General features: G+C 66.1%; 47 protein-coding genes and 2 pseudogenes (2 of these 49 only partly in view). 34 read left to right on the top strand and 15 right to left on the bottom strand.

The features are described from left to right. Positions 1-932: the start of a TonB-dependent receptor gene (locus FA85_RS09500; protein ID WP_051943179.1), read on the bottom strand. The gene continues 1,363 nt to the left of window position 1, outside the view; the window shows 932 of its 2,295 coding nt (coding positions 1-932); the start codon lies at positions 930-932; its stop codon lies off the left edge, out of view. Between the two features lie 45 nt (positions 933-977). Beyond that, positions 978-1,346 carry a DUF2946 domain-containing protein gene (locus tag FA85_RS20875; protein ID WP_051974347.1) on the bottom strand — a complete coding sequence of 123 codons (369 nt, stop codon included), beginning with the start codon at positions 1,344-1,346 and terminating at the stop codon, positions 978-980. A 188-nt stretch (positions 1,347-1,534) separates the two neighbouring features. On the opposite strand from FA85_RS20875, the gene glgX reads away from it, so the two are divergent. The 4 genes from glgX to FA85_RS09475 all read left to right on the top strand — a co-directional run bounded on the left by glgX (position 1,535) and on the right by FA85_RS09475 (position 5,868). Beyond that, positions 1,535-3,637 carry a glycogen debranching protein GlgX gene (gene glgX, locus FA85_RS09490; protein WP_036116924.1) on the top strand — a complete coding sequence of 701 codons (2,103 nt, stop codon included), beginning with the start codon at positions 1,535-1,537 and terminating at the stop codon, positions 3,635-3,637. 141 nt (positions 3,638-3,778) lie between these two features. After that, the gene (gene modA, locus FA85_RS09485; RefSeq protein ID WP_036109308.1) at positions 3,779-4,525 is read left to right on the top strand and encodes a molybdate ABC transporter substrate-binding protein; all 747 of its coding nucleotides are present in this window, start codon (positions 3,779-3,781) and stop codon (positions 4,523-4,525) included. A 6-nt stretch (positions 4,526-4,531) separates the two neighbouring features. Then, positions 4,532-5,206 (top strand): molybdate ABC transporter permease subunit, encoded by a 675-nt coding sequence (gene modB / locus FA85_RS09480; protein ID WP_036109310.1) that lies wholly within the window; start codon positions 4,532-4,534, stop codon positions 5,204-5,206. Then, positions 5,203-5,868 carry an ABC transporter ATP-binding protein gene (locus FA85_RS09475; RefSeq protein ID WP_036109312.1) on the top strand — a complete coding sequence of 222 codons (666 nt, stop codon included), beginning with the start codon at positions 5,203-5,205 and terminating at the stop codon, positions 5,866-5,868. The genes modB and FA85_RS09475 overlap by 4 nt, the downstream gene beginning before the upstream one ends. On the opposite strand, the gene FA85_RS09470 is transcribed toward FA85_RS09475, so the two are convergent. Beyond that, a complete protein-coding gene (locus tag FA85_RS09470; RefSeq protein ID WP_036109315.1) occupies positions 5,858-6,649 on the bottom strand; it encodes a TOBE domain-containing protein in 792 nt (263 codons plus the stop codon). The two genes, FA85_RS09475 and FA85_RS09470, sit on opposite strands and share 11 nt — an antisense overlap. Positions 6,650-6,756: 107 nt before the next feature. Here FA85_RS09470 and FA85_RS09465 point away from each other — a divergent pair, with 107 nt between their 5' ends. From FA85_RS09465 to FA85_RS09455, 3 genes are read left to right on the top strand one after another with little or no spacing between them, the layout of a single operon-like run. Next, complete coding sequence (locus tag FA85_RS09465; protein ID WP_051943183.1) at positions 6,757-7,701, top strand: lysylphosphatidylglycerol synthase transmembrane domain-containing protein; 945 nt, start codon at positions 6,757-6,759, stop codon at positions 7,699-7,701. After that, complete coding sequence (locus FA85_RS09460) at positions 7,698-8,888, top strand: serine hydrolase domain-containing protein (RefSeq protein ID WP_051943186.1); 1,191 nt, start codon at positions 7,698-7,700, stop codon at positions 8,886-8,888. Before FA85_RS09465 ends, FA85_RS09460 begins: the two co-directional genes overlap by 4 nt. Positions 8,889-8,943: 55 nt before the next feature. Beyond that, positions 8,944-9,420 carry a T6SS immunity protein Tdi1 domain-containing protein gene (locus FA85_RS09455; RefSeq protein ID WP_036109317.1) on the top strand — a complete coding sequence of 159 codons (477 nt, stop codon included), beginning with the start codon at positions 8,944-8,946 and terminating at the stop codon, positions 9,418-9,420. 43 nt (positions 9,421-9,463) lie between these two features. Here FA85_RS09455 and FA85_RS09450 read toward each other — a convergent pair whose 3' ends face one another. Beyond that, a complete protein-coding gene (locus FA85_RS09450; RefSeq protein WP_036116929.1) occupies positions 9,464-9,844 on the bottom strand; it encodes a VOC family protein in 381 nt (126 codons plus the stop codon). Positions 9,845-9,998: 154 nt separating this feature from the next. After that, complete coding sequence (locus tag FA85_RS09445; RefSeq protein ID WP_197056513.1) at positions 9,999-11,018, bottom strand: sensor histidine kinase; 1,020 nt, start codon at positions 11,016-11,018, stop codon at positions 9,999-10,001. Between the two features lie 391 nt (positions 11,019-11,409). On the opposite strand from FA85_RS09445, the gene FA85_RS09440 reads away from it, so the two are divergent. The 6 genes and pseudogenes from FA85_RS09440 to FA85_RS09425 all read left to right on the top strand — a co-directional run bounded on the left by FA85_RS09440 (position 11,410) and on the right by FA85_RS09425 (position 21,776). Next, complete coding sequence (locus FA85_RS09440; RefSeq protein WP_036109320.1) at positions 11,410-17,421, top strand: alpha-2-macroglobulin family protein; 6,012 nt, start codon at positions 11,410-11,412, stop codon at positions 17,419-17,421. Between the two features lie 85 nt (positions 17,422-17,506). Further along, on the top strand, positions 17,507-19,873 hold the full coding sequence (gene pbpC / locus FA85_RS09435; protein ID WP_036109322.1) for a penicillin-binding protein 1C: 2,367 nt from the start codon (positions 17,507-17,509) through the stop codon (positions 19,871-19,873). A gap of 104 nt (positions 19,874-19,977) precedes the next feature. Beyond that, positions 19,978-20,376 (top strand): annotated as a pseudogene (locus FA85_RS22730) (PAS domain-containing protein); the annotation flags it as partial. Between the two features lie 48 nt (positions 20,377-20,424). Next, positions 20,425-20,757 (top strand): annotated as a pseudogene (locus FA85_RS22725) (PAS domain S-box protein); the annotation flags it as partial. A 45-nt stretch (positions 20,758-20,802) separates the two neighbouring features. Further along, positions 20,803-21,303 (top strand): methyl-accepting chemotaxis protein, encoded by a 501-nt coding sequence (locus FA85_RS22720; RefSeq protein ID WP_428977061.1) that lies wholly within the window; start codon positions 20,803-20,805, stop codon positions 21,301-21,303. A 47-nt stretch (positions 21,304-21,350) separates the two neighbouring features. Further along, positions 21,351-21,776, top strand: coding sequence for a VOC family protein (locus tag FA85_RS09425; RefSeq protein WP_036109324.1), 426 nt, complete (start codon positions 21,351-21,353; stop codon positions 21,774-21,776). Here the strand turns inward: FA85_RS09425 and FA85_RS09420 are convergent. Next, positions 21,746-22,543 (bottom strand): GAF domain-containing protein, encoded by a 798-nt coding sequence (locus FA85_RS09420; RefSeq protein WP_197056511.1) that lies wholly within the window; start codon positions 22,541-22,543, stop codon positions 21,746-21,748. The genes FA85_RS09425 and FA85_RS09420 overlap by 31 nt on opposite strands. Before the next feature lie 167 nt (positions 22,544-22,710). Here FA85_RS09420 and FA85_RS09415 point away from each other — a divergent pair, with 167 nt between their 5' ends. The 8 genes from FA85_RS09415 to FA85_RS09380 all read left to right on the top strand — a co-directional run bounded on the left by FA85_RS09415 (position 22,711) and on the right by FA85_RS09380 (position 29,235). Then, on the top strand, positions 22,711-23,475 hold the full coding sequence (locus tag FA85_RS09415) for an SDR family NAD(P)-dependent oxidoreductase (protein WP_036109326.1): 765 nt from the start codon (positions 22,711-22,713) through the stop codon (positions 23,473-23,475). Between the two features lie 101 nt (positions 23,476-23,576). Continuing rightward, positions 23,577-24,971, top strand: a complete 1,395-nt coding sequence (locus FA85_RS09410; RefSeq protein WP_036109328.1) for a sugar porter family MFS transporter — start codon at positions 23,577-23,579, stop codon at positions 24,969-24,971. A gap of 86 nt (positions 24,972-25,057) precedes the next feature. Next, positions 25,058-25,384: a transposase gene (locus tag FA85_RS09405; protein WP_036109331.1), complete on the top strand. Its 327-nt coding sequence runs from the start codon at positions 25,058-25,060 to the stop codon at positions 25,382-25,384. An 8-nt stretch (positions 25,385-25,392) separates the two neighbouring features. Beyond that, complete coding sequence (locus tag FA85_RS09400; protein WP_239739737.1) at positions 25,393-26,196, top strand: IS3 family transposase; 804 nt, start codon at positions 25,393-25,395, stop codon at positions 26,194-26,196. A 383-nt stretch (positions 26,197-26,579) separates the two neighbouring features. Continuing rightward, positions 26,580-27,125, top strand: coding sequence for a fimbrial protein (locus FA85_RS09395; protein ID WP_036109336.1), 546 nt, complete (start codon positions 26,580-26,582; stop codon positions 27,123-27,125). A 221-nt stretch (positions 27,126-27,346) separates the two neighbouring features. Further along, positions 27,347-27,613, top strand: a complete 267-nt coding sequence (locus FA85_RS09390) for a hypothetical protein (RefSeq protein ID WP_036109338.1) — start codon at positions 27,347-27,349, stop codon at positions 27,611-27,613. A gap of 77 nt (positions 27,614-27,690) precedes the next feature. Further along, the gene (locus tag FA85_RS09385) at positions 27,691-28,236 is read left to right on the top strand and encodes a DUF2058 domain-containing protein (RefSeq protein ID WP_036109340.1); all 546 of its coding nucleotides are present in this window, start codon (positions 27,691-27,693) and stop codon (positions 28,234-28,236) included. A 12-nt stretch (positions 28,237-28,248) separates the two neighbouring features. Next, complete coding sequence (locus FA85_RS09380; RefSeq protein ID WP_036109341.1) at positions 28,249-29,235, top strand: NAD-dependent epimerase/dehydratase family protein; 987 nt, start codon at positions 28,249-28,251, stop codon at positions 29,233-29,235. Between the two features lie 72 nt (positions 29,236-29,307). Here the strand turns inward: FA85_RS09380 and FA85_RS09375 are convergent, their stop codons facing one another. Together FA85_RS09375 and FA85_RS09370 are read right to left on the bottom strand one after the other, a co-directional pair. Next, complete coding sequence (locus FA85_RS09375; RefSeq protein WP_036109343.1) at positions 29,308-30,366, bottom strand: bifunctional transcriptional activator/DNA repair enzyme AdaA; 1,059 nt, start codon at positions 30,364-30,366, stop codon at positions 29,308-29,310. A 121-nt stretch (positions 30,367-30,487) separates the two neighbouring features. Beyond that, on the bottom strand, positions 30,488-31,831 hold the full coding sequence (locus tag FA85_RS09370; RefSeq protein WP_036109345.1) for an MFS transporter: 1,344 nt from the start codon (positions 31,829-31,831) through the stop codon (positions 30,488-30,490). A gap of 139 nt (positions 31,832-31,970) precedes the next feature. Between FA85_RS09370 and cyoA the strand changes: the two genes are divergently transcribed. From cyoA to FA85_RS09340, 6 genes are all read left to right on the top strand, one after another. Next, positions 31,971-33,044 (top strand): ubiquinol oxidase subunit II, encoded by a 1,074-nt coding sequence (gene cyoA / locus FA85_RS09365; RefSeq protein ID WP_197056510.1) that lies wholly within the window; start codon positions 31,971-31,973, stop codon positions 33,042-33,044. A gap of 70 nt (positions 33,045-33,114) precedes the next feature. Further along, complete coding sequence (gene cyoB, locus FA85_RS09360) at positions 33,115-35,088, top strand: cytochrome o ubiquinol oxidase subunit I (RefSeq protein ID WP_197056653.1); 1,974 nt, start codon at positions 33,115-33,117, stop codon at positions 35,086-35,088. A gap of 52 nt (positions 35,089-35,140) precedes the next feature. After that, complete coding sequence (gene cyoC, locus FA85_RS09355; RefSeq protein ID WP_214442890.1) at positions 35,141-35,716, top strand: cytochrome o ubiquinol oxidase subunit III; 576 nt, start codon at positions 35,141-35,143, stop codon at positions 35,714-35,716. Beyond that, positions 35,713-36,123 carry a cytochrome o ubiquinol oxidase subunit IV gene (cyoD, locus tag FA85_RS09350; RefSeq protein ID WP_036109351.1) on the top strand — a complete coding sequence of 137 codons (411 nt, stop codon included), beginning with the start codon at positions 35,713-35,715 and terminating at the stop codon, positions 36,121-36,123. The genes cyoC and cyoD overlap by 4 nt, the downstream gene beginning before the upstream one ends. Then, on the top strand, positions 36,120-36,902 hold the full coding sequence (locus FA85_RS09345) for an SURF1 family protein (protein ID WP_036109352.1): 783 nt from the start codon (positions 36,120-36,122) through the stop codon (positions 36,900-36,902). The genes cyoD and FA85_RS09345 overlap by 4 nt, the downstream gene beginning before the upstream one ends. 39 nt (positions 36,903-36,941) lie before the next feature. Continuing rightward, complete coding sequence (locus FA85_RS09340) at positions 36,942-37,865, top strand: DUF535 family protein (RefSeq protein WP_051943190.1); 924 nt, start codon at positions 36,942-36,944, stop codon at positions 37,863-37,865. On the opposite strand, the gene FA85_RS09335 is transcribed toward FA85_RS09340, so the two are convergent. From FA85_RS09335 to FA85_RS09325, 3 genes are read right to left on the bottom strand one after another with little or no spacing between them, the layout of a single operon-like run. Beyond that, on the bottom strand, positions 37,862-40,342 hold the full coding sequence (locus FA85_RS09335; protein ID WP_036116943.1) for a TonB-dependent siderophore receptor: 2,481 nt from the start codon (positions 40,340-40,342) through the stop codon (positions 37,862-37,864). The genes FA85_RS09340 and FA85_RS09335 overlap by 4 nt on opposite strands. A gap of 24 nt (positions 40,343-40,366) precedes the next feature. Beyond that, positions 40,367-41,389 carry a FecR family protein gene (locus FA85_RS09330; RefSeq protein ID WP_239739738.1) on the bottom strand — a complete coding sequence of 341 codons (1,023 nt, stop codon included), beginning with the start codon at positions 41,387-41,389 and terminating at the stop codon, positions 40,367-40,369. Continuing rightward, positions 41,386-41,949: an RNA polymerase sigma factor gene (locus FA85_RS09325; protein ID WP_036109354.1), complete on the bottom strand. Its 564-nt coding sequence runs from the start codon at positions 41,947-41,949 to the stop codon at positions 41,386-41,388. Before FA85_RS09325 ends, FA85_RS09330 begins: the two co-directional genes overlap by 4 nt. Before the next feature lie 228 nt (positions 41,950-42,177). Here FA85_RS09325 and FA85_RS09320 point away from each other — a divergent pair, with 228 nt between their 5' ends. Further along, complete coding sequence (locus tag FA85_RS09320) at positions 42,178-43,755, top strand: methyl-accepting chemotaxis protein (RefSeq protein ID WP_036109356.1); 1,578 nt, start codon at positions 42,178-42,180, stop codon at positions 43,753-43,755. Positions 43,756-43,872: 117 nt separating this feature from the next. Continuing rightward, the gene (locus tag FA85_RS09315) at positions 43,873-45,522 is read left to right on the top strand and encodes an ArnT family glycosyltransferase (protein ID WP_051943193.1); all 1,650 of its coding nucleotides are present in this window, start codon (positions 43,873-43,875) and stop codon (positions 45,520-45,522) included. A gap of 102 nt (positions 45,523-45,624) precedes the next feature. Here the strand turns inward: FA85_RS09315 and FA85_RS09310 are convergent, their stop codons facing one another. Continuing rightward, on the bottom strand, positions 45,625-46,245 hold the full coding sequence (locus FA85_RS09310; protein WP_036109361.1) for a YrbL family protein: 621 nt from the start codon (positions 46,243-46,245) through the stop codon (positions 45,625-45,627). A 132-nt stretch (positions 46,246-46,377) separates the two neighbouring features. On the opposite strand from FA85_RS09310, the gene FA85_RS09305 reads away from it, so the two are divergent. The 5 genes from FA85_RS09305 to FA85_RS09285 all read left to right on the top strand — a co-directional run bounded on the left by FA85_RS09305 (position 46,378) and on the right by FA85_RS09285 (position 53,815). Then, positions 46,378-48,303 (top strand): LTA synthase family protein, encoded by a 1,926-nt coding sequence (locus FA85_RS09305; protein WP_036109363.1) that lies wholly within the window; start codon positions 46,378-46,380, stop codon positions 48,301-48,303. A gap of 178 nt (positions 48,304-48,481) precedes the next feature. Then, positions 48,482-48,889, top strand: coding sequence for a GntR family transcriptional regulator (locus tag FA85_RS09300; protein ID WP_036109366.1), 408 nt, complete (start codon positions 48,482-48,484; stop codon positions 48,887-48,889). Positions 48,890-48,909: 20 nt separating this feature from the next. After that, complete coding sequence (locus tag FA85_RS09295; RefSeq protein ID WP_036116947.1) at positions 48,910-49,824, top strand: ABC transporter ATP-binding protein; 915 nt, start codon at positions 48,910-48,912, stop codon at positions 49,822-49,824. 29 nt (positions 49,825-49,853) lie between these two features. Then, positions 49,854-51,695, top strand: a complete 1,842-nt coding sequence (locus tag FA85_RS22135) for a hypothetical protein (protein WP_036109368.1) — start codon at positions 49,854-49,856, stop codon at positions 51,693-51,695. Between the two features lie 20 nt (positions 51,696-51,715). Beyond that, entirely contained in the window at positions 51,716-53,815 is a 2,100-nt protein-coding gene (locus FA85_RS09285; protein ID WP_036109372.1) for a S9 family peptidase, read from the top strand. A gap of 38 nt (positions 53,816-53,853) precedes the next feature. Here the strand turns inward: FA85_RS09285 and FA85_RS09280 are convergent, their stop codons facing one another. From FA85_RS09280 to FA85_RS09270, 3 genes are all read right to left on the bottom strand, one after another. Then, positions 53,854-56,106 carry a GAF domain-containing hybrid sensor histidine kinase/response regulator gene (locus FA85_RS09280; RefSeq protein ID WP_081907309.1) on the bottom strand — a complete coding sequence of 751 codons (2,253 nt, stop codon included), beginning with the start codon at positions 56,104-56,106 and terminating at the stop codon, positions 53,854-53,856. Positions 56,107-56,170: 64 nt separating this feature from the next. Next, positions 56,171-57,040 carry a cobalamin-binding protein gene (locus FA85_RS09275; protein ID WP_036109379.1) on the bottom strand — a complete coding sequence of 290 codons (870 nt, stop codon included), beginning with the start codon at positions 57,038-57,040 and terminating at the stop codon, positions 56,171-56,173. Then, on the bottom strand, positions 57,037-57,671 hold the 3' portion of the coding sequence (locus FA85_RS09270) for an ABC transporter ATP-binding protein (RefSeq protein ID WP_051943195.1). It continues 154 nt past the right edge of the window; 635 of the gene's 789 nt are visible here — the last part of the coding sequence; the start codon falls outside the window, past its right edge; the stop codon is at positions 57,037-57,039. The genes FA85_RS09275 and FA85_RS09270 overlap by 4 nt, the downstream gene beginning before the upstream one ends.

The raw sequence follows: 57,671 nt of genomic DNA, 5'->3' as shown, positions 1-57,671 counted from the left end.
GTGCGATGGGAGAGATCCTGGTTCCAGTAGCCCGCGGTGACGCCGCCGGTCAGCTCCGGGGTGAAGTCGTAGGTCAGGCGCACATGGGCCTCGTCCTGGCTGGTCGCTTCCTGGCCTTCGCTGTTGATGCCGAGGACCTCACGCGGAAGCCCCGTGGCGCCCGTGTCACCGATGGCTCCCGTCACCGGGTTCGTCGTCCCGGCGCGGGTGGCGCGGTTCTGCACGGCGTAGACCAGCGGCTGCCCGTTGGATTGCAGATGCGCGACGCCGATCAGGAACGCGAACCTGCCCGAACGATCGCCGAGGGTCGCGCTCTGCCGGCTGCCGCCGTAGTTGCGGTCCGTGCCATAGGTATCGACATGCTGGGTGAAGGCCTGGACGTCGCCGGTCACCTCGAGTTTGTTGGGCATGCGCGTGGTCATCAGCACCGTGGCGCCGATGGCGTTGCCCGGGTACAGCGCGGAATACGCGCCATAAAGGACTTCGACACGGTCGAGGTTCTCCGGAAACGCCATCGACCAGCGTGGCGGATTCGACCAGCTGTTGCCCAGCAGGTTCGACAGCAGCAAGCCGTCCAGATAGACGAGGCCGCGCGCGCTCTGCTGGTTGCTGGTGCCGCGCACGGAGAACGTGGCGTTTTCGTCGCCGACGAATCGCTTGCGGATACCGAAGGACGGCAGGTACTTCAGCGCGTCTTCCGCGTTGATCACGTTGAGGCGGTCGAGCCTGGCGGCGTCGACGGTCTCGACCGCCGAAGGCATGTCGGGATCGACACGCGTCCCCTTGCTGACGGCGGAAACGCGCACTTCGCGAAGGTTGGTGGTCTGGGGGGCGTCAGGTGTCTCGGCCGCATGGGCGGCAAGCGTGGAGGCACCGATGGCGCAGGCGACAGCGCGCGCGAGCGCGCGTCCATCGAGAGGAAGCAGGGTCATGGCGATAGTCCGTGGGTCGTTGGCGTACGGCGGGATCGGAAACGATCAGGCGTGCGCGGCGACCGGCGGACCTCGCGTGGGAGCGTGATGGCGGACCAGCGACGGCGCGGCACGCCGGGCCGGCAGCGTCGCATCGACGTAGCCGGCCAGCGGAAGCCACCGGGCGACGAAGAAGCCGCCGCCGAGGGCAGGCGTCTGTGCGAACAGGGCGCAGTAGCCGCAGGCGTCGTCGGCGTCCTGAGCGCCGCCCATGTCGTGACCGTGGCCCGGCATACCGTGGTGCGCCGTGACAGCTTCCCGGTCGCACCAGGCGCCGAGATCGGGGAAGGCGAACGCGGGCAGCGCCCTGGACACGGTGGGCGCAAGCACGGTGAGCCAGACGGCGACTGTCGCCATCCATCCCAGCCAACGCATGTGTCCCTGTGTTCGACGCAACGCGGCGTCCCCTCGATCAACCCTGGATGTGGGTCCAGGGATGATGCCACGTCCGGGCGTGAAGGCGCTGCGGCGCGGTGTCGCTGAGGTATGTCGGCCAGGAGGCGCCCTCACGTTTTCCTGTCGTGCGCTGGGTCATCGTGCGCCACCCCCACGAGGACGCCGCCATGCCCGATCGCCGTTACGACTCCGCCTCCCCCGTCCGCGAGGGTTCGCCGTTTCCGCGCGGAGCGACCTGGGATGGAAAAGGCACCAACTTCGCCCTGTTCACCGCCCATGGCACGCGGGTCGAGGTCTGCTTCTACGACGAAGCGGGTAACGAAACGGGCCGCATCGACCTGCCCGAGTACACCGATGAGGTCTGGCACGGTTACGTGCCGGGCGTCGGTCCGGGTCAGCTTTACGGCTACCGCGTCCACGGCCCTTACGAGCCGGAGAACGGGCACCGCTTCAACCCGAACAAGCTGCTCCTCGATCCCTATGCCCGGCACATCGTCGGTGAGCTGATCTGGGCCGACGAACTCTACGGATACACCGTCGGCCACGCCGACGGCGACCTCAGTTTCGATGAGCGCGACAGCGCGCCGTTCATGCCCAAGGCGATGGTCGTCGATCCGACGTACAAGTGGATCGAACACGGCAAGCCGCACATCCCCTGGAACCGTACCGTCATCCAGGAAACGCACGTGCGTGGCTACACCATGCAGCACCCGTCGGTGCCGGAAGACAAGCGCGGCACGTTCGCCGGCCTGGCGACGGAAGAAGTGATCGACTACGTGCGCGATCTGGGCGTCACGTCGATCGAGTTGCTGCCCGTGCATGCCTACCTCGACGACCAGCACCTGCTGGAACAGGGCCTGCGCAACTACTGGGGTTACAACACCATCGGCTTCTTCGCGCTGAAGACGCGCTACATGTCGAGCGGCGACCCCCGCGAATTCAAGGACATGGTGGCGGCGTATCACCGCGCCGGTCTCGAGGTCATCCTCGATGTGGTCTACAACCACACGGCCGAAGGCAACGAAATGGGCCCGACGCTCTCGTTCAAGGGCATCGATAACGCCAGCTACTACCGACTGGCCGAAGACAAGCGTTATTACATCAATGACACGGGCACCGGTAACACGGTCAACCTGAGTCACGCCCGCGTGCTGCAGATGGTTACCGACTCACTGCGCTACTGGGCCACGGACATGAACGTGGACGGTTTCCGTTTCGATCTCGCCACCATCCTCGGTCGCGAGCCGTACGGCTTCGACGAAAACGGCGGTTTCCTCGACGCCTGCACGCAGGACCCCGTGCTCAACCAGACCAAGCTGATTGCTGAGCCGTGGGATTGCGGTCCCGGCGGCTATCAGGTGGGTGAATTCCCGCCCGGCTGGGTGGAGTGGAACGACAAGTTCCGTGACACGGTGCGCGCGTTCTGGATAGGCGAGGAAGGCAAGTTGCCGGAGTTCGCACGGCGTTTCACGGGTTCCGCCGATCTGTTCGACAAGCGTGGACGTCGCCCGTACGCGTCGCTGAACTTCATCACCGCGCACGACGGGTTCACCCTGCGCGACCTGCTGAGCTACAACGGCAAGCACAACGATGCCAACGGCGAAGACAATCGCGACGGCTCGGACAACAACCATTCGTTCAATCACGGCGCCGAAGGCCCGACGGACGACATGGGCATCCGCGCCATGCGGCAGCGCCAGTCGCGCAACCTGCTGGCCACCCTGCTCCTGGCGCAGGGGACGCCGATGCTGCTCTCCGGCGACGAGCGCGGCAACACGCAGAACGGCAACAACAACGTCTACGGTCAGGACAACGAGCTGAGCTGGATCGACTGGAATGACGATCCGACCGAGGGCAGCCTGGCCCAGTCGGTGCGTGAGTTGCTCGCCTTGCGCGAGCGTTATCCGATCCTTCGTCGCGGTCGTTTTCTCAACGGACGTTACGACGAGGAATCGGGCATCCGCGACATCGTCTGGCTCAACCCCGGCGGTGGCGAGATGCAGCCTGAGCATTGGGACGATCCGCGTGCGCGTTCCATCGGCATCCTGCTCGACGGGCGCAGCCAGGCCTCCGGCGTGCGCGAGCATGCGGCGGATCAGACGGTGCTGATCCTGATCAACGCCTTCGATGGCGGGGTGGAGTTCGCGTTGCCCGAGGGTGCCTGGAGCGTGGCGTTCTCGAGCGATCTGGATCTCGCGGTGGATACCGTGGCCGAAGGCGGCAAGATGATTGCGCCACCGCGCAGCTTCGTGGTGCTGGCGGCGGGCTGAGGCGCATCGGCAGCGGGGATGGCCCGACCGGGAGGCGGTGACCGTGAAGGTCCCGCTCCCCGGTTCGCGGCAGCCGGCGCATTTGACCCCCCGCCATATACCTTCCTATATTGCCCAACCTCTCCTTGCCGGACTGACGCCATGCGCCTCCGCCCTCTCGTCGCGCTGTGCCTTGTCCTCGGTCCAGGCCTTGCTTCCGCGGCCGATCTCGTCGTCTCGGCGGCCTCCAGCCTCACCGACGCCTTCCAGTCCGTCGGCAAGGCCTATGAGGCGAAACACCCCGGTACCCACGTTGTCCTCAACTTCGCCGCCTCCGACGTGCTGCTGCGCCAGATCGCCAGTGGCGCCCCGGCGGACGTGTTCGCCTCGGCCGACCAGGCCGCGATGGACAAGGCGGTCGAAGCGAAAGCCATCGACGTGTCGACGCGGCAGGACTTCGCGACCAACCGTCTGGTTCTCATCGTGCCCAGGGACGCCTCGGTCAGGGTGTCCTCGCCGGCCGATCTGAAAGCCGCCGCGGTGAAACGCGTGGCCTACGGCGATCCGGCGTCGGTGCCGGTGGGTCGTTATACGAAGGCCGCACTGGAGCGGCAGGGCCTCTGGGACACCATCTCCGCCAAAGGCGTGCTGGCGCAGAACGTGCGCCAGAGCCTCGACTATGTCGCCCGCGGCGAGGTCGACGCCGGTTTCGTTTTCGCTACCGATGCCGCGATCGCGAAAGGCAAGGTCACCGTCGCCGCCACCGTGCCGACTCCGAAGCCGATCAGCTATCCGATCGCCGTGGTCGCGGCCTCGAAGCAGGTGGCCGAGGCGAAGTCGTTCGAAGCCTTCGTGCAATCCGCCGAAGGACGCGGAATTCTCGCCCGCTTCGGCTTCGAAGCACCCTGAGCCGGCGTGGGCGACGTCTGGGTTCCGCTCGCGCTGTCGCTCAAGGTCGCCTTGTGGGCGACCGCGATCAACCTCGTGCTCGGCGTCGCGGTGGCTTTCGGCTTGTCGCGCTGGCGCTCCCCTGCGCGTGAGCTCGTCGATTCGATCCTGACCTTGCCGCTGGTGCTGCCGCCGACGGTCCTTGGCTACTACCTGCTGGTCCTGCTCGGTCGCAAGGGCGCCTTCGGCGGCTGGCTCGACCGGCACGGGATCGAACTCGTGTTCACCTGGCAGGGCGCGGTCATCGCCTCGACGCTGGTCGCCTTTCCGCTCGTGCAGAAGGCGGCACGTGCCGCCTTCGAAGCGGTCGATCCCCAGCTGGAAAGTGCCGCGCGCGTCCTGGGTCTGCGCGAGGTCGCGGTGTTCTTTCGTGTGTCGCTGCCACTCGCCGCGCGCGGCATTACCGCGGGTGCGCTGCTCGCCTTCGCCCGCGCACTCGGTGAGTTCGGCGCGACGTTGATGATCGCGGGCAATCTGCCCGGGCGTACGCAGACCCTGTCCGTCGCGATCTATGCGGCCGTGCAGGCCGGCCACGACGATACCGCTGCGATCATGGTCGTCGTGACGTCGGTGACCTGCGTGGTGGCGCTCCTGCTCGCCGGCTGGCTGTCGCCGGATCACACGCGGCGGTCGCGGCCATGAGTGTCGACGTGGCGGTCCGCAAAACGCTGCACGCCGACGACCGCCGCTTCGAGCTGGACGTCGCCTTCGCGTCGGAGCATCGTCGCGTGGTGCTGTATGGACCCTCGGGTGCCGGCAAGAGTCTGACGCTGCGCGCGATGGCCGGACTGATCTCTCCGGACGCAGGGCACGTGCGTGTCGACGGGCGGACACTTCTCGACACGCAGGCGCGGGTGGACGTTCCCTCGCGCGAACGCGGCGTAGCGTATCTGTTTCAGGATTACGCGCTGTTTCCTCACCTGACGGTCGCGCAGAACGTCGGTTTCGGACTGTCGCGTGGCTGGTTCAACCCGGCGCGGCGTCGCCATGGCGAACGGGTCGGTCGGTGGCTCGAGACGTTCGAACTCACGGCGGTCGCGGATAGCTACCCGTCACGCATTTCCGGCGGGCAGCGCCAGCGCGTCGCACTGGCGCGCGCACTGGTTTCCGAGCCGCGCCTGCTCCTGCTCGACGAGCCGTTCGCCGCGCTGGACCCCGCGTTGCGCGGCCGCATGCGTGGCGAGCTGCTGGCGCTGCAAACCCGTCTCGATCTGCAACTGCTGGTGATCACCCACGATGCGGCCGATGTCGACGCGCTGGATGGCCATACCATCCAAATCCGCGACGGCAAGGTCAGTCGGTGACCCCGACAATCACCGACGAGGCATCGAAGATCGCCAGCACGGCTGTGCCCTCCGCCAGTTCCATTCCCTCAGCGCTCTCCTTCGTCACGATCGCCGCGATCGTCCCGCCGCCGTCCAGCGCGATCGTCACTTCCGTATTCACCGCACCGGGAAAGACCTCCGTCACCCGCCCCGGCAGCTGATTGGCCGCGGACAGACGCCCGGCGCCCGGCATGCCCACCATGACCCAGTTCGCCTTCACCAGCGCCACGACGGGCCGTCCAGGCGAGAGCGCGAGACTGGCGGTGCTCTCACGGGTGACGGTGGCGACGACGGTCGTCCCCCCGGCCAGCGCGATATCGATACGGTCGTTGACCGCTCCTTCGGTGACGGCGCTGACCGTGCCGGCCAGCTGGTTGCGTGCACTCGTGCGCATCGTGAAACGTCTCAGCAGATGAATGTCGTCGGTAGCATCCTCGCCGAGCGACGCCAGCCGCTCCACGAATCGCTTGTGCTCGGTCTCGATGCCACGGAACGAGGCGACCAGGCGTTCGGCCCTCGCCGTCAACCGCGCCCCGCCGCCGCCCTTGCCGCCCGTGGAACGGACCACGAGATCCTCGCCCGCCAGGTTGTTCATGGCGGCGATGGCATCCCACGCGCCCTTGTAGCTCATGCCCACCGCCTTCGCCGCCGCCGTGATGGAACCGGTCTGTCCCACCTGGGCGAGGAGCTCGATGCGGTCGGGGCCGCCCCAGCGGCGGGTGCCGTCGGTCAGCCAGAGAGAGCCGTCGTAATGAAGCATGGGTCCACCGCAGAGGAATCGGTCCCCCAGTCTAGCCCCCGCGCCGCTCGCCGTCGTGGGATGATGCCCGCCTTTCTCGGGCGAGGCCCGACGGTCAGAGTGACGCGGTGACGGACAAACACGCCCAGCCAACCCTGAAAGCTTTCGCGAGCCGTGCGACGAAATACCTGCTGGCGGCGGCCTTCGTGGGCGTGGCGATCTTTCTGCTGCATCGCTATATCGCGCGCATGTCCTGGCAGGACATCCGTGCGGCCATCGACCGCATTCCGCGCTGGCATGTCCTCGCGTCCATCGGCGCCACGCTGGTCAGCTGGTCCTGCCTCACGGCCTACGATGTCTTCGCCGTGGAGACCGTCGTGCCAGGCAAGGTCTCGATGCGCATGAAGATCTTCTCCGGTGCGACCACGCACGCGATCTGCAACGCGCTGGGTTTTCATGCGATTACGGGTACCGCGCTGCGTTACCGCATGTTGTCGACACGCGGGGTGAGTGCCCCCGATGTGGCCCGCGTGGTCGGGCTGGTCGGCTTCGCGGTGGCGCTCGGTTTCGCCTCGGTCACGGCGATCGCGTTGCTGCTCGAACCGTCGATCGCGCATGGGTGGGGGCGCTGGCCCGGCGTCGCTCTGGTGATCCTGTTCGTCCTGCTCCTGCGCTGGCTGGCCGGCAAGCACGATGAACTGCGGATCTGGAAGTTCTCCACGCCGGTGCCTTCGGCGCGTTCGGCGGCCGCACAGGTCGCGATCGGCACCGTGGAAATGATCGGCGCGATCGCCGCCATGTATTTCCTGTTGCCTGCGGACGTCGCCGGCAGCTTTCTCGATTTCGCGCCGATCTACGTCGGCGCTATCCTCGCCGGCATCATCAGCAATACCCCCGGTGGCATTGGCGCGTTCGAAGCGCTGACCCTCGCGGCGTTCCCGCAGGAACAGCGCGCGCAGGTCCTCGCCGCGCTGCTCGCCTATCGTGTCATCTACGGCCTCGGACCCTTCGCCATCGCATCGCTGGCGCTGGGCGCGTTCGAAATCCGCCGCCGCACCAGGACATCCCGATGAACACGCATCGCCCAACGAACCTGCCATGGCGGGAGCCAGCCCTGCTGGCGAAAGCGTTTTGCCTCGTGCTCACCTTGAGCCTCCTCACGGCATGCGCCACACCTCACGCCCGCCGCACCGACGTGCTCTTCTGGAACCAGTCGCAGCGCGAAGCGAACTTCCGCGCGATGGAAACCCAGTACGCCAGCAACGTCGTCCGTCACGGCGTCGCGCACCCGTTGCCCACCGGCACGCCGCTGACGCCGCATTTCGCCGATGCCACCACGCTCGACAGCTACATGGCCGAGCACCGCGTGGCTGGCGTCATGGTGCTTCAGCACGGCAAGGTTCGCCTCGAACGCTACGGCCTCGGCGCCACGCCATCGACACGATGGACTTCCTTCTCGGTCGCCAAGTCGTTCACGTCCACCCTTGTCGGCGCCGCGCTGCGTGACGGCTCGATCCACAGCCTCGACGACAAGGTCACGCGCTACATCCCCGAACTCGCCGCGGGTGCCTACCGAGACGTCACCGTCCGCCAGTTGCTGACGATGACCTCCGGCGTCCGCTGGAACGAGGACTATGTCGATCCGACATCGGATGTCGCGCAGATGTATGAGGGGGCGCGTCAGCCCGGCGTGCCGCTGCTCGTATCGTACATGTCGAAGCTGCCGCGCGAATTCGCGCCGGGCGAACGCTGGGTCTACAAGACCGGCGAGACCGATCTGATCGGCATTCTCGTCGAGCGCGCCACCGGCACGTCGCTGGCGGCGTATCTCTCGGAGAAGGTCTGGAAGCCCTACGGCATGGCCGCCGATGCGATCTGGCTCAAGGACGGGGTCGATGGCACCGAAGCCGGAGGTTCCGGCGTGTCGGCCACGCTGGGCGACTATGCGCGTCTCGGCCAGTTCCTGCTCGATGGCGGCGTGTCCAACGGCAAACCAGTGCTCGCCGACGGCTGGCTTGCCGATGCCACGCACAAGCATGCCGACATCGGCGTTCCCGGCCGCGGGTATGGCTACCAGTGGTGGACCTACGACAACGGCGATTTCGCCGGCATCGGCATCTTCGGCCAGCTGCTCTACGTCGATCCGGCGCGCGAGCTGGTGATCGTCCAGCTGGCCGCGTGGCCCGTCGCCACCAATGACGCCCAGGCCACGGCCCGTGCGGCGTTCGTCAAAGCCGTCATCGCCGGTGCGGAGGACTGATCGGGCGGGGGAGGGTAAACTGCGACATCCCCATCGATCTGAAAGGCCCATCCCCATGGCCCTCGCCTGGAACGACCTCATCTGCACCCCGGACAAGGACGCGATCGACGCGCTCGCCGAATCCTGGGCCTGGCGCATCGGCGACGGCTATACGCCGCTGTTGTTCACGGCCCTCGGCGACATGTTCTACGAGGCCGACGAAGGCGGCATCTTCTGGCTCAATACGGGCACCGCGGAAGTGGAGCGCGTGGCCGAGAGCGTGCCCGGCTTCAATCAGCTGCTACGCGAAGAGATTGCCGACGACTGGCTTCTGCCGCCGTTGATCGAAGCGCTGCTTGAAGCGGGCAAGACGCGGGCGGAAGGGGAGTGCTACACCTACGTCACGCTGCCGATCTTCGCCGAAGGCGAGTACGCCGTCGAGAATCTGAATCCGGTGCCGGCGATCGAGCATTTCGAACTGACGGGTTCGGTGCTGCAGCAGATGCAGGATCTGCCGGATGGGACGGATGTGAAGATCGATATTACGCATTAAGCGCCGGACGCGGCACCCGGACTGAGCGCTTAGTGGTCTGCGATCATGCGTAGTTCGATATCTCGATCAGGTTGAGGTCCGGATCGCGGATATAGATGGACTGGATCGGGCCGGTGGCGCCCGTCCTTCCCACGGGACCCTGCTCGATGGGTATGTCGGCCTGGTTCAACTCGCTGATGACATCCTTGAGCGGCGTGCCTGAAATGAGACATAGATCGATCGCGCCCGTCGTCGGGGCCGCGGCTTTCGGCTCGAATTCCCTGCCCTTCTGGTGAAGGTTGAATTTCTGCCTGCCGAAGACGAGCGCCTTGCGCCCTTCACCGAAGGTGACGACTTCCAGGCCCAGCACACGCGTGTAGAAGTCCACCGTCGTATCGATGTCGTTGACGGTGAGGACGAGGTGGTCGATCCGGTCGATGTTCATAGCCACGACGATACTCGCCGCAGCACGATGTTTCATCGCCCGAAACCTGAAAATTTCTTCATGAGGAGAAACTATCGATTGCCCTTCCGCGCTGGCGACAGCGTGCGCGAAAACCGCCATGGCAGCTATCGGTCCGGCACAAGGTCGCCGGGAATCAGGCGACCTGGGCGCGATGGGCAGACGTCGCCGGAAGTTCGGTTTCCAGGACCCAGCGCACGCCGTCGGGTTCGAAAAGCAGACGCGAACCACCGCCCTGCCGGCACCCGACACCTCGCTCGATGAAGCGTGTGCCGAAGCCGCGCTCCAGCGGAGTGGACACGGTCGGGCCACCCTGTTCCTTCCATTCCAGCCGGAACCGGCCGCCTGCGGGCTCGGCGCACGACCAGGCGATCGTTACCGTTCCGGTGTCGTTCGACAGGGCACCGTACTTGACCGCATTGGTCAGCAACTCATGCAGCGCCATGGTCAGGCTGACCGCGGTCTCGGCGCTGAGAATCAGCGGCGGCCCTTCCCTGTGAATCCGTGCGCCGCCGCAATCGAAGGGAAGCACCGTGGCCTCGACGACGTCGCTCAGCGGCACCTCTTCCCACGCCGTGGCGATCAGCTGGTCCTGGGCCGCGGCAAGCGCACGCAGACGACCACTGAAACAGGTGACCGCGGCATTCATCGGCCGCCCGTCGCGAAAGGTCTGCTCAGCCATCGCCTGGACGACCGCCAGCGTGTTCTTGAGGCGATGGCTGAGCTCGTTGATCAGCACCCGCTGGCTGCGCTGCGCCACCCGGTGATCGGTGATGTCGGTGCAACTGCCCCAGTAGCCCGCAAACGCGCCGCCCCGCTCGTAAGGCGTGCCGGTTTCGACGATCCATCGATAAACGCCATCGTGCCGGCGCAGCCGGTACTCGAGCGAATAAGGCTCACGTGCGCCGAACGCATGAAAGAACACCGACGAAGACCGGTCGAAGTCTTCCGGATGGATGCCCTCGACCCAGCCTTCGCCTACCTCTTCCGCCATGGATCGGCCTCTGAAGGCCAGCCATGGTTTATTGAACCAGTCGCCCTGGCGATCGGTGCCGGTACGCCAGATCATCACCGGCGCGAAGTCCGCCAGTTCGCGGAACTCCCGTTCGCCCGCGGCAACGGCGCGGTCGATGGGAAGGGTGGCGTGATCGCTCATGGTGTTCACCGTCTCTGTCCGCACGTCGCCCTGCTTCCCCCGGTGCGGATAATTCATGTCAGCCCGGCCGACATCCTTGCCCGTCGCGCCGCCCGCTGGTCGGTAAGCGGGCGCCCGCACCATAACGTAAGTTCCCTGTGGACGACACGACGACAACCCACGCCCGTGACATCAGTCACGGGGTGGCGCATGAGGCCGATTTTTCAGAATTTTCCTATTGCCAGCGCGCCCGAAAAAGCCCGAAGAGGGGCGCTGGTATGCCAGAATCCGGTCGCCGCCGTGACATCGATCGCGTGCAGCATGTCACTGGGGATCACGAACGACCGCTGGTTCGCCGCTTGTGCGGCGGACGGACGTGCTCGTCAACTTTTGAATGGATCGGAAGGGAAACATGGATCTGCTTCGTTTCATCCTGATGCTGCCCGTACGCCTGCTGCGCGGACTGGGTTGGTTGCTCGGTCGCGTGCTGCGGCCTGTCTTCGGCAACATGGCCTGGTCGGCACCCGCCTGGGTCCCCGCGACCGGCCGCGCCGCCCGCAGCCATCCCCTGAAGTTCACGGCCACGGTTGCGGGTGCGATCCTGATCGCCGCCGCCGGCTGGTTCGGCTGGCACTGGTGGGAAAACCGACCGAAGCCGGTCGAGCCCAACCGCATCACGTTTGAAGCCCCCGCGCCCGACATCAGCGAGTACGAGCATGTCCCGGTGACGATCCATCCGCTCACGGTGACCTTCTCGGGGTCGGCAGCGAAGATCGAGTCGCTCGGCAAGCCGGTGACCGACGGCATCGCCATGGATCCGAAACTGCCCGGCCAGTGGAAGTGGGAGAGCGATCGCGTACTCACCTTCGTGCCGTCCGCGGACTGGCCGGTGGGCCGGAAGATCGAGGTCAGTTTCGACAAGGCGAAGGTGTTCGCGCCGCAGGCGGTGCTGGCCGACGACCACTTCACCGTCTCGACCGTCCCCTTCACCGCGCGCGTCGTCAATGGCGAGTTCTACCAGGACCCGCAGGATCCGACCAAGAAGAAGACCATCGTCCAACTGGGCTTCAATTACCCGGTCGATGCCGCGCAGCTCGAAAAGCGTCTGAAGCTCGACCTGCGCAACGGGAATGAAAAGCGCGGCAGCGAACTGAAGTTCTCCGTCACCTATGACGATCGTCGCCTCAACGCGTTCGTCCACTCGCAGCCCCTGCAGCTGCCGCGCGACGACGGTTCGGTCGGCCTCAGGCTGGACGATGGCGCGGTAAGCAGCCGAGGCGGCGACGGCACGGAGAAAGCGCTGGAAACCGCGGTGCGCGTACCCGGCCTGTATAGCCTGAAGGTCGACGAGATCTCGGCGACGCTCGTGGACAACGCCCGCTTTGAGCCGGAGCAGGTCGTGGTGATGAATTTCGGCGGGCCGGTCAGCGATACCGAGCTGGCGAAGCGGCTGCACGTCTGGGTGGTGCCCCGCAGCGATAAGGGCTACGGCGTTTCCACCATCGGCGAGAGCGACCTGCGCTCGTTCACGGCGATCAAGCCCGACGTGGTGCCGACCGAAAGCGACTGGTCGGCCACGCAGAGCTTCAAATACCACGCCCAGCCGGGCCAGCAGATCTATGTCCGTGTGGACAAGGGCCTGACCTCGTTCGGCGGCTACATCATGGCGAAGTCGCGCGCCGAGCTGCTCACGGTGCCCGACTACCCGCGCCTGCTCCGCTTCATGGCCGACGGCTCACTGCTGTCGCTCAGCGGTGACAAGCGGATCTCCGTGGTCTCGCGCAATATCCCCGGCATGCGGGTGGAGATCGGCCGCGTGCTGCCGGACCAGCTGCAGCATCTGGTCTCGCTCAACGAGGGTAGCTACGCGAAGCCGGAAATGTACGGCTTCACCTCGGACCACATCGTCGACCGCTTCGTAAAGAAGGTTTCGTTCCCGGACGAAGGCCCGGGCAAGGCGCATTACGAAGGCTTCGATCTTGGCCAGTACCTCGCGTCCGGCAAGAAGGGCGTGTTCCTGCTCAAACTGTCCGGCTATGACGAGAACGCCGAGAAGGAAGCACGCGACCGGCGCGTCAAGGCAGCCCGCGAAGCCGCGGCCCGCGACGCGGGCGCCGATGCGGATGCCGCCGCGGCCGAAGCGGCGAAAGACGATGACGATAGCGGTCATGCACCTTACGACTGGCCGAAGGACGAGCGCCTGGTCGTCATCACCGACCTCGGCGTCATCGCCAAGAAGTCGATGGACGGAAGCCAGGACATCTTCGTGCAGTCCATCCGCAATGGCTCGCCGGTAAGTGGCGCCTCGGTCGCCGTGATCGCCAAAAACGGCAGCACGCTGTTCACGCAGACCACGGGCGCCGATGGCCTGGCTCACTTCGCCAGCCTGAAGGGCTTCACCCAGGAAAAAGCGCCGGCGATGTACGTCGTGCGCCAGGGCGAGGATCTGTCGTTCCTGCCCGTGACCTCGTACGACCGTACGCTGGACTTTTCGCGCTTCGACATCGGCGGTGAGCCCAACGCGCACAGCCAGGGCCAGCTCTCGGGCTACCTGTTCTCGGATCGCGGCATCTACCGTCCGGGCGACCTGTTTCATATCGGCATGATCGTGCGCGCCAACAGCTGGACGCGCAGCGTGGCGGGTATGCCCCTGATCGCCGAGGTGGTCGACCCGCGCGGCACCACCGTGCGCCAGCAGACCGTGTCCATGGACGCCGCCGGTTTCGCCGAGCTCGACCACACCACGTCCGAGACGTCGCCCACCGGCAACTGGACGGTGAACCTGTACATCGCCAAGGACGGCAAGCCGTACTCGCAGATCGGCAGCACGACCGTGCAGGTCAAGGAGTTTCAGCCGGACCGCATGAAGGTCGCGGCCAAATTGTCGACCGCCGTGACCGAAGGCTGGGTGAAGCCCGCGCAGCTGAAGGCACTGGTCGACGTGCAGAACCTGTTCGGGACCCCGGCGGCGGATCGCCGCGTCGAAGGGTCGCTGACGTTGCGCCCCGCGTACCCGTCATTCCCGAGCTACAAGGACTACCACTTCTACGACATCCGTCGTGCGAAGGAAGGCTTCGAAGAAAAGCTCGCCGATGCGAAGACCGACGACAAGGGTCATGCGGAGTTCGCGCTGGACCTGTCGAAGTATGCCGACGCGACCTACCAGCTCTACTTCCTCGCCAAGGCGTATGAAGCTGAGGGTGGCCGCAGCGTAGCCGCCGCGACCCAGGGTATGGTTTCGTCGAACGACTGGCTGGTCGGCTACAAGGCGGTCGACAACCTCGACTACGTGAGCCGCGACGCGAAGCGCACGGTCAATCTCGTCGCCATCGATCCGTCGGCGAAGCGCATCGACCTCAACGGCCTCAAGCAGGACATCGTCGAAACGCGCTTCGTTTCCGTGCTGACCAGGCAGGACTCCGGCGTCTTCAAGTATGAGTCGAAGGCACGCGAGACGGTGGTCTCCGAAACCCCGCTGACGATTCCCGCCGCCGGCCTCGACGTGGCGTTGCCCACGGACAAGCCGGGCAACTTCGCCCTGGTGGTGAAGGACGCGCAGGGCAAGGAGGTCAACCGTGTGGCCTGGTCGGTCGCCGGTGAGGGCAACGTGTCGCGCTCGCTCGAGCGCAACGCCGAGCTGCAGCTCACGCTGTCGAAGAAGGACTATGCGCCGGGTGAGGCGGTCGATATCGCGATCCGCGCTCCGTACGCGGGTAGCGGCCTGATCACCATCGAACGCGACAAGGTCTACGCGCACGCCTGGTTCCATGCCGACACCACCAGCAGCGTCCAGCACATCACCGTGCCGGCGGATTTTGAAGGTAACGGCTACATCAACGTGCAGTACGTGCGCGATCCGTCGTCCGACGAAATCTTCATGAGCCCGTTGTCGTTCGGTGTCGTGCCGTTCTCGGTCAACATGGACGCGCGTCGCAACGTGCTCGCCGTGGAGTCGCCGTCGCTGGTGAAGCCCGGCGACACCGTGACTTTCCACGTCACCTCGACCACGCCGATGCGTGCGGTGGTCTTCGCGGTGGACGAGGGTATCCTGCAGGTCGCGCACTACAAGCTCGGCGATCCGCTGCAGTACTTCTTCCGCAAGCGCATGCTCGAAGTGTCGACCTCGCAGATCCTGGATCTGATCATCCCGGACTTCCAGAAGCTGATGACGATGGCGGCACCCGGCGGTGACGCGGACGGTGCCATCGGCCGCCAGCTCAACCCGTTCAAGCGCAAGCGTGACAAGCCGGTGGCCTACTGGTCCGGCATCGTCGATGTCGACGGCTCGAAGGACCTGACGTACAAGGTGCCCGACTACTTCAACGGCAAGCTGCGCGTCATGGCGGTGAGTGTGTCGCCTGAGAAGATCGGTACGTTCGAAGGCGCGACCACCGTGCGCGGCGATTTCGTGCTGTCGCCGAACGTGCCCACGACGCTTGCCCCGGGCGATGAAGCCGAGATCAGTGTCGGCGTCGCCAACAACCTGACCGGACTTGGCGGAAAGGAAATCCCGGTGGCGGTGAGCCTCAGACTCGGTCCGCAACTGCAGCTGGTCGGGGACGCGTCCAAAACGCTGAATCTCGGCGAGATGCGCGAGGGCGTGGCGATCTTCCGGGTACGGGCGACGAACAAGCTCGGTTCGGGCAACCTCACCTTCACCGCGGGCGCGAACGGCAAGTCGGCGAAACAGTCGGTGGATCTTTCGGTCCGCCCCGCCTCGCCGATGCGTACCGATTTGGCCTTCGGCCGCGTCGATGCCCACGGCCGCGCGGACGTGACCTCGTTGCGCGACATGCATGACGAATACGCCAAGCGCGACGCGGCGTTCTCGTCGGTGCCGGTGGTGCTGGCGCGTGGCCTTGCCGCGTACCTCGTCGACTTCCCGCACTACTGCACGGAGCAGGTCATCAGCGCGGCGATGCCGGCGCTGATCCTCGGCAACCGCCCAGAGTTCGGCGACGTGAAGAAAGCCCGCATGCTCGGTGACGACACGCCTCCCGCCGATCCGGTGGCCGCGTTGTTCGACGTGCTGCGCGCACGCCAGAACGGGCAGGGCGGTTTCGGCCTGTGGACGGCGACGCCGGATACGCACACCTTCGCCACCGACTACGCCGTGCATTACATGATCGAAGCGACCGATCACGGCGTGGCCGTGCCGCGCGACATGCTGGTCTCGGCCGATGAAGCGCTGCGCCAGATTGCCGCCGACGATAGTGGCGACACGCTGGTGCAGATGCGGCAGCGTGCCTATGCGATCTACCTGCTGACCCGTCAGGGTAACGTCACGACCAACGACCTGGCTTCGGTGCAGGGACGTCTGCAGGACGTTTTCCCGAAGGACTGGAAGAGCGATCTCGCCGCCGCGTGGATCGCAGCGTCGTACCAGCTGTTGCATCAGGACAAGCTGGCGAACGACCTGATGGCGCAGCCGCGCAAGCTGCTCGGTCGCAAGCCGACGGATGAGTCGTACGCGTACTTCGATTACTACGACGCGCCGATCCGCGATGCCACCGTGCTGTATCTGCTGGCGAAGCACTTCCCCGCACAGGCGAAGGCACTGCCGCCCGAGACCATCGACAACCTCGTGCGTCCGCTCGGGCAGGGCCACTACAACACCCTGTCCTCCGGCATGATCATCCTCGCGCTGGATGCATGGGCGAAGGAGACCGGTGGCGATGTGAGCAAGCTGTCGATCGGTTCGGTCGCGGCCGATGGCACCGTTACGCCGATCGGCGCGCCGAAGGGCGTGCTGGTCGACGCGCACTGGGCGGCGGGTACGCAGCGGCTGCGTCTGGTCAACGATGCCGACGCCCCGGCGTGGTATGGCGTGGCGCAGACCGGTTTCGATCGCAAGCCGTCGGCCGAAACGCGCAAGGACGGTCTGGAAATCACCCGGACCTACACCGATACCAAGGGCAAGTCGATCGACAGCGTCGCCACGGGTGACGAGATCGACGTTCACGTGCGTATCCGCGCGACGAAGAGCGACGCCGTGGACGACATCGCTATCGTCGACCTGTTGCCCGGTGGTTTCGAACCGGTGTTGCAGACGGCGCCGGCTGCGGATGCCGATGCGCCCTCGTCGGACGAAGCCACGTCGGATAACGATGCGAACGGCGGTGCCGACGAGCAAGCGAGCAACGACGGGGAAGGTGACGGCGAAGGCGACAACACCCCGGCATGGCATTCGCCGATCGGCAATCCGGAATCCACGTGGAAGCCCGACTACGCGGACGTTCGCGAGGACCGCGTGGTGGTCTATGGCATGGCCAGCACCGACGTGCAGGAGTTCGTCTACCGTATCAAGGCGACGAATGCGGGTAAGTTCGTCATTCCGCCCGTCTTCGCCGAGTCGCTGTATGACCGGGGTACGCAGGCGCGGGCGCCAGGTGGCGGGAGCATCACCGTGACGGCCAAGCCGTGATCTGTCGGGGGTAACGGGTACCCCGGGTCGCCAGCCCTGCTGGCGATAACGGGCCCCGTCACCCTCCCGTCGTGCCCACGTCCCGATGAACCCTCTCAAGCGCCTCGCCCGGATCCCATGGCACAACGCCCTCGTGGCGTTGCTGCTCATCGCGATCGTCCCCGTGGCGTGTCGCCTCTTGCCCCACGAGCCCCTGCGCGCCTGGCTCCCCTCATCGACCGCCGTCTACGACGCCGACGGCCGGCTGCTCCGGCTTACCCTCGCCAGCGACGACCGTTACCGGCTCTGGGTTCCCTTGCAGGACATCTCGCCGCAACTCGTCGACGGCGTCCTGCTGCACGAAGACCGCTGGTTCCGCTGGCATCCGGGCGTCAGCGCCTGGGGCCTCGCGCGCGGCGCATGGGTCACCTACGTACGTCACGGCAATCCCCAGGGTGGTTCCACCATCACCATGCAGCTGGCGCGGCTGATCTGGCATCTGGATACGCGCAGCCCCGGCGGCAAACTGGTGCAGGCCGCGCGGGCGATGCAGCTGGAACTGCGGTACTCCAAACACGACATTCTCGAGGCATACCTCAATGCCGCGCCTTACGGCCGCAACGTGGAAGGCGTCGGCGCGGCCAGTCTCGCGTACTTCGGCAAGCCACCCGCACGACTCACCTTGCCCGAAGCGTTGACCTTCGCGGTCATTCCGCAGGAACCGTCGCGCGGTGTGCCCGGCACGGTCGGCGGGGCCACGGTGATCGACAGGGCGCTGAAGCAGTCGCGCGACCGGCTGTTCGCGCGTTGGGTGGCGAAGCACCCGCAGGATGTCGCCGCGCGACCGCTCTTCGCTCTGCCGCTGAGCCTTCGCCCGCTGTCCCGGCTGCCTTTCGAGGCGCCACATTTTGTCGAGCAGGTACTCGCCGAGCGTCGCCTCGATGGTGGCGACGACATGCGCGTGGTCACCACGCTGGATCTCGGCCTTCAGCACAGCCTCGAGCGTCAGGTTCGCCAGTACGTCGAGCACGGTGGCGATCGCGGTATAAAAAATGCCGCGGCGATCCTGATCGACACGCGCGACATGGGGATCAGGGCGATGGTCGGCTCCGCCGACTATTTCGATTCCTCCATCGAGGGCCAGGTCAACGGCACGCAGGCAAAACGCTCGCCCGGATCCACCCTGAAGCCTTTCATCTATGCGCTGGGTTTCGATCAGGGCCTGCTGCATCCGGAAACGGTGTTACGTGACGTGCCGTCAGCGTTCGGTCCCTATACACCGGAAAACTTCGACGGTCGCTTTCTGGGCCCGGTGACCGCCACCCAGGCGCTGATCCGCAGCCGCAACATTCCCGCCGTGCAGATCGCCGCGAAGCTGGCCAGCCCCAACCTCTATCAGTTCCTGCACGATGCCGGCATCTCGCGCATGGCCAGCGAGAAACATTACGGCCTCGCTCTGGTCCTCGGCGGCGGTGAAGTCACCATGCAGGAACTGGGCGGTCTCTACGCCATGCTGGCCAACCGCGGCGAACTGCGGCCACTGCGCACGCTCGCCACCCAGCCACGTACGCAAGGCTCGCGTGTGCTGAGCGAGGAGGCCAGCTTCATGGTCATGGACATGCTGCGGCAGAACCCGCGCCCTGACGACGCGGTCGCCGCGCAACCCTCGCGCCTGCCCATCTACTGGAAGACCGGGACGTCATGGAGCTTCCGCGATGCATGGACCGCGGGCAGCTTCGGGCCCTACGTGCTGGTCGTCTGGATCGGCAATTTCGACGGGGTGGGCAATCCGGCTTTCGTCGGCGTGGACGCCGCGGCACCGCTGTTCTTCCGCATTGCCGATGCCCTGCGCGCGGAACGGCCACGCCTCGCCGAGCCCGTCCGGCGCAACCCGCCGAACCTGCGCCGCGTGCCGATCTGCCTGGCCAGCGGCGACCTGCCCAACGCCTGGTGCCCGCAGGTGGGCAGCACCTGGTTCATTCCCGGCAAGTCGCCGATCCGTGTGAGTACCGTGCACCGTCCGGTGGTCATCGACACTGCGACGGGTCAGCCGGCGTGTCCGCCGTACGACCCGCAACGCACGCGTACCGAGGTGTATGAGTACTGGCCGTCGGATCTGGCTCGCGTCTTCGCCCAGGCGGGTCTGGCGCGGCGGACACCGCCCCCGCTGCCGGACTGCCAGGGCGGCGGCCAGCTGGTTGGCGATCCGCCCAGAATCACCTCGCCGCTGAAGGGCAGCACCTACCAGATCCGGGTCTCCCGCCTGGGTACGGAGCGCGTGGCGTTCACGGCGACGGCGGACGGCGCGTCGCGCATGCTGTACTGGTTCGTCGACGACGCTTACCTGGGCAGCGTCCCGAGCGGCCAGAGCCTGATGTGGGCCCCCGATCGCACCGGGCGATTCCTCGTCCGCGTGGTCGACGACCGGGGGCGTACGGACGCCCGCGAGCTGGGCATCGGCGCTGTGGAATAGGCGGCCTCGGCGAATCGCTGCGCGTTTCCGGCAGCGGGCGTTCAGGGCACCCCCCGGATCGTCGATAACGACGGTCTGAAGCTCAACAGGGGAGAACCGTCATCATGGCCATCGGAGTGTTTTCCGGCGTTCGCCGGATGTTCGTGAAAACGGATGCGTGCGCGCACGCCAAGCTGGAGGCGCTCGACCGGACTCAGGCGGTTATCGAGTTCGCCCTGGACGGCACCATTCTCAAGGCGAACCGCAACTTTCTCGATGCCATGGGTTACGCCCACGGCACCGAGATCGTGGGTCGCCACCACCGCATCTTCGTGGACCCGGAAGACGCCGCCTCACCGGAATACGCCGCGTTCTGGAAGCGCCTCGGCTCCGGCGAGCCCGACATGGGCCTGTACCGCCGTCGCGGCAAGGACGGCCGTGAGGTCTGGATCCAGGCGAGCTACAACCCGGTGCTCAACGCGTTCGGCCGACCGGTCAAAGTCGTCAAGTTCGCCACCGACGTCACGGAGCAACGCCTGCGCGCCGCCGACATGGAAGGCCGGCTGGCAGCCATCGACAAGGCGCAGGCGGTGATCAGCTTCTCCCTGGAGGGCATCATCCTCGAGGCGAACGATAATTTCCTCGCCACCATGGGGTACGAGCGTGCCGACGTCATCGGCAGGCACCACCGCATGTTCGTCGATCAGGCCGATCGCGAAGGCTCCGACTACCTCGCTTTCTGGCAGAAACTGGGTCGTGGCGAATACGACTCGGGGCTATATCGCCGGGTCGACCATCGCGGTCGCGAAGTGTGGATCCAGGGCAGTTACAACCCGATCTTCGACATGGCCGGCCGACCCTTCAAGGTGGTCAAGTACGCCACCGACGTCACCGCGCAGACGCGTGCCGCGCGCACCCTGCACGCGTCGCTCTCCGAACTGGCCGACACCGTGCCGGCGATCGCGGAGCAAGCCCGGGTCACCAACAACCTGGCCAACGCGGCCAGCCGCTCGGCGGTGGACGGGGGTGCGATGGTCGACGCGGTGATCTCCACCATGTCCGCGATCCAGAGTGGCGCACGTGACATCTCCGACATCGTCGCGATGATCGATTCGATCGCCTTCCAGACCAACATTCTGGCGCTCAACGCATCCATCGAAGCGGCGCGCTCCGGGGTCCATGGCCGTGGCTTCGCGGTGGTGGCCAACGAAGTACGCATGCTGTCCCAGCAGAGCGCCGAGTCGGCTCGCGACATTCGTGCGCTTATCGACGGGACGCTCGAGCGCGTCCGGGAAGGCAGCGAGCGCAGCGGGGAGGCCGGTGCGGCGATGCGCGACATCCTCAGCAACGTCGGGACCCTGCTCGAGCGCGTCTCCGATGTGGCGGTGGCGACGACCCAGCAGGCGGGCGGTATCGACAACGTCCGTCGCGCGGTGGCCGAACTGGCGTGACCCGGGGCGCGGCGTTACGGTAGGCGTCCCGGACCGGAGACCGCGCCATGCACAGCACGATCATTCCCTGCCTGCGCTACCGCGACGCCCTCGAGGCGATCGACTTCCTCTGCAAGGCGTTCGGCTTCGAGAAACAGGCCGTCTATGTCAACGCCGAGGATCAGGACGTCGTCGATCATGCCCAGCTGACCTATGGCGGCGGCATGGTAATGCTGGGTTCGGCACGGGATGACACGGCTTTCAGCAAGCACATGGTTCAGCCGGACGAGGTGGGCGGGCGCCAGACCCAGTGCGCCTGCGTGACGGTGCGCGATGTCCGCGCGCACTACGAAACGGCGAAAGCCGCCGGTGCCCACATCGTGAACGAGTACGAAGAGAAGGAATACGGCGGGGCGGGTTATTCGGCCCGCGACCCCGAAGGTCATCTCTGGTACTTCGGCAGTTACGACCCCTGGGTGTCGCCCGGGGGCTGATGCCAGCGCCTGCCGTGCTCGATCATGTGCAGCCGGATTTCGTCTTCCGCGATGGCGGCCAGTGCACGAAGACCGTTGGCTTCGAGCTCGCTGAGGCCACGGGGCACGTCGCCGAAGACACACAGGGTGCCCAGCACCTGGCCATCCGGCGCGTGCAGCGGGTGGCCGGCGTAAAAGCGGATATGCGGGTCGCCCGTCACCAGCGGGTTGCGCTGGAAACGCTCATCGCTACGGGCGTCTTCCACCACCAGGATGTCCTCCCCCAGGATCGCATGACTACAGATCGCCCAGCCGCGGGGCGTCTCTTCCGGGGCGAGACCCTGCCGGGACTTGAACCACTGGCGCCGCGAGGTAAGCAGGGCAATCGCGGCCGTGGGCGCACCGGTCATCTGGCAGGCCAGCCAGGTGATACGGTCGAAGACCGGATCCTGCGCGGTGTCGAGCAGCCCGCTGCGCGCCACTGAGCGCAGACGTCGTGCCTCGTCCGCGGGAACCGGATAATCGGGGTGACGCGCCGGACGGAGCTCTTCCGGCAGGGTCAACGGTGACTCGCCCGGGGGTGCCATGCGCTCCTCGAGCAGGGCCAGCACGGCACTGCGCCGCATGCGCCGGTGACCGCCGGGGGTCTTCCACGAGGTCAGTGCGCCCCCTTCGATCCATTTCTGAGCGGTGCTCACGGAAATGCCAAGCAACTCCGCGGCGTCGCGCGTCGTCACGGTGGGATCATCGGGCGAATCGGGAGGAATGCGGTCGTTCAAGGCAGCCACGTACATAGTTCATTCAACTGTTTGAAACTACCACAGGCGATGCCCCGACTCGCTTGTCGAAAACACCGCGTTTGAGTGGCGTTCTGTTGCGTGAGCAAAGACATACACGACAACGGCGTGAACTCTGGTATACGCGGCGGATCGAATTTCGCCCATGGAGCCATCGCATGACCTCGTTCGCCACGTATCCCAGCCTCGTCGATCGTACCGTCGTCATTACCGGGGGTGCCAGCGGCATCGGTGCCTCGTTCGTCGAGCACTTTGCGGCCCAGGGCGCGAAAACCGCCTTCCTCGACGTGGCGGCCGATGCGGGCGAAGCGCTCGCGGAGCGCCTCGGCGGTGCGCGCCACCGGCCCCGTTTCCTGCGTTGCGACCTGTCGGACGTCGAGGCGCTCCGCGGAGCGATCGCCACGGTCCGCGCGGACCTCGGCCCGGTGGGCGTGCTGGTCAACAACGCGGCAAACGACGTGCGCCATGACATCTCGGACACCACTCCGGAGGAATTCGACCGCAGCATGGCCACGAACCTGCGACACCAGTACTTCGCCACCCAGGCGATCCTGCCGGATATGCGTAGCCTGGGCGGTGGCTCGGTGATCTGCCTCGGCTCGACGGGCTGGATGAAGAAGAACGCCGGCTACCCCATGTACGCGACCGCCAAGGCAGCCATCGAAGGTTTCGTCTATGGCATGGCCCGGGAACTCGGTCGCGATCGTATCCGGATCAACTGTCTGGTGCCGGGCTGGGTCATCACGGACAAGCAGCGCGAGATGTGGCTCGACGAAGAGGGGGAGGAGGAGATTCGCCGCGTGCAATGCCTGCCGGGTCACCTGATGCCCGAGGATCTGGCGCGGGCGGCCCTTTTTCTGGCGGCCGACGACAGCCGCATGTGTACCGGACAGAACTTCATCGTGGACGGCGGATGGGTCTGAAGCGCGGCATAACGTCTCACCCAGAGGCGACGCGACGCATACAGGTCGAACACATGTCGAGGCATCCAATTCAGGTTTCACATACCTGAAGGAACGACCCCATGGACGCCCCCATTCAGCAAGAGGTCGCCGCCGCGCATCCCAAGGCGGCGATCGTCACGACCTGTATCCTCGCGGCGCTCGCCGGCCTCATGTTCGGCCTCGACATCGGCGTGATCTCCGGCGCCACGCAGTTCATCCAGGCGGAGTTCAAGGTCAGCGATCACACGATCGAATGGATCGTCAGCTCGATGATGGCTGGCGCGGCGATCGGCGCGCTGGGTGCCGGCTGGATGTCGGCATCCCTGGGCCGCAAGCGCTCGCTGATCTTCGCGGGTATCGTTTTCATCGCCGGGTCGCTCTTCTGCGCCGTCGCATGGTCGCCCGCGATCCTGATCGTGGCTCGCCTGGTCCTGGGCGTCGCGATCGGTGTCGCCACCTTCACCGCGCCGCTGTATCTCGCGGAAGTGGCGCCGGAAAAGATTCGCGGCGCGATGATCTCCACCTACCAGCTGATGATCACCACGGGCATCCTGCTGGCCTTCCTTTCCGACACGGCCTTCAGCGCCAGCGGTAACTGGCGCTGGATGCTCGGCATCATCGCCGCGCCTGGCGTGCTCTTTCTCATCGGCCTGTTCTTCCTGCCGGACAGCCCGCGCTGGTTGCTGATGCGCGGTCGTCGTGAGGATGCGCAGATCGTCCTCGCGAAACTCCGCGGCGATGAGGCGGTGGTCAAAAAGGAAATCGCGGCGATCGACGAGCAGCTCAAGACGAAGCAGCACGGCTGGAGCATGTTCAAGGAGAACGCCAATTTCCGTCGCTCCGTCGGCCTGGGCGTGCTCCTGCAGGCGGTCCAGCAATTCACTGGTATGAACGTGGTGATGTACTACGCGCCGCGCATCTTCAAGGACATGGGTTACGACACGCACGCGCAGATGTGGTTCACCGCGGCGGTCGGTCTGACCAATGTTCTCGCCACGCTGATCGCCTTCGCCTTCGTCGACCGGCTGGGCCGCAAGCCCATCCTGTATGCCGGCTTCACCATCATGGCGGTGGGCCTGGGCGTGGTGGGAACCATGATGGGTCTGGGCATCAACTCGCGTGGCGAGCAGTTCTTCACCGTGGGCATGCTTCTGGTCTTCATCGTCGGCTTCGCGATGTCCGCCGGCCCGCTGATCTGGACGCTGTGTTCGGAAGTCCAGCCCCTGAAAGGACGTGACTTCGGTATCGCAGCATCGACCTTCACCAACTGGGTCACCAACATGATCGTCGGTGCCACGTTCCTGAGCCTGCTCAGCGGTATCGGCAACGCCCAGACCTTCTGGCTCTACGCGGCGCTCAATGCGCTCTTCATTTTCGTCACCTTCTTCCTGGTGCCGGAGACCAAGGGCGTCACCCTCGAGCAGATCGAACGCAACCTGATGAGCGGCAAGCCGTTGCGCAAGATCGGTCAATAAACAACGTCATCCGGTAGGAGCGTGCCTGTAATGGCCGGGTTTTTCAGGACCACCAAGTAGGAGCAAAATCTCCTGCGAGGTGAATCATGGCTCATAGAAAAATTCCGGCAGCGGTCAAAGCCGAGGCAATACGACTGGTGGTCGAGGTGGGATATACCCCGCCTCAAGCCGCTCAGATGATGGGTCTGGGGCCGACGGCCCTGAGGCGATGGGTGGAGGAATGGCGTGAACGGCAAGCGGCGATACCGGACGATCCGGTGGAGCAGCGGCGCCTCATCGCGCAGCTTCAGGGACAGCTGAAAGCCTCTGAAGACGCTCGTGCGGTGTTGGCACAGGAGCGTGACGTCCTAAAAAAACAGTTGCCCTCTCACCTGGCCGCCATCTTGCGAAAGCCGAGATCGTCCAAAAGGTGAGAGGGGATTTGTCGATACGACAGGTCTACGCGATTCTTGGCTGGCCCCGGAGCCGGCACTACGCCCCCGTCAAGGCGGCTCCCGCCATCGACGAAGGGCTTGCCCAGACCGCTCTGGCCATTCATCGGGATAGTCGCCGCAGCTATGGCGCACGCCGCCTTGCGCGCAGCCTGTGCCGGCACGGCTTTCGTGTGGGTCGCGAACGGGCGGCGACACTGATGCGCCGGCTGGACATTCGACTGAGGAAGAAGCGGTTTCATTACGCCAGACGCAACACGAAACCTGCACCGGCCGAAAATATCGTCAACCGACAGTTCGATCCGGCGCGTCCCAACCAGACCTGGGCCGGCGACATCACCTTCATCCGAACGGGCCAGGGCTTCCTCTATCTGGCCATCGTGGTCGATCTGTACTCCCGGCGAATCGTCGGCTGGGCCACAAGCCACACGCCCGATTCACGACTGGCCATCAAGGCCAACGAACTGGCCATCGGCTTGCGCCAGCCGGCTCCCGGGTTAGTCATCCACACCGACCAGGGCGCCTCGTACACCTCCGATCGCTACACCCAACATCTGGCCCGGCACGGCATCGTTCAAAGCATGAGCCGAAAGGGGAACTGCTGGGACAACGCCGTCGTCGAACGCGTCTTCCGAAGCCTTAAACAGGAGTGGTTCGGCGAGGAAACCTTCCCGACCCGAGCTCTGGCATCACAAGACGCGATCGACTACCTGGTTCGCTATTACAACCACGAGCGCCTGCACTCCGCGCTCGACTACCGCCCGCCAGCCGAGTTTGAGAGGATGGCGGCTTAACGCTCCTATGCGTGGTCCTCAAATACCCGGCCACTACAGCCTTGCGCGCGAAAAGCCAACGAAGCGGTGAAGGTGTACCGCGTCTGCGCTTCGTTGGCTTTTCGCGCGCAGGGCGCGCTCCTACATGGCGTCGTTCGCCTAACACGTCGTGAGACGTCGTGTCATGAGAATCGCGCCCATTCCAGGCCGCCGGCGTACGATAGATCCGAAAAAAATCGGATTTTTGAGTTTTATTCCATATGCCATGTCGGAGATATCCGACAGACTTCTCAGAGCGCTCGCGTAGTCGAGCTCGGCTGCGTGATGCGCGGGGTGACCCCGTGTCTCCCCAGGCCGGCGGTCCCGTCGGGACCGTTTCTCAAGATCTGAAAAGGGTTAATTGGATGAACCTCAAAGCAATTACTTCCGCGCTGCTCATCGCGGGTCTCGCCGCTCCGTCGGCATTCGCCTCGACGGGCACCGTCACGTTCACCGGTTCCATCACCAACGTCACCTGCACGGTCGACGGTGGTGCGCCGGGCAACGGCCCGGACTTCACCGTCAACATCGGTGCGGTCAACGCGGCCGACTTCGCCAACGTCGGCGATACCTCGGGTAACACGGGCTACCGCATCTACATTGGTAAAGCCGGCGAAACCACCTGCGCGGATGGAACGAAGGTGTGGGCGAGCTACGACACCGGCTCGACGGTGGATCCGGCCACGGGCGCGCTGAAGACCGTCGGCGCCGCGACGGGTGTGCAGATTCGTCTGTTCGACAAGAATGGTCAGCCGATCGACATCTGGAACGACAAGCAGGATGGCGTCAAGGAAGTCGTCGTCGGCAACCAGGCCCTGCTGGCCTATTCGGCTTCGTATCAGCGCACGGGAAACATCACGGCGGGTGACGCCAACAGCTCGGTGACCTACACCGTCCGCTTCGAGAACTAAGGAAGGAAGTCGACCGCCGGCCTGGCCGGCGGTCGCACTGTTTACGTGAAGGAACGACTCCGGATGCACGCGATGAAATGGAATCCCGGCCTGCCAGCGTGTGTGCTTGCCGCGCTGCTGATGCTTGCCCCCACGCCTGCCGGGGCGGGCGTGGTCATGAATGCGACACGCTATGTCTGCCGTTCTATTTCAGGGTGGAGTCCTGCGCGGAGCCGGTCGGGATGATCGCCAGTTTCACCTTCGGTAAGGCGACGGACGCCGATCCTGTACTGGATGAGCTCTTCTCCCTGACCGGCCCGAAGAACGTCGGTCTCGAAATCGCCAGCGACGATACGAAGACGACGCTCCGGCCCGGCGTGCCGTTCCTGGTCAACGCCGTGGGCACTGGCCGCTCTTATCAGTTCAACGCGCGTCTGCGTGAAACCCAGCCGACGGTGCGCGGCGGTGAGTTCCGGCGTCCCCTGCTGGTGCAGGTCGAGTTCTTCTGAGGGCCGCGTGACGCCCCGGTCCCGCCGCTCCCGTTCGGCGTTAGAATCGGGGACCTCGCACGTACGAAATCGCCGATATGCGCAATCCGCTCCAGGAACAGCTTCTCAAGGCCGGCCTCGTCAAGAAGGACAAGGTCGCCAAGGTCGCCCGTGAACAGGCCAAGGCCCGTCAGGGCAAGGCTCCCGCGCCGGATGCGGCCGATCAGGTCGACGTCCGCCGCCTCCAGGCTGAGCGGGCCGAGCGCGACCGGGCTCTGGCCGCCGAACGCAATGCCGAGGCCCGGGCAAAGGAGATCCGCGCCCAGGTCCGGCAGATCATCGAGACCACGAAGGTCAAGCGCGAGGGCGACATCGCCTATCGCTTCAACGACGGCGACAAGATCGCCAGCATCTTCGTCAGCGAGTGGCTGCGCAACCAGCTGGCCTCGGGGGCGCTGGTCATCGCCCGTGCCGACGACGGCTACGAGCTGATTCCCCGTCTGCCCGCGGACAAGATCCACGCCCGCGCGACCGACATGATCGTGCTCGACCACGGCCGCAAGGAGGGCGATCCGCTGCCGACCAGCGACGATGACGACGACTACTACAAGCAGTTCGTCGTGCCGGACGACCTCATCTGGTAAGGCGGTCGGCGCATGACCGTTCTCGTTACCGGTAGCGCGGGACACCTCGGCGAAGCCCTGGTGCGACGCTTGCGAGCGGAGGGTCGCGAGGTACGCGGCCTCGACATCAAACGTTCGCCCTTCACCGACATCGTAGGCTCTATCGCCGATGAGACGTTCGTGCGTGACGCCATGTCGGGCGTGACCGCTGTGATCCACGGCGCGACCCTGCATAAACCGCACGTCGTCACGCATTCAAAACGACAGTTCGTCGATACCAACGTCGCGGGCACCCTCGCCTTGCTCGAAGCTGCCGTATTGCATGGTGTGAGCTCGTTCGTCTTCACCAGCACGACGAGTGCTTTCGGCGCGGCGTTGTCGCCGGCGCCCGGCGAGCCCGCCGCCTGGATCGATGAGGGCGTCGTGCCGGTACCGAAAAACATCTACGGCACGACGAAGATCGCCGCGGAGGACCTTTGCGAACTCGTCGCACGCAAGGATGGCCTGCCGGTACTCGTGCTGCGCACCTCGCGTTTTTTCCCGGAGGATGACGACAGCGCACAGGTGCGCGACGCGTTCGATACCGCGAATATGCAGGCGAACGAGTTGTTGTACCGGCGCGTGGATATCGAGGATGTCGTTGGCGCGCACGTGCTCGCTGTCGAGCGCGCACGTGCGCTGCGCTTCGGTCGCTACATCGTTTCGGCGACCACGCCGTTTTCCCGGGACGACGTGGACGCGTTACGCCACGACGCGCCCTCGGTGGTGCGTCGCCTCTATCCTGACGTGGATGCGCTGTACGCCGCGCGTGACTGGCGCTTGCTGCCGTCGCTGGATCGCGTTTACGACAGCGCGCGGGCGACGCGTGATCTGGGTTGGACGCCGAAACGCGATTTCGCGTTCGTGCTGACGTGCCTGCGCGAGGGTGTCGACTTCCGCAGCGACATGGCACGGGCTATCGGGAAGAAGGGTTACCACGATGCGGCGTTCGGGGACGGACCGTATCCTGTGATCGGTTGAAGGCCGCGCCGTCTTGCAAGCCACCGGTGGGCGCTGACTCCTGGCAGCGATCCGCGCTTCGGCGCGGCAACCTCACCTCAGCCCCATGACTTTCCGCTCATGGCGCAACAACCATTCCTTGCGCCACAGCCCGCCGCCATACCCGGTCAGCGATCCATCGGCGCCGATCACCCGGTGACACGGAATCACGATCGCCAGCTGATTCGCTCCGTTGGCACGCGCCACGGCACGCACCGCGGTGTGTCTTCCCGCTGAGGCGGCGATCTCCGAATAGCTCCGCGTCGTCCCCGGCGGGATCGCCACCAGCTCATCCCACACCGCTTTGGTAAACACCGAGCCATGCAGGGCCAGCGGCGTCTCGAACACCAGCCGCGTGCCCGCGAAATAGTCGCGCAGGTCGCGCTCGATCCGGTCGATCACCGGCGTGCGCCCGAATCCGATCGACGAGCGGGTGGACTCGCGCAACTTCTTCAGCTCGGTCGGCAGCGCCGTCCGGTCGAAGAATTCCAGCAGATGCAGGGCGTGCGAGTCGGCCACGGCCAGCATCGTGCCGATGGGCGACTCGATCCAGTCGGCCCTGAGCAGTTCACGCCCGCGAAGCGCCACCGGCACGTCGCCGAGCAGGCGTACGATCGCCTCCCGGAACCCGCTGCCCGATGCGTACCCGGCCGACTGCTGAGCCTCGATGACGGTGGCTCCGCCAGCCAGCTTGTCCATCCCTTGTCCTGCCCGGCGAAGACGGGCCATGTCCAGGAAGGTCAGGCCGAGGTGGCGCTTGAAGCTGCGTCGCACGGTTGAGGGGTCGTAGCCGAGTGCGGTGAGGTCGTCCTCGGACCAGATCCGCTCGGGGTCGTCCTCCAGCCGCTTGAGCAGGGCCGAGACCATCGGTTCGCGCTGGCCCACGGGATCGAGGGGGCGACAACGCAGGCACGGCCGGAAGCCGGCTTCGAAACAGCCGGCGATCGAATCGTAGAAGCGGGTGTTCTCGAGCAGCGGTTTGCGGGCCGGGCAGGTCAGCCGGCAGAACACGCCGGTGCTGGTGACGCCGACGAACACATGGCCGTCGTAAGCCGGGTCCCGGTCGAGTAACGCTCTGTATAAGGTGTCGTGGTCGGGCAGGTCGAAAAGCATGCCGCATAGCGTAAGGCATGCTGGCAGCGTCGAAGCACGCGAATCGGGCGGCTATTTTCCGAAGGTCCCGACTGCCTTGTCGATGACCGGGGAGCGATGCGGCCGCTCCCCGGTCATCGCGTCAGGCCTTGTTGCGGTCGGTTTCCAGCGCTCGGTTGATGCGCAGGGCCAACAGGGTGCAGGCGGCGCCGGAGAGCAGATAGATGCTGACCGCGCCGAGCCCGAATCGCATCGACAGACCCAGCGCCACCAGCGGGGCGAACGCGGCGCCGAACAACCAGGCGAAGTCGGAGGTCAGCGCCGCGCCGGTATAGCGGAAGCGCTTTGCGAAGTTCGCGGTCACGGTACCGGCCGCCTGGCCGTAAGACAGGCCGAGCAGGGCGAAGCCGATCAGCAGGAAGGCATCCTGCGCCACCTTGCCGCCGCCCAGGAGCCACGGGGAGGCGATGGCGAACAGGCCGATCAGCACCGCCATGGTGCCCAGCGTGTTGCGACGCCCGAACTTGTCGGCCAGCACACCGGAGGCCACAGTGGCCAGGATCGCCACGAAGGCGCCGACGATCTGCACGATCAGGACGTTATTGATGTCCTGCGAGCGGTTCAGCGAGATCCACGACAGCGGGAAGATCGTCACGATGTGGAACAGCGCGTAGCTGGCCAGGGCGGCGAAGGCGCCGATGAACAGGTTGTAGCCCTGAGCGTGGAACATCTCGATGATGCCGATCGGCTCCAGCTGGCCTTCTTCGAGCAACTGCGTGTACTCCTCGGTCACCACCAGACGCAGACGGGCGAACAGGGCCACCACGTTAATGGCGAAGGCCACGAAGAACGGGTAGCGCCAGCCCCAGCCGAGGAAGTCTTCACGGGACAGCTGGGTATTGAGGAAGAGGAACAGCGACCCGGCGATCAGGAAGCCCATCGGGGCGCCCAGCTGGCCCAGCATCGCGTACCAGCCCCGCTTTTCCTTAGGGGCGTTGAGCGAAAGCAGGGAGGGCAGGCCATCCCAGGAGCCGCCGAGCGCAATGCCCTGCAAGAAGCGCAGCAGGGACAGGATCACGATGACCTGATAGCCGCCGGTCGTATTGGCGGGGAGGAAGGCGATGCAGACCGTGGAGGTGCCCAGCAGGAACAGGGCGGCCGTCAGCTTGGTGCCGCGGCTCCAGGTCCGCTGGATCGCCATGAACAGGGTGGTGCCGATCGGGCGGGCGATGAAGGCGAACGAGAAGATCGTAAAAGCCAGCAGGATCCCGTCCAGCGGACTGAGGAACGGGAAGAAGACCGACGGGAACACCAGCACGGACGCGATGCCGTAGGTGAAGAAGTCGAAGTACTCCGAGGCGCGGCCGATGACGACACCGACGGCGATCTCGCCGGGGGCGACCGGGGCGTGGCTGGTCTGGTGCTGGCGGCGGACGTCCTGTTCGACGCCTGCAATCCCTTGATGCGCTTGCGAAATGGTCGTCATCGTACCCGGCCCGGCTGGAGAGTTGGGTACAGCATAGCGAAGCTTGAGGTCAATGGCTCGTAGACCATGGGACAATGTGTCCTATGGCCTTGCCCACCCGTTCAGCGTAAATTTTATGGTCCCCACGGTTGCCTCCATCATGCGAATGTCCTTGAAGATGTTGCGCGGATTGCTGATCCCCGCCCTTGCCCTGTTGCTTTCGGGCTGCGATGCCGTGCTGTTCAGCCCTTCGGGCGACATCGCGAGGCAGCAGCGCGACCTGATCATGATCTCCGTGGTGCTGATGCTCATCATCATCATCCCCGTGATCGTGATGACCTTCCTTTTCGCCTGGAAATACAGCGAGAAGAACAAGAATCACAAGGGCTACGACCCGGACTGGAACCACTCGACGGTCCTCGAGCTGCTGATCTGGTCGGCTCCCCTGCTGATCATCATCGCGCTGGGCGCCATCACCTGGACCAGCACGCACAAGCTCGATCCCTATCGTCCGCTCGACCAGATCGACGCCACCCGCCCCGTCGCCCCCGGCACCAAGCCGCTGGTGGTCGAGGTCGTGGCGCTGGACTGGAAGTGGCTGTTCCTCTACCCGGAACAGGGCATCGCCACGGTCAACGAGATGGCGGCCCCGGTCGATCGCCCCATCGAGTTTCACATCACGGCCTCGTCCGTCATGAACGCGTTCTTCGTCCCGTCGATGGCCGGCATGATCTATGCCATGCCCGGCATGGAGACGAAGCTGCACGCGGTGATGAACAAAACCGGCGATTTCGAAGGCATTTCGGCCAATTACAGCGGCGCCGGCTTCTCGGACATGCGCTTCACCTTCCATAGCCTGTCCGATGAGGGCTTCGACAGCTGGGTCGCCAAGGCAAAGGCCAGTGGCGACACGCTCAGCCGCGAGGATTACCTCAAGCTCGAGCAGCCCAGCGAGAAGGACCCGGTGCACTTCTACGGTACCGTGGCACCCAACCTCTACAACGCCATCCTCAACCGCTGCGTCGAGTCGAACCGCATGTGCCAGAGCGACATGATGGCGATCGACAAGCAGGGTGGGCAGGGTGTCGTGGGTACCTACAACGTGACCTCGCTCGACGCCGCGACCCGCGCCCGGGTAGGTCTGGCCGATGCCGGCCCGCGCTATGTCGGTGCCTACTGCCTCGGCGCCGGCGTGGCCGGCCAGCCGATGACCCCTGCCGGACGTCCGCTGTAACAGCGGCCGCCTGATTTCGATTCAAGCCTTAGCGAGTCCGGTAATGAACATGCCCGATCTAGCCAAACTGATCTTCGGACGCCTCACTCTCGATGCGATTCCGTACCACGAGCCCATCCTGATCGCCACCTTCGCGGGCGTCGCCCTGGGTGGCATCGTGGTGCTCGGTCTGATCACCAAGTACAAGCTGTGGGGCTATCTCTGGAAAGAGTGGTTCACCAGCATCGACCACAAGAAGATCGGCATCATGTACATGGTGCTCGGCATCATCATGCTGCTCCGCGGCTTCGCGGACGCGCTGATGATGCGTATGCAGCAGGCCATCGCCTTCGGCGACAATCCCGGTTTCCTGCCCCCTCATCACTACGACCAGATCTTCACCGCCCACGGCGTGATCATGATCTTCTTCGTGGCGATGCCCCTGGTCACGGGTCTGATGAACTACGTGGTGCCGCTGCAGATCGGCGCGCGCGACGTGGCTTTCCCGTTCCTCAACAACTTCAGCTTCTGGATGACGGTCGCTGGCGGCCTGCTGGTCATGGCCTCGCTGTTCGTCGGTGAGTTCGCCCGTACCGGCTGGCTGGCCTACCCGCCTCTGTCCGGCCTCGCGGCCAGTCCCGATGTCGGTGTCGACTACTACATATGGTCGCTGCAGGTGGCCGGTGTCGGCACCACGCTGTCCGGTATCAACCTGATCGCCACCATCGTCAAGATGCGCGCGCCGGGCATGACCATGATGAAGATGCCCGTCTTCACCTGGACCTCGCTGTGCACCAACGTGCTGATCGTCGCCGCCTTCCCGGTGCTGACGGCGGTGCTGGTGCTGCTCGCGCTCGACCGCTACGCCGGTACCAACTTCTTCACAACGGACTTCGGCGGCAACGCCATGATGTACGTCAACCTGATCTGGATCTGGGGTCACCCCGAGGTCTACATTCTGGTGCTGCCTGTGTTCGGCGTGTTCTCGGAAATCGTTTCGACGTTCAGCCGCAAGCGCCTGTTCGGTTACGCCTCGATGGTCTACGCCACCGTGGTCATCACCGTGCTGTCGTACCTGGTCTGGCTGCACCACTTCTTCACCATGGGTTCCGGCGCGAGCGTCAACTCGTTCTTCGGCATCACCACGATGATCATCTCGATCCCGACGGGTGCGAAGATCTTCAACTGGCTGTTCACGATGTACCGTGGCCGCATTCAGTTCGACGTGCCGATGCTCTGGACGATGGGCTTCATGGTCACCTTCGTGATCGGCGGCATGACCGGCGTCATGCTCGCCGTGCCCCCGGCCGACTTCCTGCTGCACAACTCGCTGTTCCTGATCGCGCATTTCCATAACGTGATCATCGGCGGCGTGGTGTTCGGTGTGTTCGCCGCCATCAACTACTGGTTCCCGAAGGCCTTCGGCTTCCGCCTCGACCCGTTCTGGGGCAAGTGCTCGTTCTGGTTCTGGCTGACCGGCTTCTACTTCGCATTCATGCCGCTGTACGTGCTGGGCTTCATGGGCGTTACCCGCCGCATGAACCACTTCGAAGATCCGTCGCTGGCCATCTGGTTCCGTATCGCCGCCTTCGGCGCGGTGCTGGTCGCTCTGGGCATCGCCTCGTTCCTGATCCAGATCTTCGTCAGCATCCGCAACCGTGAGAAGCTGCGCGACGTCACCGGCGATCCGTGGCACGGCCGTACCCTGGAGTGGTCGACCTCGTCGCCGCCGCCGGACTACAACTTCGCGTTCACCCCGATCATCCATGACTCGGATGCCTGGTGGGACATGAAGGAGCGCGGTCACGAGCGTCGCCTCGGTGGCTACCTGCCGATCCACATGCCGAAGAACACGGCAGCGGGCGTCGTCATCGCGGGCTTCGCCTTCGTGGTCGGCTTCGCCATGATCTGGCACATGTTCCTCATCGCCGGCCTGGCCTTCGTCGGCCTGCTGGTGAGCGCCATCACGCACACCTTCAACTACAAGCGCGACTACTACATCCCCGCCGACGAAGTGGCTCGTACCGAAGCCATCCGCACGGAAGAGCTTGCCGCCCATGTCTGATAATCACGCTTCGCCCGCCGTCGTCGCGGATGGCCAGAAACTCGAGTTCTGGATGAAGGAAGATCACCACCCGGCCAACGGAACGTTGCTCGGGTTCTGGATCTACCTGATGAGCGATTGCCTCATCTTCGCCTGCCTGTTCGCCGTCTACGGCGTGCTGGGTCGCAGCTACGCCGGTGGCCCCTCGGGTGCCGACCTGTTCGAGCTGCCGCTGGTCGCCGTCAACACCACGATGCTGCTGCTGTCTTCCATCACTTACGGCTTCGCCGTGCTGGAGATGCAGAAGAATCGCAAGGGCACGATGATGGCGTGGCTGGTCGTGACCGGTCTGTTCGGTCTGGCCTTCCTCGGCATCGAAATGTGGGAGTTCGCCCACCTGATCCACGAAGGTGCCGGTCCGCAGCGCAGCGCGTTCCTGTCCTCGTTCTTCACCCTGGTCGGCACCCACGGCCTGCACGTGACCTTCGGCTGCATCTGGCTGGTCACGCTGCTGTTCCAGGTGGGTCGCTTCGGTCTGACCGCCGCCAACAAGCGTCGCATCATGTGCCTCTCGATGTTCTGGCACTTCCTCGACGTGGTCTGGATCGGCGTCTTCACCTTCGTTTACCTGATGGGAGTGCTGCCGTGAGCGCGCACATCGAATCGCACGATCACCACCACGACGATCACCACGATCACGACGACGGTGCCAGCCACAGCACGCTGAAGGGATACATGACGGGGTTCTTCCTCGCCGTGTTCCTCACCGCGATCCCGTTCTGGCTCGTGATGGGCAAGGTCATCCCGAACTCGCAGACGCTTGCGATCGTGGTGCTCTTCTTCGCCGCCATCCAGATCGTGGTCCACATGATCTACTTCCTGCACATGAACACGAAGTCGGAGGGTGGCTGGAACATGCTGGCCCTGATCTTCACCCTGGTGCTGGTGGTCATCACGCTCACGGGTTCCATCTGGGTCATGTTCCACATGAACGCCAACATGATGCCGGGCATGTCGCATGACATGACCGAGCAACAGGTCAAGAACCTGCCTTGAGCACCAACGTTCCAAACGAAGCCACGACGCCGCGCCCTCCGCGCGGCGTCTTCGTTCTGGCCTTGCTGGCGGTGCTCGGCACGGTGCTGTTCGTCGCTTTCGTCGCCCTGGGCACCTGGCAGGTGCACCGCCGCGCGTGGAAACACGACCTGATCGCCCGCGTCGACCAGCGCGTGCATGCTGAGCCGGTCACCGCGCCGGGCCGTGGGCAGTGGCCCGTGGTCAGCGCCGCCAACGACGAGTACCGTCGGGTCAGGCTGACCGGCACGTTCCTGCAGGACAAGAGCGTGCGTGTGCGTGCCAGCACGGAGCTGGGCATGGGTTCGTGGCTGATGACCCCGCTGCGTACGCGTTCGGGCGACACGGTCATCGTCAACCGCGGCTTCGTGTCCACGACATGGTGCGGCGGCAAGGCCACCTGTACCCCCGGTCCCGCCGGTGAAACCACGATCTCCGGCCTGTTGCGGATCAGCGAACCCAAGGGTGCGTTCCTGCAGGACAACGACCCCGCGGGCGATCGCTGGTATTCCCGTGACGTGGCGGCGATCGCCGCGGCCAAGGGTCTGGACGACACCGCGCCCTATTTCGTCGACGCGGACGCGGCTTCCTCGCCCGGTCGCGGCGAGGGTAACGAAGGTCCGGTCGGCGGCCTGACCGTCATCGCTTTCCCCGACAACCATCTGTCCTACGCGATCACGTGGTTCGGTCTGGCCCTGATGACCCTGCTGGGCGCCTGGATCGTCTGGAAGGACCAGCGCAGGAAGCGCCGCACACCCTGAGGGCGTTTCAATTTCGGGATCCCCGGACGTCTTGGGTAGATGCAGACGCCTTACCCCGAGTCGCAAGCGATGCACGACCTCACCCTGGCCTGGGCGACGCCCCGCCAGCGGCAAGGCACGCTGGCCCTGGTGCTGGACCACGCGCGACGCCGTGCTTCCCTGCGACGCAAAGGAGCGGTTCCCGAACGGCGTCTCACTTATCTGCTTCGGTCGCTCGCCGCCTTTCGGCGGCAGACGGCGTGGCTGGACATGGTCGGGCGCTCGCGGGCGATGCGCGCGGCCGCTGAGCTCAATCCGCGGGTCTATGAGCGCTGGCAGCGCCATTACATCTCACGCGACTTCGATCTGGCGACGTGCGCCCGGCTCGTCGAAGCGCATTACCGGTTTGTCGCCCGGAAGTTTCCGGAGCGCCTGCGTGAGCGTCTGATCCGTGGCCACGACGTGCGCCTGGCGACGCTGCCGCTCGGCGGCGGTGAAGTGGCGTATCTGCATGCGCGCGCGCCCGAGCACGAAGCCACGGGCGAACTCGGCCTGTTCCTGCTCAACGGCGACAAAGAGGTGATCTCCTCCTGCGCGATCACGTTCGGCGGGACGGAGGGCCTGCTGGTCGGCGCCATGCGCGGGTCGTGGGCCTACCTCGGACGCGGTGCGATTGCGCGGTTCACCCGTGCCACGGGCGGTCTGCGTCCGCGCGACCTGCTGCTCGCGGTGGTTCGCGCGCTGGCGACGTATTTCGGCATCGACCGGGTGCGCGGCGTGTCCCGTGACGCGCATCCGCTGGATCGTCGGGCGGGCGTCACGGCGGCGTCCTATGACCGCTTCTGGCGCCGGCATGGCGGTGTCCCGGGTATCGACGGGTGTTACGAGATTCCGCGCATCGGAGCGAGCAGCGGCCGTGATGAACGCGATACGTTCCGGCGCGAAGCCTGCGAGGTCGCCCTGCGCTCGTTCGCGAAGGCCTAGAAGTCGTACGAACCCGAGAGCAGGACGACGCGCCCCTGCCTTATCGGTACGAAGGTCTCATCGAAATTCACCGCGTACAGCGTACGGGCGAAGAGGTTCTTCACGCCCAGCGTCAGCCGCCAGTTCCTGCCGTACCGCGACACGTTGGTTTCCACGCTGGCCTGGCCGGGAATGCCGAAGTACTGCCCATCGCCGCTGGTCCGCCCGATGCTGCGGCTGCGGGCGAGGATGCCGGCGCCGATGCCCCAGGGTTTGGTGTCGCCGTCGCCGAAACGATAGCTCGCCCATGCGGCGGCCTGATGCCTTGGAGAACCGGTGGGGCGGGTGTCGTCGTTGTTGTGGATACGTGCTTCCGTCACGCTGGCCAGCACATCGAGACCCTCGGCGACACGACCGGAAAACTCCAGCTCCACGCCGCGGTTGGTCTGGCCCGGTCCGGGCGTGGCGAAGAACGGCGGTTCCGGCGATACCAGGTCGACGCTGTGATCGACATGGATGCGATAGACCGCCGCGGTCAGTCGCGCGCGATGGTCGGACAGGTCGAATTTGCCGCCGAGTTCCACCTGGCGGGACGTGGCGACGGGCAACGGCTGGCCGTCCTTGCCCAGCAGCGGGTCCGGCTGGAAACCCGTCGACGAGTCGGCGTACAGCGCTATCCCGGGCGTCAGCTTGTAGACGATGCCCAGCTTGGGAATCCAGCGCGCCTTGCGGATCGTGCGGGGAGACCCGTCGGTCCAGTGCGTCTCCAGCTTGTAGGTCGTTCGACGCAGGGCGGCAAGGACGTTCCAGTCGTCGCCGATCGCGACCTGATCCTGCAGGTAGACGCCGGCGTTCGTTTGCCACGAGCCGCCGAGCGTCTGCACCGTGGTACTCACCGGCGCGATCAGCGCATTGTATTTGGCGGACATGGTCGCGCCAGTGCGCAGGTCGTACGCCAGCGGACGGGTCGTTACGTAGGCATCGCGATCGGTGATGTCGTCGGCGCCGCTTTCCGTTTCGGTTGTCGTGCCGCTGCCGCCGTCACCCGCGTGGGTGCGGGCGAGGTCGACGCCGACCAGAACCGTGTGCGTGACGTCGCCGTAGCGGAACGTGCGGGTGAGGTCGTTCTGCCAGGTCCAGTAGGTGCCGGTGTAGCGAAACGAGCGCGCGACGGCCGACAGGACGTTGCTCTGCGTGCCGAAGCCGCTCGACACATACGACCAGCTGTTGCCGTCGCTGCGCTGGCGGACGTATTGGCCCTGGCTGTGGAACGTCCAGTCCTCGAACTCGTGATCGAGCTCGAACACGGCGCGTCCGGTGCGGTAGGTCGAGGTGTCGCCCGGTGTGCCGGGGACGGAGCGATACGGCGACGCGGAGGCCAGCGAGGCGCCGAGCAGGACGGTGTGCTCCGGTCCGGGGACCCGGTTGTCCACGAATTCCAGCCCGCCCATGACACGGGTGCGCTCGCCTTGCCATGCGAGCGACGGCGCGACGTAAGCGCCATGACCGCCACCATCGCCTTCGTCAGTTTTCTCGCCGCGCTGCCCCGCAGCGACAAGGCGGTACGTCACCGAACCGTCCTTCGATGCGGTGCCCGCGAGATCGATACCGAGCCTGCCACCGTCGTACTTGCCCAGTGAATACGTGAGCGTGCGCACCGTCTCGGCCTGTGGCCGCTTCATCACGACGTTGACCGAGCCACCGAAATTATTGTTCTGCGACGCGTCGCCAAGAATGGCTTCGGGGCCGCGCAGTACTTCGACACGTTCGATGCCGATCAGCGGTGGCAGATCCTCGGTGCGAGCGATGCCATTAGGCATGCCATCCGTCATGCCATGGCCGGCATCGAAACCGCGGATGAGAAACAGCGGCGCGCCGCCATAACCGTCGACGTACTGCACACCGGCGACATAGCGCGCGACATCGCCGATATCGACCGCCTGTTGTGACTCGATCACGTCGCGTGTCACCACGGAGATCGACTGCGGCACATCGGTCAGGTGGGCATCGTTGCGCGTGACGCTTCGGGTGGTGTCCGCCTTGAAACCGCCGTCCTGCACCAGACCCTGCACGTCGACCGTCGCCAGCGGAACGACATCCGCCGGATCGAAGGGAGCGGCCGGATCGCCGGGCGCCGGCGTCGCGTTGCCGGGTTTCTGCCGCTGGCGCACGACGACCGTGCGGGCGTCATATGACTCCCGTTCGAGATCCGTGCCCTGCAGCAGTTCATCGAGGGCGGCGTTCGGCGTGAGAACACCCTGCGCACCACCGGATCGCCAGCTTGCGATCGAGCCGGACGCGGTGAGCACCTGCACGTTGGCCTGTTTACCCCAGGCCAGCAGCGCCGTGGCCAGCGGCTGCGGCGCGATGGCGAACGCGACGGGAGCGGAGCTGAAACCATCGGCCGGAACCTCGGCGGCGCAGGCGGCGCCGTGCGCGAGCACTAACGCCAGCGCGCCGGAGATTGCGCGCCGGCGCCCGCGAAGCGAGTACTGCAAGACCTGCGGCCCCAACGGTGGTGTTCAGCGCGGCCTGGCACCCCGCGTCATGGCGGTCTGACGGGTGAGTTCCAGCCGGTCGGTATAGGCATCGACGCGCACCGGAAACACCCGGGGCAGTGCCGCCACCCAGCTGTCGATGGTATCGACCTGCACGGTGCCGGTAAACGTCAGCCTGCCCAGCGCGGGATCGGCGAGGCGGATAGGCCGGCTGCTGTAACGGTTGACGTTGTCGACCACGGACGACAGCGGCTCATTGACGAATTCCAGCCGATGGCCGCGCCACGCGGTAGCCGTGGCCGGATCGACGTCCAGAATGCGCATGGCGTGAGTCTCCGGATCGAATGAGACTTCGCGCCCGGCACCGAGTTCAATGGTGCCGTCGTCGCCCTGGGCGCCCGTCGGCGATACCTGCACCCGGCCTTCGGTCACCGCCACGGTGACCCGGTCGCCGGTGCGGCGCACGTTGAACGCCGTGCCGAGGTCGCGAATACGCAGTGGCCCGGCATTGACGACGAACGGACGCTCGGCATGCGCCACCCGGAAGAAGGCCTCGCCCGCATCCAGATCGATCGCCCGCTCGTCGTGGCCATAGCGCGTGGTCACCGAGGTCGCGCCCCCCAGCTCGATGCTGGAGCCATCGGGCAGGTCGATATCGCGATGGCCGGCACGTTCGCTGGCGTACTGGCGAGTCGAAGCCTCATGGGACGGGCGCAGGCCGATGAATGCGCCCGCCCCGAGCAGAGCCAGCGCCGCCACCGCAGCGGCTGCCATCGCGATGCGCGGCCGCCGTGCACGATCCGGATGGAGCGGGGCCGGGGCGTAACGCTGCACGAAGCGTTCGCGCAGCGACGGGGCCATGGCGCCCGCCGCCTCGGCCAGCGCCGAGGCGCGCTCGAACGCTTCCGCATGGCGCGGATCGGCCTCGAGCCAGTCGCTCCAGTCCAGCAGCGCCTGTTCGGGCAGGTCGGGATCGCGCAGCTGGGCCCACCAGTCCGCGGCGGTGTGTTCGACAGGGCGATCGATGCTAACGGGGGTCAGGGTCACGAGGGGTTCTCCGCGCGGTCGCGGCGTTCTCGGCAATGCGCCAGGGCATTGCCGACGTGGTAGCGCACCATGCGCTCGCTGAGCTTCATGTCCTTCGCGATGGAGGCGAAGTCGCGTCCGTCGATCACGTGCATAACGAAGGCGCGGCTGGTCTTGGGTGGCAACTCGTCCAGGGCCTGACGCAGGTCGCGCCATTGCTCGTGGGCCGACGCGTGTTGTTCGGGAATCGGCGTGACATGCCAGTCGTCGGCATCGGGATCGACCGGGGCCAGGGCGCGTACGTTCCGCATCCGCAGCTTGTCCACGGCCAGATTGGAGGCCGCACGGAACAGAAACGCACGCGGCGAATCGATCTTCGTCGCGTCGTCCAGCGCAAGCAGTTTCAGATAGACCTCCTGGGCCACCTCCTGGGCGTCGGCAAGCGAATTCAGCCGTGCCCGCAGGAAGGCGACAAGAGCCGAGTTGTGCTCACGGAACAGGGCGACCACCTGGGCGGCGCGCTTGCCCCCCGGTGAGGCGCCTGCCTCGGAAGAGTCCATGGTGTGTCTGACCGCGTTCATGGGGCTGGGTATCAATGGTCGCACGGTGGGAAATCGGCGCCCGTACGGGCAGGGACGAACGCCGATTTCCGCACCGGCGAACACCCTAGACGTGCCAGCTCCGGAAAATTGAAATGGGCCCCTTCACATCTGCATCGGCCGATACCGGTCAAGGCGTGGTGGACCGTGCCGATAAAGAGCCTATCCCTCACGATGCAAGCGGACTGCGTCTCCATCCGGTCCCCAGTCATGACGTCGTTCAACCGTTTTCGTATCGCCACCCGGCTTGCCGTCCTGGGTGCCATTCTCCTTGCCGCGACGGTCATCGTCGGCATCGGTGGCTGGCGCGGCCTTGCCCGTATGCACGAGGTCCAGGTGGCGTCGGCCCGCACGGCGCTGGCCTATTCCACCGCGGCGGATACCGCTCGCGTGGCCCAGGTCGACTTCAAGAAGCAGGTCCAGGAATGGAAGGACCTGTTGCTTCGCGGTGCCGATCCCGCCGCCTTCCAGAAGTACCGCGCGGCGTTCGGCACGCAGGCGGACGCCGTGAAGGCGGACCTGGAGCGGCTGCGTGCGCAGCTGGCCGGCGTGGGGTCGTCCGTGGCCGAAATCGACGCCATCGAAGCGACGCACGCCACCCTGCGCGAGAAATACCTTGCCGCGCTTGCCCAGTACACGGCGTCCAATCCGGGAAGTGCGCACGTCGTCGATGGGCTGGTGAAGGGAATCGACCGCGCTCCGACGGCCGCGATCGATGACATCGTGGCCCGGGTGCAGAAGGAGTCGGCGGTGACCTCGGCCCGTCTGGAACACGAAAGCGCCGCGGCCTTCCGCGCCGCCCTGATTCTGCTCGGTGCGGTCGTGCTGGGCGCGGTCGCGCTCGGTGTGGTGATCACCGTGCTGCTCGCGCAGAGCATTACGCGGCCGATCGGTCGGGCCGTCTCCGTCGCGGAAGCCGTGGCCGAAGGCGATCTTTCGACTGACATCCTCGTCCACGGCCGTGACGAGACGGCGCAGTTGCTGGGCGCGCTGGCCCGCATGAACCGACAGCTGCGCCAGGTCGTGACGACGATCCGCCAGGGGGCGGAAGAAATTTCGCAGTCGACCGGTGAGATTGCCGAAGGCAACCTGGACCTCTCGTCGCGCACGAGCGAGCAGGCCGCCGCGCTCGAAGAGACGGCCTCGTCCATGCAGGAATTCACGAGCAGCGTAAACGGCAATGCCGCGAACGCGCGCGAGGCGCGCGGCATCGCTGAAGCATCGTTGCTCGGCGCGCAGGAAGGCGAGGTCGCCATGCGCGACGCGGTCGACGCAATGGACCGCATCGCCGACGTGTCCGGCCGGATCGCCGACATCACCGCCGTCAGCGACCGGATTGCCTCGCAGACCCACATCCTCGCACTCAACGCGGCCGTGGAAGCGGCACGTGCCGGTGAGGCGGGACGCGGTTTTCATATCGTCGCGGCGGAAGTACGCACGCTGGCGGGTCACTCGAAGCAGGCGGCCAACGAGATCCGCCTCCTGGTGAACGAATCGGTCGAGACGATCGCCGACGGCGCCCGCCGCATCGGCAGCGCAGGCAGCGCCATGACCGAACTCTCCAGCGGCGTCGAGCGCATGACTCATTCCGTGCGTTCCATCGCCACGGTCAGTGACGCCGAGGCAGCGGGCATCCTTCAGGTGAACGAGGCCGTGCGTCAGATCGACGAGGTCACCCAGAGCAATTCGGCCCTGGTGGAAGAGGCCGCGGCGGCCGCCGACGCCGTGAAGCAACGGGCGCGCGAACTGGTCGACAGCGTGGCCTTCTTTCAGCTCGACGCCGCCTGATAAGGCGTCTGTAAGCGTCTGTCACAAGAGGTCGGCTAGGATGGCGCGACCTCAGCCGCCGTCCCATGTCCGCACTTGAACGACGAACGATCCTCCCGACGTGAATTTTACGGGTTCATGCTCATCGCCCTGGCGGTGCTGGCGGCGGGAATAGGACTGCGCGACCCGTGGCCGCCTGACGAACCCCGCTTTGCTCTCGTGGCGCGGCAAATGCTCGAATCCGGCCAGTGGCTGTTTCCCCATCGTGGGATGGAGCTCTACTCGGACAAGCCGCCGATGCTCATGTGGACCGAGGCGGCGTGGATGTGGCTCACCGGTGGCTGGCGTGGCGCCTTCCTGCTGACCTCGCTGTTATCGGGCCTGGGCACGCTGGCGCTGGTCTGGCACGCCGGACGCCGTCTCTGGGACGCTCGCACCGGTCTGTACGCGGCGATCGTCGTGCTGTCGACGATGCAGTTCATCGACGTGATCCGGCATGCGCAGATCGATCCGCTCTCGCTGTTCTGGATTACGCTGGGCAACGTCGGCATCCTGATCCATTGCCTGCGTGGTCCGAGCTGGCGCATGTACTGGCTCGGGTGCTTCGCGGCGGGGCTCGGGGTGATCACCAAGGGCGTCGGTATCGTCGCGCTGCTCATGTTGATTCCTTACGGCGTCATGCGTTTCCGGCGATGGCCGGGCGTCACGCGCACGCAGGGCGACGGCTGGCGCTGGGCCGGCGGTGCGCTGGCTTTCCTGATCGCCGTGTCGCTCTGGCTCGCGCCGATGCTGATCGCCGCGTACGGGCTGCGCACGCCGGAATACCTGGCCTACGTGCAGGACATCCTGTTCCGCCAGACGGCGGAACGGTACGCCAACTCCTGGCAGCACGCGGAGTACCCGTGGTTCTTCCTTGGGGTCATCCTGCAGGAATGGGTGCCGGTATGGCTGCTGATTCCCCTCATGCTGCCGCGCTGGCGCGAGGCGTTGCGCCTGCGCGAGCCGCGCGTCTGGATGCCGCTGGTGTCGTTTCTGCTCATCCTGGTGTTTTTTTCGATCCCCCGGGGCAAGCGGGCGATTTACATCCTGCCGGCCTTGCCGATGCTGGCGCTGGCGATCGCGCCTTACATCGGCGAGTTGCTGAAGGCACGCTGGTTGCAGCGGTTCTGTCTGGCACTCACTGCAATCTGCGGCGCCGTGTTTGGCGGCGTCGGACTGTGGGCGCTGCTGAAGCAGCCCAGAGCGGCGCAGAAGATGGCGGCCCGCTACGAGCTGACCGACGGCGGCCATACGTTGTGGCTCGCGCTGGTGGTGATCGGTGTGCTGTTCCTCGTCTGCGCGGCGCTCTGGCGGACGCGACGCGGTGTCATTGCGTTGCTGGTGGGCATGGCGGCGGGCTGGATCGTCTGGCCGGTGATGACCTACCCGGCGTTGAATGCCAATGAATCGGCGCGACAGGTGATGATGCGCGCCGACCAGCTGATCGGCGCCGACGGACAGCTTGGCCTGGTGTTGTGGCGCGAGGAAAACCTGTTGCAGGCCGTGCGGCCGGTGAAGGAATTCGGCTTCAGCAGGAGCGGTCCGGAGCAACTGGCCGATGGGCGTGCCTGGCAGAGGGAAGATCCGTCGCATCGCTGGCTCCTGGTGACCGGGCAGGCGCTGGACGACTGCGTGGTGAAGGAGCGGGTCGTGTTCGTCGGGCTGGCCAACGGGCTACGGTATTCCTTGCTGCCTTCGGCGGCTTCGAAAGCGGCATGCGTGCCGTCAGGGCTCGTGACCGATCGCTAGAAGCTTTCGCCAGCAGGGCTGGCTCCTACAGGGCTACGGCACCCACCAAATGCCGCGCTCTGGCAGGAGCCAGCCCTGCTGGCGATGCAATCTTGCCGGGCCTCAAAGCGCCGGCGCCTCGGCCTTCGTCCGCCTGAGCATCCGCTCGTACTTCTTGTTGGTCCGCGATGCGTTGTGCGCCCGATTCATCGAGCAGTGCGGAATGATGTTCTTCTCGCCGAAGCCATCGATCATCACCAGCCTCGGCCCACCGCGGGAATCCTCGCCGTACACCACGTTCCAGGCATGCAGGTCGGCGGCGATCACGTTATGGCTGAGCAGCCGCGCATGGAAACTTTCCAGCTCCTTCTGCGTTACGGCGGTGAACCCCTCGGCCTTGACCCAGTCGTGGAGGGTAGGCGCCAGACCACCGTCGGGCCGGCGCACCTTCTCCACGATCTGCCCCAGCCCGATGTCCGTCATCTCCAGGCCGACGACCCGGGCGATGGGCACGTCGTCATAGCCGCCGGTATAGATGCTGCTGACGTATTCGCGAAACTCGCGCACGAAGTCCTTGTACGGCCCGCTGCGGGCCATGCGGCGATACCACGGGGCGGCGTTCCAGCGCGCTTCGATCGATTCGCTGGCGATGACCTTGATCAGCAGGTCGGGCTCGTCGGGATGCTGGTACACCTCGCGGACATGCCCGGTGGCGATCGGCTTGGCTTCGGCCAGTCTGAACATCGTGGATCCTCATGCGGCGGCATGAAAGCCGGCTGTAAGTCGTTCGTGGGGCGCACAGTGTAAAGTCATGCGCCTGTAACTGGCGTTTTTCCACGCGTGGCGGCCCGCCACGCCCCGGTCCGGACTTCCATCGTGCGCAAGCTTACCTGGCGTTTCATCGTCGCCGTCCTCGTCTTCCTGACGCTTTCGCGCGTCGGCCTGTCCGTCTGGCAGTGGACCCGCGTCCACGATGCGGGCGGCCTCTGGCCGATCCTGCTCGGTGGCTGGCGCATCGACCTCTCGCTGCTGGCCATGGTGGTTGCGCTTCCCGCGCTGTTCTCGCCGTGGCTGGGCCACCGCCGCTGGCCCACCCGGATCGCGGCATGGTGGTTGCGCTTCTGGTGGCTGCTCTACGTGCTGCTCGAAGTATCGACGCCGCAGTTCATCGCCGAATACGACACGCGTCCGAACCGTCTCTACTTCGAATACCTGACCAGCCCCCGAGAAGTCGCCTCCATGCTGTGGCAGGGCTACAAGCTCTCGGTCGGCGCGGGCCTCATCGTCTTCGCGCTGATCGCCTGGCTGGGTTTCCGTCTGCTGCCGACCCACCAGCCGGATCGTGCGCCGCTACGCGGCTGGTTGCGCCCGGTGGTTACGGTGCTGGCCTTCGCCGTGCTGTTCCTGGCCGGCCGCGGCACGTTGCAGCATCGTCCGCTGAATGCCTCGCAGGTCGCCTTCACCAACGACGCGATGGTCAACACGCTGCCGCTGAACTCGCTCTACAACGTGCTGAACGCCGCGCTGGCGCTGGGTAACGAGCGGTCGGCCTCCGCCGTCTACGGCAAGATGCCGGAAGACGAAATGAACCGCATCGTGCGCCAGACCGCCGGTTTCGACGGCGCGCCGATCGACCCGCAATACCCGAGCCTGCATCGGCAGGAGCCGACGCGTCAGGGTGACAAACCGCTCAACCTCGTGATCATCCTCGAGGAGAGCCTGGGTGCGCAGTTCGTCGGCAGCCTCGGCGGCGCCGGTTACACCCCTGAGCTGGACAAGCTCTCCAATGAAGGCTGGTGGCTCGAGCGCACGTACGCCACGGGCACGCGCAGCGCGCGCGGCCTCGAGGCGACGACCACCGGTTTCCTGCCGACGCCTGCGGAAGCCGTGCTGAAGTTGCCGCGTAGCCAGCGTGACTTCTTCACCCTGGGTGCGCTGCTCGACACGTTCGGTTACCACACGCGCTTCCTCTACGGCGGCGAAGCTCACTTCGACAACATGCGCTCGTTCTTCTACGGCAACGGCTTCAATGAAGTGGTCGACCGTGCGACGTTCAAGACCAGTCCGCAGTTCGTGGGTTCGTGGGGCGCGTCGGACGAGGACATGTTCAACGAACTGCATCAGCGTCTGCTCGACGACGGTGACAAGTCCACGTTGACCGTCGCATTCTCCGTGTCCAATCACACGCCGTGGGAGTACCCGGCCGGCCGTATCAAGGCCGAAGGCGATCCGGCAAGCAACGCCAACGCGGTGCGCTACGCGGACTGGTCGATCGGTCGTTTCTTCGAGCGTGCGAAGCAGTCGCCGTACTGGAATCACACGGTGTTCCTGATCGTTGCCGATCACGACGCACGCGTGTTCGGCGCGAGCCTGGTGCCGGTGCGTCACTTCCACATTCCGGCACTGATCCTCGGCGCGGGCGTGCCGGTGAAGAAGGACGATCACATCGTCAGCCAGGTCGACCTCGCGCCGACGCTGCTCTCGCTGATCGGCATTCGCAGCGAGCATCCGATGCTCGGCGCGGACCTGACCCAGCGCTATCCGGACCGCGCGATCATGCAGTACGGCGACAACTACGGTTATCTCAAGGGCGACCAGCTGATCGTTCTGCGCCCGAATCAGGCGCCGACGCAGTACCACTACCTGCTCGATCACGAGTATTCCGCCAATGGCGAAAAGCTCGTCCCCGTCGCGGTGGATCCGTCACTGGAAAAGACCGCGCTGGCGCATGCGTTGTGGCCGAGCTGGGCGTACAGCAAGCAGCGCTACCGCCTGCCGCCGAAAGCCGATACCGGGAAATAACCGGCTAAGCGGCTTATAAGCCATGCGGGGGCCGCCGATGCGGCGATAGCCAGTACGTCACGTGCTGGTTATTGCCGCCGACGCAGCGCCTCAGGACGATTGGCCGGCATGCGGACCCGTTGACGGGACAGGCGCGTTTTTGCTGTACTACATGCACTAGTACACATGGTGCACTCCGATGGCTCGTACCCAGGCCCTTCCCATCCAGATCGCCACCGGCGATTCCCGTCCGATCGGCAAGCAGATCGTCGACGCCGTGCGCTTACGCATCGCCACGGGAGAGCTGCAGCCGGGGGCGCAGTTGCCCAGCGTGCGCGGTCTGGCCCAGCAGCTGACGGTCAACCCGAACACGGTGGCCAAAGCCTATGCCGAACTGACGGCGGAAGGCTGGCTGGAGTCGCGACAAGGCCTCGGCCTCTACGTCGCGCCACCTCGCCAGCGGCTGAGCGAGGATGAGCGCGACCGGCGCATGGACGAAGCGATCCAGACCTTCGTGCATGAAGTGGCGGCGCTGGACTATCCGCCTGAGCGCGCCATGGGCCGCCTGGACAAGGCGCTGGCCGTGCTGACCCGGAAGTCGGCCTGATGTATTTCCAGGGGAGCGACATGCATCGCGCGAACGACTACGTCGTCGAAACACGGGCGCTGAGCAAGCGTTACGGTGGCAAGGTCGCCATCGACCAGCTCGATCTCGCCATCGCGCCGGGCAGTATCCACGCCATCGTCGGTGCGAACGGCGCGGGCAAGTCCACGCTGTTCCGCATCCTGCTCGGCTTCCTGCCGGCAACCTCGGGCGATGCGTGGATCCTCGGTCGCGACTGTCGCGACCTGCGCCCGGAAGACCGGCAGCGGATCGGCTTCGTCAACGAGGAGCACACCCTGCCCGGATGGATGACCGTAGCTGCTGTCACCGCGATGCAGCGGCGCCAGTACGCGGCCTGGAGCCAGCCGGCGTTCGACGAGGTCATCGGCCATTATCACGTACGCCCCACGCAGAAGGTCTCGCAGCTGTCGCGCGGCGAGCGGGCCGGATTCAATCTCGCGCTGAGTCTGGCCCAGCGTCCGGCGTTGCTCGTGCTCGACGAGCCCACCCTGGGTCTCGACGTGGTGGCCAAACGCGCGTTTCTGGAAACGCTGCTGCATTCCAACGCGGTCGAGGGCTGCACGGTGATCTACTGCTCGCACCAGATGGAGGAGATCGAGCGCGTGGCCGACAACCTCATCATCATGGAGCGCGGCGCGCTGAGGAATGTCTCGCCTCCCGACGAGTTCCGCGCACGTGTCGCGCACTGGGTGGCCGACATCCCGTTCCGCGGGCCCGACCCCCGGGTCGTTCCCGGGTTGCTCGACGCGCAGCGCATCGACGGCATCGAGCATTACCTCGTGCTCGACCAGGGCGACGGCTTCGCCGATTTTCTGCGCGCCAGCGGCGCACGCGATATCCATCGCCTGCCGGTCAGCCTTGACCGCGCGGTGAACGGCTTCCTCTCCAAACACCACGCCGTGCCGACCGCGGCGTGACCGCCACGCGTCGCACAGGGAGAACGATCATGCGCGACCTGTTCAAGGCCGAATGGCTGCGTTACCGCCTTTGGGTACTGCTTTACGCCACCGCTCATCTGCTCGCCCTGGCATTCTTCATGCGTCTGGTCGATATGGGCCAGCAGCCGATCCACGTCTTTCGCATCATCGGCGCCTGCTACGTGCTTACCGGCATCCTGCTCGGGCTGCATCAGTACGGCACATGGCGGCGGCCCAATCAGTGGCTGAACCTGCTGCACCGCCCGCTCGCGCCCCGTCGTATTGCCGCCGCGCTGATCGGGGCGGGACTCGCGGCGATCGCCTGCGCTGTCGTGCTGCCGGTCCTCATCGCACTGGCATGGCAGGCACGCGGCACGGGCCACGTGGTGGACCTGCGTCACCTGATCGTACCGGCCGCTGCCGGGTTGGTCGGTTGCGCCGGCTACTTCGCCGGCGCGTACGGCGTGCTCGCGGACAGGCGCTATTCGTCGTGCGCGCTGGTCTTCCTGTTCTGGCTGTTCGTCGCGCAGGCCAGCGGCCCGCTGCTGCTCGCGGTCCAGGGCCTGGCCTGCGTCTGGTTGCTGGCGCTTCTGCTGGTCGCGTTCCGACCGGATCTTGGCGCGGCGCCGCGCTCGCTGCCGGCCATCGTCCTGACCGCCGTTCCCGTGCAGATCGCCGCCTACCTGTTGCTGAATCTGCTGGGCTTCATGGGCGAGCTCGCGTGGATCATGCAAGGCACCCACCCGGTGAACATGGCGACGCCCCCACACGGAGGCTTCGTCGAAACCGAACGCATGACCGGCCGCGAACGCATGCTGGTGGGCCTCCACGACGCGAGTAGCGGACAGGCGCCGATCTGGCGTGAGCAGGTGTCGCTGTCCGACGTGCACGAGATCGAGCGGCAGCTGCCGGATGTCACGCCGTGGCAGGAGATGAGCAACACCGCGCCGACCGCGTTCGATGACGCCGACACGCGCATTCGCTGGACTTTCAGCCACGACCGCATGCGTTTCGAAGGCATGCGGCTCACGGATGGCCGGCGCGCGGGCGAACTCGGTGTGGGTGCCGGCAACGCGGCGTTCCCCGCCATCGCGACACCTGCCGGCATCCTGCCCGGCATAGGTAAGGGCGATGTGGCACTGATAGCCGGGCAGACGTTGTATCAGTACGTCGCGAGCGTGGGACGCATCGTGCCGCGTCTGGTCGTCGGTAAAGGCGAGCGGCTGCTCGGTACGCAGCCGGTGGGCGGAAGCCTGGTGATCCTCAGCGACCGTGCGCTCTATGTGTTCGACGGAAGGCATCTGCTCGACGCGCCGGTCCCCCCGGCGGCGCGACAACGCGTGGCGATACCGGGACTGTCCGGCGACCAGACGCGCGCCGAGATGGTCGAGCTGGTCGACGGCTATCTGGTCTCGTTCACCTTCAGCCGCCGTCCTTTCGACATGCTCGGAGCGCCGCCGTACCAGACGGTGCTGTGGGTCGACGACCAGGGCGACGTGGTTCCGGTGGCGACACGTGCGCTGGATCCGGATTTCCCCGAGTTCTATCGGTATCGCAGCTGGTGGTTCTCGCCGGTCCTCTACACCTTGCGCGATCGGGCGACCGGCCTGTTCGCCACGCCGTCGCCGTATCGCGAGTACGCGACGCCTCCCGTGCCCGCATCGATGCGCTGGCTCGCCGCGGTGTTGTCGCTCTTCGCGGCGTCGATCGGGGCGTGGGTCGCATGGCGTCGCAGCTTGTCCCTCGGCAGTCGCCTGGCCTGGACGGCGACCTGTGCGCTGGTCGGGCTGCCCGCGGTCGCCAGTCTGGCGTTGATCGTGCCGCGCGCCGAGCGCGCGGTTCGCCCGTTGGCGACTCCCGCCACCGTCTGATCCGTTACCAGGAGACCGTAATGAATTCGTGCCGGCTATGGTTCGGGGCGCTCATGGCGCTCGTCCTCGCGATGCCCGCGCTGGCGGCTGACGGCGCCTTCGCCGACGCGCTGCGACGCGAGCGCTCGCGACCGGCGTCGCCTCGCTTCGAGCGGGCGGCGTTTCTGGTTCGGCCGTCCGTAACGGCGGTGTCCCTCTCCCCGGACGGCCGGCAAATGGCGTGGCTGCGCGGACCGGAGGACGGACGCTCGCTGTGGCTGGCCCCGACCGACGCCGACGAGGCGCGCCAGGTCCTGGCCGGCAGCGACGCGACGGATCTGCTCTGGTCGCACGACGGGCGCTGGCTGCTGCTGGTGTCGCCTCGACATCTCTTCGCGCTGGCCACGGCGGGGCAGGCGGGAACGCGCACCCTCATCGAACTCGGCGGCCCGGGTGGGCGTGAGGTGATGGAGGTGGACGCAACGTCGCCCGCCGCGGTCATCGTTCGCGAGCGCGTCCTGGACGCCGACGGTGCGCCCGGTGGCTGGCGCCTCTCCCGCGTGCGGGTCGATGGTCAGCAGGAGCGGCTGGCCGACGCGGTGGGCAGGATCACGGGCTTTGCATTAGCGGACGATGGCCGCCTCGGCTGGCTGCAGCAGGTCGATGGCGCCGGTGTCGACACGTTGCGCATCGATCGCGACGGACACCGGGAGCGCGTGCTCCGGTGCGAGGCGATGTGGCGTTGCGCCCTGTGGCCGGTGCTGGACGCCGATGCGCGTGCCCTTTTCATGAGCGACATCGGCGGCAGCCTCCGTCGCCTGCAGCGACTCGAGCCGGACGGTTCGATGCGGCCGCTTGCCGGCGACCCCGCGCAGGTGGCCGATGTCGACGAGGCGACCGCGGACCCTGCCACCGGGCGCCCGACGATCCTCGCGTATCGCGGCATCGCATGGGCGGCGCAGGGGCTCGATCCCGCGACGCAGGCGCGCGTCGACCGGATCCGCGCACGGTTTCCGGGCAAGGCGCTGCGCTTCCAGCCGGGCGCGCATCGCTGGCTCGTCGTCGAGCGGGGTGGAGCGCAGCAGGATGCGCGGTACCACCTCTTCGATCCCGCGCACGACCGCTTTACCGAAGTGCTCACGACGCCACCGCTGCGTGGCCGCGACGGCGGCGTGGCGTCATGGCTGCCCGATGCGTCGATGGCGACGCAGCTGCCGTTCGACTGGACGGCGTCGGACGGGATGCGCCTGCATGGTTTCGTCCGCGTGCCGCCCGGTGCCGACCCGGCGACATTGCCACTGGTCGCCCTGGTCCATGGCGGTCCGTGGGGCAATGTCGCCGCCGACGAATTCGGCACGGGGGTCTCGCAGTTTCTGGTGAATCGCGGCTATGCGGTGTTCGAGCCCAACTTTCGTGGGTCCACCGGTTTCGGCCGCGACTATATGCTCGCCGCGCAGGGCGACTTCGGTAACGGGCGCGTGCAACGCGACATCGTCGAGGGCGTGCGCGCACTACTCGCTGCGGGTGTCGGTGATCCACGCCGGGTGGGTATCGTCGGCGCGTCGTTCGGTGGTTATTCGGCGCTGCTCGGCGTGACGTGGCAGCCCGAACTGTTCCGGGTGGGTGTGGCGCTCGTGCCGCCATCGGACTTTGCCTGGGACATCGCCTGGATCACGCGTTCGACGGAGGCCAACTCGCTCTCGTCGCCGCTGCCGTTCGAACTCTGGATGACGCAGGTTGGCCTGGGTGACAGGGGCACGCTGCAACGCATGCACGACGAGTCGCCGTTGGCCAACGCGACGCGTATGCGACGCCCTCTGACGATCATCGCCGGCGGCGACGATCAGCGCGTGGCCTTGCGCGGTGTACTCGGATATGCGGCGCAGCTGAAACACCTGGATCGTGACGTGACATTGCTGGTCGATCCGGCCGCGGGACACAGCAACGAGCGGCCACTGGCACGGGAAGCAAGCCTGTACCTCATCGCCGATGCCCTGCACCGCCATCTCGGCAGCATGGCCGAAACACCGCCGGACCCTGCCATGCGCGACTATCTCGCGGCCAATCTGCGACTCTCCGGCGATGCCCTTACCACGGCGTCATCCGCCAGCCCTGCGACATCGCCTGCAGACGCGCGCTGAAGGCGAATTCAGAGGAGAGACCGGTGTCCCGCCGTCGATCAGGCCTGCGCGCGCTTCAGGGCGCGCGCCAGAATCTCGGTGAGCGCACCCTGCGAGAAGGGTTTGGCCAGACGCGGGATGTCGACGTGCGCGCCGCCGGCGAGGTCGGCGTAGCCGGTGACCATCACCACCGGCAGTGAGGGAGCGAGCTCGCGGACACGCTGGGCCAGCTGTGCGCCGGTCATCTGCGGCATCGCGTGGTCGGTGAGGACGAGATCCACCGGGGTGCGCTCGAGCAGGCTGAGCGCCTCGGCGCCTGAGCGCGCGGTGACCACGCGGTAACCCAGCTCCTGGAGCATCTCGGCCGTGGTCGCCCGGACCAGGTCGTCGTCGTCGACGGCAAGAATGCAGGGCGAGTCCTCCCGCATGGGATTCGCAGGCACGAGGACCGGCGTGTCCGTGACGGGCGCCGGATCGTCACCCGCATCGGCGTCCGTCGCGGGCAACCAGATCTCGGCGGTCGTGCCCACGTCGGGACGGCTGGTAAGGAAGAGAGAGCCGCCCAACTGCTCGGCGAGCCCGTGGACCATCGACAGGCCGAGGCCGGTCCCCTTGCCGACGCCCTTGGTGGTGAAGAACGGCTCGGTGGCCCGCTTCAGCGTCGCGTCGTCCATGCCCGCGCCCGTATCGCTCAGCGACAGGCGCACATAGCGACCAGCGACGAGCGGACCATGCGCGTGGTTCACGTCCACGCCGTCGATGTGGATGGCCATGGTGCCCACACCGTCCATCGCGTCGCGCGCGTTCACGGCGAGGTTGAGCAGGGCGGATTCGATCTGGTTGGCATCGCCCTCGATCGTCGCCGGTTCCGGGCCGAAGCGGGTTTCGATGACGATCGTCGGACCGAGCGAACGCTGCATCAGCTCGGTCATGCCCTCGACCAGCACGCGCAGGTCGATGCGTTCGGCTTTCAGATCCTGCCGGCGGGCGAAGGCGAGCATGCGCCGGGTCAGCACCGCTCCACGCTCCGCGCCCGAGCGCGCGGTGTCCACGAGCCGCAACAGTTGCGGTTCCTCCGGCAGGCGCTCACGCAGCAGTTCGAGGCTGCCCTGGATGACCATCAACAGGTTGTTGAAGTCGTGCGCGATGCCGCCGGTGAGGTTGCCCAGCGCCTCCATTTTCTGCGCCTGCATGAGCGCCTCCTCGGCCTGCATCAGCGCGGCCGTGCGTTCGTGGACCTTGGCCTCGAGCGCTTCACGGAAACGGCGGTCGCTCTCGCGTACGGCGGCCTCCGCACGCACGCGTTCGATATGCGACCACGACCGTTCGACCACTTCGGAGAGCAGCGCGAGGTCATCCGGTTGCCAGTCGCGGGCTTCGCGGTCGTGGACCGCCATCAGCGCGGTGAGCCGGCCACCGCGGATCAGCGGCATGCAGATGGTGGCGCTGGCCCCGAGTTGCTGGAACGCTTCGGACTCCTCGGGCGGCAGTTCAGCCCGGTTGTCACGGACGATGTACGGCTTGCCCGCGGACAGGCTGGTCACCGCGAGGCGGCCGAAGTCCGTCAGCTTGTAGCGACCGACGATGCTGGGAGAGCCCGGGGCGCACCAGTCGCCGCGGATGGTGAAACCGTTTTCGTCCTCGTCCATGTCGGCGTAGGCGCAGATGGACACGCCCAGATGCCTGGCGAGCATGCGCGTCGTCGTCGCGAGCAGCTGGTCGGCATCGGTGTATTTGGCGGTGGATTCGCGCAAGGTGTCGAGGAAGCGCAGGCGCGCCTCGTTGCCGCGGATGGACTGCTCGGCGCGGACCCGTTCGGTGGTCTCCACCACGATGGCGATGACCCCGCCCGGGCTGCCGCTTTCGTCGACGACCGGCGAGTAGTCGAGGTTCATCCAGACCGGCTCGGGCAGGCCGCGCCGGATCAGCGTCAGTTGCTGATCCTTGTACGCGAGCGTGCCGCCGGCAAGGCCGACGCGCATCACGTTGTCGTTGAAATCGGCGATCTCGTCCCAGCCCTTGCGCACTTCGGAGCCTAGCAGCTGTGGATGGCGCCCTCCCGCAAACACGGAATAGGCGTCGTTGTAGATCATGTAGCCCTTCTCGCCCCATAGCAGCACGATGGGCACGGGGGAAAGCAGCAGCAGGCCGGTGGTCGTGCGCAGGCTCTGCGGCCATCCCTCGAGCGGCCCGAGGTCGGTGGTCGCCCAATCGAACGCACGGATGAGCGCGCCGGTCTCGCCGCCGCCGTCGAGCCAGGAAAGATCGGGATTGTGACCGGCCGGAGCGCCTGGCATGGGGCGTATTTCCATCAGCGTTTCGTGTCGTCCCGAGTCTAGGCAGGCAAATGTGACGACGACCGCAATGGTGGGACCGTCAGCGAGCCGCCCGTTTCCGTGCTTCGTCGATGACCCGGCACAACTCGGCGACGCCCGGCAGGATCGATGGCGAGGGCAGGGCCAGGGTAGGCGCGTCGAGAGGCACGACGTTGCCGTGTCGCACGGCGGCGAGAAAGCCGGTCTTGCGCCACTCCGCCAGCGATGCGCCGGCGTCGCCGCCGCCGAGAATCATGTCAGGGTCGCGCGCCAGGACGGCCTCGCGCGTGACCGTCGGCGCGGCCTGGGTCAGGTCGGCGAAGACATTGACGCCCCCGCAGAGCGTGATCGCGTCGTCGATGATCTGGGCGTGGCCGATCGTCATCAGCGGCCGGTCCCAGATCTGGTAGAAAACCTTGAGCCGCGGCTTGCCCGCGTAAGCCGCACGAAGCCTGCCCAGTTCGGCCTCGAACGCGGCGGCGTCGCGGTCGGCCACCGCCTCGGTACCGGCCAGCCTGCCGAAGCGTCGGGTGGCCGCGGCCACGTCCGCCAGGCGCGTGGTCTCGGCGTAGAACACGGGCACGCCCAGGCGCGACAGCTTTTCTACCTGCGCGGCAGGCGTGCCGCTTCGCCACACGACGATCACGTCCGGCTTCAGTCCCACGATGCGCTCGAGGTCGAGCATGGTCGCGTCGCCGATGATCGCGATGTGCTTCGCGTCGGCGGGATGGTCGCTGTAGCGTGTGGTACCGACGACGTACGGCCCCGCACCGGCCGCGAACAGCGCATCGGTGATGCTCGGCGCGAGGCTGACGATGCGCTTCGCCGGCGCCGGCAGGGTGACCGTGCGCCCTGCGTCATCGGTCACCGTCACCGAAGCGGAGGCGGGGAGTGCGATCAGCATGGCGAGCAGGGCGAGCGGACGGATCATCGTGAGACACCGTTGAGGCGTTCGGCGCGGAAGAACAGCTCGTCGCCCAGCGTGACGCCGTGGATGGGATGACGGAACGCGGCCGAGAGATGCCCACTCGTGATCACGTCGTTCGTTCGGCCGGCCAGAGCGCCGCCCTTGCCATCCATGAGCACCGCATGCGTCGCATGCTGGAAGGCCAGGTTGATGTCGTGCACGGTGTAGATCACCGACTTGCCGTGGTCCGTGGCGACGCGCATCAGCTCGTGCAGCGTCTTCATCTGGTGGTGCAGGTCGAGCGACGTTAGCGGTTCGTCGAGCAGCAGCAGGTCGACATCCTGCGCGAAGAGCGTGGCGATGTTCACGCGCTGGCGTTCGCCACCGGACAGCGTGGTGACGTCGCGGCCGGCCAGTTCGGCCAGCTCGAACGTTTCCAGTGCCCGCCGCGCCGCGTCGTCCCCTTCGTCGCCCCACGCCCAGAACGACAGGCGGGGATGCGTCGCGGAGACCACGGCATCCAGGACCGACAACGAAAACGCGTCGACCACCGACTGGGGAAGGAAGCCGCGGCGTCGGGCGAGGTCGAGCGGACGGTAGTTGGCGATGTCGTGCCCGCCGAGCAGGACCCGGCCACCGTCCGCAGCGCGTAAGC

This window comes from Luteibacter mycovicinus (assembly GCF_000745235.1).
Taxonomy (GTDB): domain Bacteria; phylum Pseudomonadota; class Gammaproteobacteria; order Xanthomonadales; family Rhodanobacteraceae; genus Luteibacter; species Luteibacter mycovicinus.
Note: the sequence above shows the minus strand (reverse complement) of the source record. Positions and strands in the feature narration are given on the sequence as shown.

Bases quoted from the DNA above. Each gene is read 5' to 3' on its own strand.
- FA85_RS20875 (WP_051974347.1), bottom strand. From the start codon at position 1,346: ATGCGTTGGCTGGGATGGATGGCGACAGTCGCCGTCTGGCTCACCGTG.
- glgX (WP_036116924.1), top strand. From the start codon at position 1,535: ATGCCCGATCGCCGTTACGACTCCGCCTCCCCCGTCCGCGAGGGTTCG.
- modA (WP_036109308.1), top strand. From the start codon at position 3,779: ATGCGCCTCCGCCCTCTCGTCGCGCTGTGCCTTGTCCTCGGTCCAGGC.
- FA85_RS09475 (WP_036109312.1), top strand. From the start codon at position 5,203: ATGAGTGTCGACGTGGCGGTCCGCAAAACGCTGCACGCCGACGACCGC.
- FA85_RS09470 (WP_036109315.1), bottom strand. From the start codon at position 6,649: ATGCTTCATTACGACGGCTCTCTCTGGCTGACCGACGGCACCCGCCGC.
- FA85_RS09460 (WP_051943186.1), top strand. From the start codon at position 7,698: ATGAACACGCATCGCCCAACGAACCTGCCATGGCGGGAGCCAGCCCTG.
- FA85_RS09455 (WP_036109317.1), top strand. From the start codon at position 8,944: ATGGCCCTCGCCTGGAACGACCTCATCTGCACCCCGGACAAGGACGCG.
- FA85_RS09450 (WP_036116929.1), bottom strand. From the start codon at position 9,844: ATGAACATCGACCGGATCGACCACCTCGTCCTCACCGTCAACGACATC.
- FA85_RS09445 (WP_197056513.1), bottom strand. From the start codon at position 11,018: ATGAGCGATCACGCCACCCTTCCCATCGACCGCGCCGTTGCCGCGGGC.
- FA85_RS09440 (WP_036109320.1), top strand. From the start codon at position 11,410: ATGGATCTGCTTCGTTTCATCCTGATGCTGCCCGTACGCCTGCTGCGC.
- pbpC (WP_036109322.1), top strand. From the start codon at position 17,507: ATGAACCCTCTCAAGCGCCTCGCCCGGATCCCATGGCACAACGCCCTC.
- FA85_RS09425 (WP_036109324.1), top strand. From the start codon at position 21,351: ATGCACAGCACGATCATTCCCTGCCTGCGCTACCGCGACGCCCTCGAG.
- FA85_RS09415 (WP_036109326.1), top strand. From the start codon at position 22,711: ATGACCTCGTTCGCCACGTATCCCAGCCTCGTCGATCGTACCGTCGTC.
- FA85_RS09410 (WP_036109328.1), top strand. From the start codon at position 23,577: ATGGACGCCCCCATTCAGCAAGAGGTCGCCGCCGCGCATCCCAAGGCG.
- FA85_RS09405 (WP_036109331.1), top strand. From the start codon at position 25,058: ATGGCTCATAGAAAAATTCCGGCAGCGGTCAAAGCCGAGGCAATACGA.
- FA85_RS09395 (WP_036109336.1), top strand. From the start codon at position 26,580: ATGAACCTCAAAGCAATTACTTCCGCGCTGCTCATCGCGGGTCTCGCC.
- FA85_RS09390 (WP_036109338.1), top strand. From the start codon at position 27,347: ATGATCGCCAGTTTCACCTTCGGTAAGGCGACGGACGCCGATCCTGTA.
- FA85_RS09385 (WP_036109340.1), top strand. From the start codon at position 27,691: ATGCGCAATCCGCTCCAGGAACAGCTTCTCAAGGCCGGCCTCGTCAAG.
- FA85_RS09380 (WP_036109341.1), top strand. From the start codon at position 28,249: ATGACCGTTCTCGTTACCGGTAGCGCGGGACACCTCGGCGAAGCCCTG.
- FA85_RS09375 (WP_036109343.1), bottom strand. From the start codon at position 30,366: ATGCTTTTCGACCTGCCCGACCACGACACCTTATACAGAGCGTTACTC.
- FA85_RS09370 (WP_036109345.1), bottom strand. From the start codon at position 31,831: ATGACGACCATTTCGCAAGCGCATCAAGGGATTGCAGGCGTCGAACAG.
- cyoA (WP_197056510.1), top strand. From the start codon at position 31,971: ATGCGAATGTCCTTGAAGATGTTGCGCGGATTGCTGATCCCCGCCCTT.
- cyoC (WP_214442890.1), top strand. From the start codon at position 35,141: ATGAAGGAAGATCACCACCCGGCCAACGGAACGTTGCTCGGGTTCTGG.
- FA85_RS09340 (WP_051943190.1), top strand. From the start codon at position 36,942: ATGCAGACGCCTTACCCCGAGTCGCAAGCGATGCACGACCTCACCCTG.
- FA85_RS09325 (WP_036109354.1), bottom strand. From the start codon at position 41,949: ATGAACGCGGTCAGACACACCATGGACTCTTCCGAGGCAGGCGCCTCA.
- FA85_RS09320 (WP_036109356.1), top strand. From the start codon at position 42,178: ATGACGTCGTTCAACCGTTTTCGTATCGCCACCCGGCTTGCCGTCCTG.
- FA85_RS09315 (WP_051943193.1), top strand. From the start codon at position 43,873: ATGCTCATCGCCCTGGCGGTGCTGGCGGCGGGAATAGGACTGCGCGAC.
- FA85_RS09310 (WP_036109361.1), bottom strand. From the start codon at position 46,245: ATGTTCAGACTGGCCGAAGCCAAGCCGATCGCCACCGGGCATGTCCGC.
- FA85_RS09300 (WP_036109366.1), top strand. From the start codon at position 48,482: ATGGCTCGTACCCAGGCCCTTCCCATCCAGATCGCCACCGGCGATTCC.
- FA85_RS09295 (WP_036116947.1), top strand. From the start codon at position 48,910: ATGCATCGCGCGAACGACTACGTCGTCGAAACACGGGCGCTGAGCAAG.
- FA85_RS22135 (WP_036109368.1), top strand. From the start codon at position 49,854: ATGCGCGACCTGTTCAAGGCCGAATGGCTGCGTTACCGCCTTTGGGTA.
- FA85_RS09285 (WP_036109372.1), top strand. From the start codon at position 51,716: ATGAATTCGTGCCGGCTATGGTTCGGGGCGCTCATGGCGCTCGTCCTC.
- FA85_RS09280 (WP_081907309.1), bottom strand. From the start codon at position 56,106: ATGGAAATACGCCCCATGCCAGGCGCTCCGGCCGGTCACAATCCCGAT.
- FA85_RS09275 (WP_036109379.1), bottom strand. From the start codon at position 57,040: ATGATCCGTCCGCTCGCCCTGCTCGCCATGCTGATCGCACTCCCCGCC.